The sequence below is a fragment of the Kosakonia sp. MUSA4 genome (genome assembly GCF_013085925.1).
GTDB lineage: Bacteria > Pseudomonadota > Gammaproteobacteria > Enterobacterales > Enterobacteriaceae > Kosakonia > Kosakonia sacchari_B.
Genome location: NZ_CP025697.1, coordinates 870,627 through 928,297 on the forward strand (window position 1 = coordinate 870,627; position 57,671 = coordinate 928,297).

General features: G+C 50.1%; 48 protein-coding genes and 12 pseudogenes (2 of these 60 cut by a window edge). 36 read left to right on the plus strand and 24 right to left on the minus strand.

Annotated elements, in window-relative coordinates:
* Positions 1-104 carry the 5' portion of a hypothetical protein gene (locus C0557_RS04065; protein ID WP_208657574.1) on the minus strand. 61 nt of this gene lie to the left of the window's left edge, so only the first 104 of its 165 coding nucleotides appear in the window; the start codon lies at positions 102-104; its stop codon lies beyond the left edge, outside the window.
* A gap of 62 nt (positions 105-166) precedes the next feature.
* Positions 167-1,972 carry a DNA topoisomerase III gene (locus tag C0557_RS04070; protein WP_208657575.1) on the minus strand — a complete coding sequence of 602 codons (1,806 nt, stop codon included), beginning with the start codon at positions 1,970-1,972 and terminating at the stop codon, positions 167-169.
* Positions 1,973-2,153: 181 nt separating this feature from the next.
* Here C0557_RS04070 and C0557_RS04075 point away from each other — a divergent pair, with 181 nt between their 5' ends.
* Both C0557_RS04075 and C0557_RS04080 read left to right on the plus strand, forming a co-directional pair.
* Entirely contained in the window at positions 2,154-2,495 is a 342-nt protein-coding gene (locus C0557_RS04075; RefSeq protein ID WP_043955305.1) for a helix-turn-helix domain-containing protein, read from the plus strand.
* Positions 2,485-3,825, plus strand: coding sequence for a type II toxin-antitoxin system HipA family toxin (locus C0557_RS04080; protein WP_208657576.1), 1,341 nt, complete (start codon positions 2,485-2,487; stop codon positions 3,823-3,825). The genes C0557_RS04075 and C0557_RS04080 overlap by 11 nt, the downstream gene beginning before the upstream one ends.
* 113 nt (positions 3,826-3,938) lie before the next feature.
* On the opposite strand, the gene C0557_RS04085 is transcribed toward C0557_RS04080, so the two are convergent.
* The 6 genes from C0557_RS04085 to C0557_RS04110 form a co-directional block, all read right to left on the minus strand.
* Complete coding sequence (locus C0557_RS04085) at positions 3,939-4,376, minus strand: DUF3158 family protein (protein ID WP_208657577.1); 438 nt, start codon at positions 4,374-4,376, stop codon at positions 3,939-3,941.
* Positions 4,366-4,977 (minus strand): AcaB family transcriptional regulator, encoded by a 612-nt coding sequence (locus C0557_RS04090; RefSeq protein WP_208657578.1) that lies wholly within the window; start codon positions 4,975-4,977, stop codon positions 4,366-4,368. The genes C0557_RS04085 and C0557_RS04090 overlap by 11 nt, the downstream gene beginning before the upstream one ends.
* Positions 4,978-5,142: 165 nt before the next feature.
* Entirely contained in the window at positions 5,143-6,027 is an 885-nt protein-coding gene (locus C0557_RS04095; protein WP_208657579.1) for an STY4528 family pathogenicity island replication protein, read from the minus strand.
* A complete protein-coding gene (locus C0557_RS04100) occupies positions 6,017-6,574 on the minus strand; it encodes a DUF2857 domain-containing protein (RefSeq protein WP_208657580.1) in 558 nt (185 codons plus the stop codon). Before C0557_RS04100 ends, C0557_RS04095 begins: the two co-directional genes overlap by 11 nt.
* A complete protein-coding gene (locus tag C0557_RS04105) occupies positions 6,558-7,853 on the minus strand; it encodes a ParB family protein (RefSeq protein WP_208657581.1) in 1,296 nt (431 codons plus the stop codon). Before C0557_RS04105 ends, C0557_RS04100 begins: the two co-directional genes overlap by 17 nt.
* A gap of 17 nt (positions 7,854-7,870) precedes the next feature.
* Positions 7,871-8,065 carry an AlpA family transcriptional regulator gene (locus tag C0557_RS04110; RefSeq protein WP_043955297.1) on the minus strand — a complete coding sequence of 65 codons (195 nt, stop codon included), beginning with the start codon at positions 8,063-8,065 and terminating at the stop codon, positions 7,871-7,873.
* Positions 8,066-8,372: 307 nt separating this feature from the next.
* On the opposite strand from C0557_RS04110, the pseudogene C0557_RS04115 reads away from it, so the two are divergent.
* From C0557_RS04115 to C0557_RS27365, 8 genes and pseudogenes are all read left to right on the plus strand, one after another.
* Positions 8,373-9,316: pseudogene (locus C0557_RS04115) on the plus strand (IS3 family transposase); the annotation flags it as partial.
* A 439-nt stretch (positions 9,317-9,755) separates the two neighbouring features.
* Positions 9,756-11,288: an ABC transporter substrate-binding protein gene (locus tag C0557_RS04120; protein ID WP_208657583.1), complete on the plus strand. Its 1,533-nt coding sequence runs from the start codon at positions 9,756-9,758 to the stop codon at positions 11,286-11,288.
* Positions 11,289-12,245, plus strand: a complete 957-nt coding sequence (locus tag C0557_RS04125; protein WP_208657584.1) for an ABC transporter permease — start codon at positions 11,289-11,291, stop codon at positions 12,243-12,245.
* Positions 12,242-13,117: an ABC transporter permease gene (locus C0557_RS04130; protein ID WP_208657585.1), complete on the plus strand. Its 876-nt coding sequence runs from the start codon at positions 12,242-12,244 to the stop codon at positions 13,115-13,117. The genes C0557_RS04125 and C0557_RS04130 overlap by 4 nt, the downstream gene beginning before the upstream one ends.
* Positions 13,114-13,911 (plus strand): ABC transporter ATP-binding protein, encoded by a 798-nt coding sequence (locus tag C0557_RS04135; RefSeq protein ID WP_208657586.1) that lies wholly within the window; start codon positions 13,114-13,116, stop codon positions 13,909-13,911. Before C0557_RS04130 ends, C0557_RS04135 begins: the two co-directional genes overlap by 4 nt.
* Positions 13,908-14,669: an ABC transporter ATP-binding protein gene (locus tag C0557_RS04140; RefSeq protein ID WP_208657587.1), complete on the plus strand. Its 762-nt coding sequence runs from the start codon at positions 13,908-13,910 to the stop codon at positions 14,667-14,669. The genes C0557_RS04135 and C0557_RS04140 overlap by 4 nt, the downstream gene beginning before the upstream one ends.
* Positions 14,670-14,686: 17 nt before the next feature.
* Positions 14,687-16,015: an aspartate aminotransferase family protein gene (locus tag C0557_RS04145; RefSeq protein ID WP_208657588.1), complete on the plus strand. Its 1,329-nt coding sequence runs from the start codon at positions 14,687-14,689 to the stop codon at positions 16,013-16,015.
* A 199-nt stretch (positions 16,016-16,214) separates the two neighbouring features.
* Positions 16,215-16,382, plus strand: a pseudogene (locus tag C0557_RS27365) (IS110 family transposase); the annotation flags it as partial.
* Here the strand turns inward: C0557_RS27365 and C0557_RS27370 are convergent.
* Positions 16,327-16,688, minus strand: a pseudogene (locus C0557_RS27370) (integrase); the annotation flags it as partial. The pseudogenes C0557_RS27365 and C0557_RS27370 sit on opposite strands and share 56 nt — an antisense overlap.
* A gap of 136 nt (positions 16,689-16,824) precedes the next feature.
* On the opposite strand from C0557_RS27370, the gene C0557_RS04150 reads away from it, so the two are divergent.
* The 4 genes from C0557_RS04150 to C0557_RS04165 all read left to right on the plus strand — a co-directional run bounded on the left by C0557_RS04150 (position 16,825) and on the right by C0557_RS04165 (position 21,825).
* Positions 16,825-17,658 (plus strand): AraC family transcriptional regulator, encoded by an 834-nt coding sequence (locus C0557_RS04150; protein ID WP_208657589.1) that lies wholly within the window; start codon positions 16,825-16,827, stop codon positions 17,656-17,658.
* A gap of 146 nt (positions 17,659-17,804) precedes the next feature.
* Positions 17,805-19,166, plus strand: a complete 1,362-nt coding sequence (locus C0557_RS04155) for an aspartate aminotransferase family protein (RefSeq protein WP_208657590.1) — start codon at positions 17,805-17,807, stop codon at positions 19,164-19,166.
* A gap of 8 nt (positions 19,167-19,174) precedes the next feature.
* Positions 19,175-20,335 (plus strand): iron-containing alcohol dehydrogenase, encoded by a 1,161-nt coding sequence (locus tag C0557_RS04160; protein WP_208657591.1) that lies wholly within the window; start codon positions 19,175-19,177, stop codon positions 20,333-20,335.
* A 77-nt stretch (positions 20,336-20,412) separates the two neighbouring features.
* Entirely contained in the window at positions 20,413-21,825 is a 1,413-nt protein-coding gene (locus C0557_RS04165) for an APC family permease (protein WP_208657592.1), read from the plus strand.
* 11 nt (positions 21,826-21,836) lie between these two features.
* On the opposite strand, the pseudogene C0557_RS04170 reads toward C0557_RS04165, so the two are convergent.
* Together C0557_RS04170 and C0557_RS04175 are read right to left on the minus strand one after the other, a co-directional pair.
* Positions 21,837-22,132, minus strand: a pseudogene (locus C0557_RS04170) (transposase); the annotation flags it as partial.
* A 76-nt stretch (positions 22,133-22,208) separates the two neighbouring features.
* A pseudogene (locus C0557_RS04175) lies at positions 22,209-23,191 on the minus strand (IS3 family transposase); the annotation flags it as partial.
* Positions 23,192-23,257: 66 nt separating this feature from the next.
* On the opposite strand from C0557_RS04175, the pseudogene C0557_RS04180 reads away from it, so the two are divergent.
* Positions 23,258-24,275 (plus strand): annotated as a pseudogene (locus C0557_RS04180) (IS110 family transposase).
* 225 nt (positions 24,276-24,500) lie between these two features.
* Here C0557_RS04180 and C0557_RS04185 read toward each other — a convergent pair.
* A pseudogene (locus C0557_RS04185) lies at positions 24,501-24,617 on the minus strand (transposase); the annotation flags it as partial.
* A gap of 132 nt (positions 24,618-24,749) precedes the next feature.
* Entirely contained in the window at positions 24,750-25,130 is a 381-nt protein-coding gene (locus C0557_RS04190) for a helix-turn-helix domain-containing protein (RefSeq protein WP_208657593.1), read from the minus strand.
* A 206-nt stretch (positions 25,131-25,336) separates the two neighbouring features.
* Between C0557_RS04190 and C0557_RS04195 the strand changes: the two genes are divergently transcribed.
* On the plus strand, positions 25,337-25,981 hold the full coding sequence (locus tag C0557_RS04195) for an NAD(P)-dependent oxidoreductase (protein ID WP_253073780.1): 645 nt from the start codon (positions 25,337-25,339) through the stop codon (positions 25,979-25,981).
* 214 nt (positions 25,982-26,195) lie between these two features.
* Positions 26,196-27,569, plus strand: a complete 1,374-nt coding sequence (locus tag C0557_RS04200; RefSeq protein WP_208657595.1) for a DHA2 family efflux MFS transporter permease subunit — start codon at positions 26,196-26,198, stop codon at positions 27,567-27,569.
* 369 nt (positions 27,570-27,938) lie between these two features.
* Here C0557_RS04200 and C0557_RS04205 read toward each other — a convergent pair whose 3' ends face one another.
* The 4 genes from C0557_RS04205 to C0557_RS04220 all read right to left on the minus strand — a co-directional run bounded on the left by C0557_RS04205 (position 27,939) and on the right by C0557_RS04220 (position 32,022).
* Positions 27,939-28,658 (minus strand): FadR/GntR family transcriptional regulator, encoded by a 720-nt coding sequence (locus C0557_RS04205; protein WP_208657596.1) that lies wholly within the window; start codon positions 28,656-28,658, stop codon positions 27,939-27,941.
* 90 nt (positions 28,659-28,748) lie between these two features.
* Positions 28,749-29,840: an L-idonate 5-dehydrogenase gene (gene idnD, locus C0557_RS04210; RefSeq protein ID WP_208657597.1), complete on the minus strand. Its 1,092-nt coding sequence runs from the start codon at positions 29,838-29,840 to the stop codon at positions 28,749-28,751.
* Complete coding sequence (locus C0557_RS04215; protein WP_208662779.1) at positions 29,809-31,170, minus strand: MFS transporter; 1,362 nt, start codon at positions 31,168-31,170, stop codon at positions 29,809-29,811. Before C0557_RS04215 ends, idnD begins: the two co-directional genes overlap by 32 nt.
* A gap of 84 nt (positions 31,171-31,254) precedes the next feature.
* Positions 31,255-32,022, minus strand: coding sequence for an SDR family oxidoreductase (locus C0557_RS04220; protein ID WP_208657598.1), 768 nt, complete (start codon positions 32,020-32,022; stop codon positions 31,255-31,257).
* Positions 32,023-32,361: 339 nt separating this feature from the next.
* Here C0557_RS04220 and C0557_RS04225 point away from each other — a divergent pair, with 339 nt between their 5' ends.
* On the plus strand, positions 32,362-33,615 hold the full coding sequence (locus C0557_RS04225) for an enolase C-terminal domain-like protein (protein WP_208657599.1): 1,254 nt from the start codon (positions 32,362-32,364) through the stop codon (positions 33,613-33,615).
* Positions 33,616-33,904: 289 nt separating this feature from the next.
* Here the strand turns inward: C0557_RS04225 and C0557_RS27630 are convergent.
* Positions 33,905-34,097: pseudogene (locus C0557_RS27630) on the minus strand (resolvase); the annotation flags it as partial.
* Positions 34,098-34,348: 251 nt separating this feature from the next.
* Between C0557_RS27630 and C0557_RS04230 the strand changes: the two are divergent.
* Positions 34,349-35,496, plus strand: a pseudogene (locus tag C0557_RS04230) (IS3 family transposase).
* Between the two features lie 26 nt (positions 35,497-35,522).
* Positions 35,523-35,681 (plus strand): annotated as a pseudogene (locus tag C0557_RS04235) (transposase); the annotation flags it as partial.
* Positions 35,682-35,954: 273 nt separating this feature from the next.
* On the opposite strand, the pseudogene C0557_RS04240 reads toward C0557_RS04235, so the two are convergent.
* Together C0557_RS04240 and C0557_RS04245 are read right to left on the minus strand one after the other, a co-directional pair.
* Positions 35,955-36,206, minus strand: a pseudogene (locus tag C0557_RS04240) (tyrosine-type recombinase/integrase); the annotation flags it as partial.
* Between the two features lie 406 nt (positions 36,207-36,612).
* Positions 36,613-38,436 carry an acyltransferase family protein gene (locus C0557_RS04245; RefSeq protein ID WP_208657600.1) on the minus strand — a complete coding sequence of 608 codons (1,824 nt, stop codon included), beginning with the start codon at positions 38,434-38,436 and terminating at the stop codon, positions 36,613-36,615.
* 387 nt (positions 38,437-38,823) lie between these two features.
* Here C0557_RS04245 and C0557_RS04250 point away from each other — a divergent pair, with 387 nt between their 5' ends.
* Positions 38,824-39,006 (plus strand): integrase core domain-containing protein, encoded by a 183-nt coding sequence (locus C0557_RS04250; protein ID WP_371813259.1) that lies wholly within the window; start codon positions 38,824-38,826, stop codon positions 39,004-39,006.
* 364 nt (positions 39,007-39,370) lie between these two features.
* On the opposite strand, the gene C0557_RS04255 is transcribed toward C0557_RS04250, so the two are convergent.
* Together C0557_RS04255 and C0557_RS04260 are read right to left on the minus strand one after the other, a co-directional pair.
* Entirely contained in the window at positions 39,371-39,676 is a 306-nt protein-coding gene (locus tag C0557_RS04255; protein ID WP_208657601.1) for a hypothetical protein, read from the minus strand.
* A 411-nt stretch (positions 39,677-40,087) separates the two neighbouring features.
* Positions 40,088-41,239: a Gfo/Idh/MocA family protein gene (locus tag C0557_RS04260; protein ID WP_074776919.1), complete on the minus strand. Its 1,152-nt coding sequence runs from the start codon at positions 41,237-41,239 to the stop codon at positions 40,088-40,090.
* Positions 41,240-41,520: 281 nt separating this feature from the next.
* Between C0557_RS04260 and C0557_RS04265 the strand changes: the two genes are divergently transcribed.
* Positions 41,521-42,387 carry a BadF/BadG/BcrA/BcrD ATPase family protein gene (locus tag C0557_RS04265; RefSeq protein ID WP_371813260.1) on the plus strand — a complete coding sequence of 289 codons (867 nt, stop codon included), beginning with the start codon at positions 41,521-41,523 and terminating at the stop codon, positions 42,385-42,387.
* Between the two features lie 28 nt (positions 42,388-42,415).
* Entirely contained in the window at positions 42,416-43,537 is a 1,122-nt protein-coding gene (locus tag C0557_RS04270) for an ROK family transcriptional regulator (RefSeq protein WP_074776920.1), read from the plus strand.
* A gap of 258 nt (positions 43,538-43,795) precedes the next feature.
* Here the strand turns inward: C0557_RS04270 and C0557_RS04275 are convergent, their stop codons facing one another.
* Positions 43,796-44,887, minus strand: coding sequence for an ABC transporter ATP-binding protein (locus C0557_RS04275; protein ID WP_208657603.1), 1,092 nt, complete (start codon positions 44,885-44,887; stop codon positions 43,796-43,798).
* 12 nt (positions 44,888-44,899) lie between these two features.
* On the minus strand, positions 44,900-45,499 hold the full coding sequence (locus C0557_RS04280) for a GNAT family N-acetyltransferase (protein WP_208657604.1): 600 nt from the start codon (positions 45,497-45,499) through the stop codon (positions 44,900-44,902).
* 527 nt (positions 45,500-46,026) lie between these two features.
* Between C0557_RS04280 and C0557_RS04285 the strand changes: the two genes are divergently transcribed.
* The 13 genes and pseudogenes from C0557_RS04285 to C0557_RS04345 all read left to right on the plus strand — a co-directional run.
* Positions 46,027-47,367, plus strand: a complete 1,341-nt coding sequence (locus tag C0557_RS04285; RefSeq protein WP_208657605.1) for an ABC transporter substrate-binding protein — start codon at positions 46,027-46,029, stop codon at positions 47,365-47,367.
* A 57-nt stretch (positions 47,368-47,424) separates the two neighbouring features.
* Positions 47,425-48,297 (plus strand): carbohydrate ABC transporter permease, encoded by an 873-nt coding sequence (locus C0557_RS04290; RefSeq protein ID WP_208657606.1) that lies wholly within the window; start codon positions 47,425-47,427, stop codon positions 48,295-48,297.
* Positions 48,297-49,112 (plus strand): carbohydrate ABC transporter permease, encoded by an 816-nt coding sequence (locus C0557_RS04295; protein ID WP_074776925.1) that lies wholly within the window; start codon positions 48,297-48,299, stop codon positions 49,110-49,112. Before C0557_RS04290 ends, C0557_RS04295 begins: the two co-directional genes overlap by 1 nt.
* A pseudogene (locus tag C0557_RS27635) lies at positions 49,079-49,289 on the plus strand (IS3 family transposase); the annotation flags it as partial. The gene C0557_RS04295 and the pseudogene C0557_RS27635, both read left to right, overlap by 34 nt.
* Before the next feature lie 201 nt (positions 49,290-49,490).
* A complete protein-coding gene (locus C0557_RS04305) occupies positions 49,491-50,174 on the plus strand; it encodes an ABC transporter ATP-binding protein (protein ID WP_074776926.1) in 684 nt (227 codons plus the stop codon).
* Entirely contained in the window at positions 50,162-51,421 is a 1,260-nt protein-coding gene (locus tag C0557_RS04310) for an FtsX-like permease family protein (RefSeq protein WP_208657607.1), read from the plus strand. Before C0557_RS04305 ends, C0557_RS04310 begins: the two co-directional genes overlap by 13 nt.
* On the plus strand, positions 51,414-52,160 hold the full coding sequence (locus C0557_RS04315) for an outer membrane lipoprotein-sorting protein (protein WP_208657608.1): 747 nt from the start codon (positions 51,414-51,416) through the stop codon (positions 52,158-52,160). Before C0557_RS04310 ends, C0557_RS04315 begins: the two co-directional genes overlap by 8 nt.
* Positions 52,157-53,410, plus strand: coding sequence for a hypothetical protein (locus C0557_RS04320; RefSeq protein ID WP_208657609.1), 1,254 nt, complete (start codon positions 52,157-52,159; stop codon positions 53,408-53,410). Before C0557_RS04315 ends, C0557_RS04320 begins: the two co-directional genes overlap by 4 nt.
* A gap of 102 nt (positions 53,411-53,512) precedes the next feature.
* The gene (locus C0557_RS04325; protein WP_208657610.1) at positions 53,513-54,598 is read left to right on the plus strand and encodes a sensor histidine kinase; all 1,086 of its coding nucleotides are present in this window, start codon (positions 53,513-53,515) and stop codon (positions 54,596-54,598) included.
* A complete protein-coding gene (locus tag C0557_RS04330; RefSeq protein ID WP_208657611.1) occupies positions 54,591-55,382 on the plus strand; it encodes a LytTR family DNA-binding domain-containing protein in 792 nt (263 codons plus the stop codon). The genes C0557_RS04325 and C0557_RS04330 overlap by 8 nt, the downstream gene beginning before the upstream one ends.
* Before the next feature lie 445 nt (positions 55,383-55,827).
* Positions 55,828-56,607, plus strand: coding sequence for an SDR family NAD(P)-dependent oxidoreductase (locus tag C0557_RS04335; RefSeq protein ID WP_208657612.1), 780 nt, complete (start codon positions 55,828-55,830; stop codon positions 56,605-56,607).
* Positions 56,607-56,996 carry an acyl carrier protein gene (locus tag C0557_RS04340; protein ID WP_208657613.1) on the plus strand — a complete coding sequence of 130 codons (390 nt, stop codon included), beginning with the start codon at positions 56,607-56,609 and terminating at the stop codon, positions 56,994-56,996. The genes C0557_RS04335 and C0557_RS04340 overlap by 1 nt, the downstream gene beginning before the upstream one ends.
* Positions 56,996-57,671 carry the 5' portion of a hypothetical protein gene (locus C0557_RS04345; RefSeq protein ID WP_208657614.1) on the plus strand. It continues 389 nt past the right edge of the window, so only the first 676 of its 1,065 coding nucleotides appear in the window; it begins with the start codon at positions 56,996-56,998; its stop codon lies off the right edge, out of view. The genes C0557_RS04340 and C0557_RS04345 overlap by 1 nt, the downstream gene beginning before the upstream one ends.

Below are 57,671 nucleotides of genomic sequence, written 5' to 3' on the forward strand. Positions count from 1 at the left end.
GAAATAGCCGGACGTCGGTCATCAAGCGCTTTTTGTACCTGCGCCCGGAACCAGGCGTCATAACGGTTGGTTTCGGTTACTCTCAGATGTGGTTCTTTTTTCATTCCCTGAATCTCCTGGCTACCCAATGAAAACCCAGTGTGGCGCAGACATGGGGAAATGTCCGTCACTCTCCCCGCAAGGTTTTGATCAGCTCTGCAATGTGTTGCTGCTGCCGGGCCAGAAAATCCTCCAGCGTCAGTTTCCCTGCGGCGATATCATCCAGCTTCTGTTCCCACAATGCGGTGGTACCCGGATCTTTCAGCGCTTCCGGCAGGGCATTGATCAGCGCACAGGCCGTCTCTGTTGCCCGCAGGAAACGGCGCTCTTTCATCAGGTAACCCCGGTGAAGTAAGGTCTGGATAATCCCGGCGCGCGTGGCCTCGGTGCCAATACCTGCGCTGTCTCTCAGCGTCTCTTTCAGACGCGGGTCACTGACAAAACGGGCGGCATTTTTCATTGCGGCAATCAGCGTCCCTTCAGTGTAATGTTCCGGCGGTTGCGTCTGGCGAGCACGCACATCCACCTGATCAACAGTGCAGTTCTGCCCCTGCTTCACAGGAGGAAGTGTCTGCGCCTCTTCCGGTTTGTTTCTGTCCAGCTCGCGCCAGAACAGTTGTTGCCAGCCGCGGACGATCACGGCGGATCCCCGGGCAACCAGTGTTTCTCCTGCGCAGTTCAGGTGCAGCTCGGTTTTATCCAGTTCATGATCCGCTAAAAACTGTGCCAGATAGTGGCTGCGGATCAGGCCGTAGACCTTACGCTCGCTCTCATTCATTTGCGCCAGGTCCACCGGTTTACGTGTCGGGATAATGCCGTGGTGGGCGGTGATTTTACTGTCGTCCCATACGCGGGAGCGCTGTTGCAGATTAACCTGCGCGGCAATGTACTGAAGCGCCGGCTCACTGGCGAGCAGCGCGGGCAGCACCGACGGGGCTTCGGCATGCATCGATAAAGGGAGGTAACCGCTGTCGGTTCGCGGGTAGGTTGTGGCTTTATGGATTTCGTACAGGCGCTGGGCGATATCCAGTACTTCCTGCGCACCCATTCCCCATTGCTTTGAACACACCTGTTGCAGGGCGCTGAGGGATAAAAACAGCGGTGGCGGAGTGTTGACCTGCTGGTGGGTGACCTTCTGTATCAGCGCGGTGCTGGCCTGTTGCAGGCGCGTCGCCACGTCGCGGGCGGCGGATTCGCGAATACAGCGGCCTCCATCATCACAATACACTTCATCGGCCTGCCACTGCGCCAGAAAGGTACAACCCTCTGCACGTAACCGGGCATCCACACGCCAGTAGGGACGGGGCACGAAACGGTTGATTTCCCGCTCCCGGTCCACCACCAGACGCAGGGTGGGTGTCTGTACCCGGCCCACAGAAAGGACGCCTTTATGGTGCCGGTGCATCAGCGTGCAGGTGCGGGTCATGTTGATGCCAATCAGCCAGTCGGCGCGCGCACGTGCCAGCCCGGCCTGATATAACGGAAAGGTACTGTCGCCCGGGCGGAGCGCCGCCAGCGCTTTGTGGATACTGGCGTCATCGAGCGCAGAGAGCCAGAGCCGCTGAACCGGCCCGCGCCAGCGACACTGTTCAAGGATTTCACGGGCGATGGTTTCGCCTTCACGGTCAGCATCAGTGGCAATCACCACCGAGTCTGCCTGCTTCAGCAGTCGCTCAATAATGCGGAATTGCTTGCGCGTTTCCGGGCGAACCACCCGCTGCCAGTTCGGGGGAAAGAAGGGCAGATGATCCGGAAACCAGCGTCTCAGCGCCGGATCATACTCTTCCGGTGTAGCCATACTCAGCAGGTGGCCGAAACACCAGGTGACAGTCACGCTGGTGTTATACAGGTAGCCATTGCTCCGGCTGCTGGCATGCAGAATACGGGCGATATCGCGCGCCTGAGAAGGTTTTTCGCACAGGTAAAGTTGCATGGGGAGAACTCCGATGAAAGGGAATTCAGCATGGTGATCGTTCAAGAGGTAAGACAGGAGGAACTGGACAGGCAATTTGAGGCGATGTTTTTGTGCAGAACGCATGTTGGATTGTTTGAAAAATTCCTTTTTGCACCTTAAAATGAGCATTAAGCAGTTACTGCATGTTTTAAGGTGCAAAATGAAACGTATACAGCAAGATTTATTACCTTCTGATCTGAGCCGTCAGCTAGCTGGCTTAGGTAACATACTGGCGCAGAGCCGTATTGCGCGCAAAATGCCGCAGTCGGAGGCGGCAGTGCGCGCCAATATCAGCCGCAATACCGTTAGTCGCATTGAGAATGGCGATGCAGGCGTGGCTATCGGTCAGATTCTGCGTTATCTCGATGTCGTACGACCCGGCGCAACGCTTGCTGATGTGGTGACGAAAGAGGATAACGCGATACAGGCCGCGCAGAATAACCGTCGTCCCCGTCGCGCACGTCCGTTAAGCAGCAAGGAACTGGAAGAGTATGATTTCTGAGAAAGCCTTAATGGTGCACACTTTTTTGCCTGGGGCGACTGAGGCTGTTCCTGCGGGTAAGTTATTTTTGCAGGAAGAAGGAATCGATCTTCGATCCTCACGTTTTATTTATGGTCTGAGGTACCTGAAGCGAAACGGTGCAATTGAAATTGATCCTGTTGGGCTTGGAATGCTTCAGGGGCAGAGAGTGGCGGGGCAAGAGTTGTTTGCTCAGGAGTCAGCCCTCTTTGGAGGGATCCGTGACGCAGCCCCCGATGCCTGGGGACGCCGTGTCATTGAAGCCAAAAAGCGGGTGCCCGCCAATTCCTTACCAGAATCTGTCTATCTTCTTGAAGCCGGGCCAAACCGAACTGGCGCGCTGGACATTACTATGGATGGTGAACCGGCAAGGGCACTCGATACCTCAGCGGATATTAAGTCGTTGGGTTATTTGTTCGAGGCCGCCGAACGGGTTGAAAATGGCGCTCCTTTACCTGCGAATCTACACGGAATATTTGACGCCGGCTCCAGTATGGGTGGGATGCGGCCGAAAGCTACGTTGGTGGTTGAAGATGGTAGCCACTGGTTGGCGAAGTTCTCTTCACATACTGACCGGGGATTTTGTTATCCGGCCGTTGAACATGCCACGTTACGGCTGGCTGCTGCTGCCGGGATCCATGTACCCGAAACCCGACTCGAAGAAATTGGCAAGGGACGGTTTGCTATGCTGATTAAGCGTTTTGATCGCGTAGGTCAGGGAGCTGAAACAGGCAGGCGGCATTTTGTTTCTGCGCTGACATTGATGAATATTCATGAAATGGCGTCGGTGGAAAGTAGCTATGCCGAGCTGGCAGATGCCATGCGTCGACATCTTGAGGCGGACAATTTGTCAGAAGACCTGAAAGAGCTTTATCGCCGGATGGTATTTAATATCCTGGTCAATAACGATGACGACCATTTACGTAATCATGGTTTTGTACTGATGGAGTCTCCGGAACAGTCACCAGTAAGGGGGGCACAGGAGCCACAGGACGATGTCAGACTGGCATGGCGGATTAGCCCACTTTATGACGTGGTTCCTCGCCCCGTTCATTCTCACCACCGACGTCTTCATCTCGGGGTTGGTGCATTCGGCAAAGAAGCAACACTGGGTAATGCCATTTCCTGGAGTGAACGCTTTGGTTTAAGTACCACTGCTGCAATTGCCGAAATTGATCGTATCTGGCGAGTCGTGCGGGAATGGCGCAATTATTTCGAGGAGTATGGTATGGCAGGGGATGATATTGATGCCGTTAGCTCTGCCTTTTTACATGCCCGTTATCTGGGGGGAAAAGATGTTGGGATTGAATAGTTGCACCTTAAAAGGAGCACTAAGAGAATAGTGCCTGTTTTAAGGTGCGATAACCCTGGCGGGTTTAAAAAAAATGGCAAAGTGACACCTTGAGTTAATCTTTATGGGATTTTTTAAACCCGCGGCTGTTCTGTATCACTCAACTGACTGCATTGCCGCAGCATAAATGTCACTACCGATAACTGCATATTCAGCACCTGACGCTGCCACTCGATGACCAGCAGTGCATCGCGCAATTCGTTTGATGTTGCAGTCTGGTGCACAATTTCCAGTAACGCTGCACTTCCCGAACGGTTGTTATCCAGGTTTCGCCAGCGCAGATAACTGACGCCGGAGCGCGCCGGGTTGCTGCACAGTACTAACGGCAGGGTACGAACGGGAAGGTTAAAAACCGCCTGTTTTAGCTGCGGCTGGAGCTGTTGCAGCTTTGCCTGAAGTTCCTGTAACTCCTGCGCCAGTTCCTGAAGTTCTCCCTTACCCTTAAAGGCCTTTAAAAGGCCCTTTAGCGAGCTCTTGCGGGCGCAGTTTTCGTAGTCGTTATCACTGAGCATCGCGGTGGATCTCCGCCAGTATGCGTTTGGGTAACTGTCCAAGCTTGCGGGTTGTTGCCTGCGCCAGTGGAGTGTTGAACCGGACATCGGCACGGATTACGCCAGTGGTACGGAAGCGATTAACGAAGCTATAGAGCTGAAGCAAAAGTCGGGGAAGGGTGGCAACAACATCCCGTTTCTCTGCCTGGCTGATGAGGCCTAATTGCCAGGCGAGAAGCGTGCGGCGCACCAGCAGGTCGTAATCCACCAGGTGATGCAATAAACGTGAACCGGGCGGCGATAACAGAGCCAGCGGCAGTATGTACTCCGATGGCATGGGGTTACAAAGCAGGGTAGTGCCGATCGCGGCTGGCAGTGTGCTGAAGTGGTTATCCAGTTGATTATTTTTCTGTTTCAGCAGATGCGCCATCAGGTTCAGCCGGATGCCTAGCTGCTCCAGCCAGTGAGATGCCCACGGATCGTCACGCTGCTCGGCGCGCAGCATCCGTTTCAACAGCGCCAGGCAGAGCAGCATCCCGCCAGGACGCGCCTGCCATAAACGCGCCGCAACACGGGTATGCAGGGTAATATGAATATCGCTCAGTAAGGTTGTGCCGGGCATCGGGTGTTCTCCGCAGGAATAAGTGCCCGCAGTGTCTGCCCGACCACGAAACATGGCGATGAACAACCCTGCTTCTGCGCAGAAGATTTAATCTGTTTTTCCCGATTGATGGGGGCGGATTGATAGTCTGAATGTTGAATTTATGCGGTACGCATAAATATCGCGTTATCGGGGTCTGCGCCGTAAACGGTTGAACTCTCCCCGGCGCGCACGCTCCAGCGTGGCTAACAGGTAAGCGAGGGGGCGGCGAATATCATGAGTGGCGATACGCCACAGGCAGTCATCCAGCACTTGCTGGCTGAGGGAACCATCCAGATGACGCATCGCCCGCTCGGCTGCACGCCGTTCGCTGGCGCTAAAAGGATTATCCACAGGCCAGTGCAGTTTTTGCGTACTCTTTTGATGTTTATTACTTAGATCTGTATCAGTACGTACGCGTAATGCTTCCCCCGGTTCGCCAGCCCCCGCCAGTTCACCTGGTCTTTGATCAGGACTCTGATTTTTTTTACCGAGTCTTCGATGAAGACCTGGCCTGGTCTCCGGCAGAGACTCAGTGCAGCGTCGTCCACTGTCCACAGGTTGTTGCAGGTTTAAAAGAAGGTCGGTGGCGGCCGTGCGGATGCGCTGATTTCGGTGCCGGGTGCAGTCGATCAGCAGCGGCAGGTATTCGCTGTCCATCCGGCATGCGTCAGCATGGGATATCGGAACATCATGCAGGGCAAAGAGATTTCCGGTGATCCGGCCGCTTTGTGCATCCCGTAAACGCTTGCACAGGCTGAGCCAGCGGGTTATCCGCAGCATCATCAATGCGTTGCTTACCGTACTGCGCGAGGCTTTCTGGCAGTCAGGCAGGTCTGACAGCCAGCACTGCAATTCGTCGTAAGAAGGGAAAGTGCTGTTCCCCTCATCCCGTACATGCAGGCGCAGTAGTTGCCAGGTGAATTTATCGCGGGGAGAAAGATTGCGGGCCAGCAGCAGAGATTTTGGCACGCTCTGCTGCGGGTTACCGAGAAACAACAGACGATCGTCACTATGCGATTCACTCTTCATGTAACAGCTTCTCTTGATGCCACTGCCGGAGCAGGTTCCAGATAACTGTCAGCGACAGCTTATGAGAACGGGCGATTGTCATCATGGCTTTCAGGGCATCAGGGGAATCCAGCTTCATCACCCCCGTTTTCTGCCACTCATTCCAGACCAGCGCTTCCACGGCTTCATCTGGCGCGTTATTACGCCCCTGGCGTACAAACAAGCCTATCAGCCGCCGCCGGGCGCAGACTTCCAGCGTGGAGAGACCAAAAAAGTGAGTGATAAATTCAATCGATGCGCCGAGCGACAGCGCCTCTTCGAGATTCTGCTGAAAGACCCGTTCCTGTTCTGTTCGCGTCAGCATCCGGCTGAGCATGTTGTGATCGATGCTGAGCGTTATAAACTGCACCGCGCTATTGCTGAGATACAACATGTCATCGACAGTCAGCCGAGTCAGTTCGAAGAGTTCCTGTGGGCTGAACCCCAGTGATTCGCAGTAGCGGATCTGCCCCTCTTTCAGCGCCTGCATCACGTGCGTCAGCACCGCCTGGTTAACCGAAGGCGTCATGAGATACCTCCCGGAGCCGTCTCTGACGACATAATCTAATCAGTTGCATCATCTGCTGGATCTGTTCGTCGTTGTAATCCGGCGACAGCATAAGTTCCAGCGCGGGCATCGGCGTGTTTACGTCGCCACACAGTACCGACAGCACCTGATAACATCGCTGTGCAGCGGGATGGGGAAAAGTATCGCAAGGTGCAAGGGTGAAACCTGCCGGGGCGTTTTCGTCCGGCCGGATACACTCTTCCAGTTCCCAGTATCTGCAAATCGCCCGGGCAGCCTGTACCTGAGGCGTATATTCAGATGTCTCAGGCCCAGAGCCTTCTGTCGTTTCTTCGTCGTGATCGATATCTGCCAGCGGTGCTTCTTTTTGCGGTTTTTCCGGTGGTGGCCAGAGTACTTTTTCGTCGGGAACGCCGAGCAGAGCCTGCCGCTTCCCCTGACCGTCGAGCAGTTCTGACAGCAAAACATTCCAGCTGATACCGCTACGGCGGCTCATCTCGCCCAACAATTCATCCTGTACCAGTTGCGGAACCACGCCGTCCTGTTCGCCGTTAAAGGTGGAGAGTGCGGAGCTGAACAATGTGGTGAACTCGGGCTGCTTTTCCGATGGCAGCAGCTTTTCCCAAACCTGATTTGCGGTACTGCGTAGCGTCAGAAGGGGATCAATGACTGTGCGCGTCAGCCCTCCGTATAACGCATCCGGGATACTGGGTAGCAGCCACTCTACTGTTTGCACCATCCGGCTGATTTGCGACTGGCTGACCGGATAGCCATCGTTGGTCAGATGCTCTGCCAGCGATTGCTGCGTCTGGCAATCAACCCCGGCATCACGGTAAAGTTCCCGTAGCCGCAGGATCCCCTTCGCACGTTCGATAAACGTTAAGCCGTTATGAAGGTCGCTTTCCGCCAGATGGCCGATAAGGCACTGAAGTTCACCTTGCTGTTCTGTGACACCTTCCGGCCAGCGGCGAAACGGCCAGTGGAAGCGGTAAAACCGCTCATCCTGGGTGTCGCGCCACAGTTCATTGAGGATCTTAAGCCGGGTATTTCCTCCACTGGCGAGCATAAAGAGCTTATCGCCAGGACGACGGGTCAGTACCGGTGGGTTATCTAATCCCCGTGCGCGGATTGATGCTTTAAGCGCATCAAAACCCGGATTGCGGGTCGTTCGTGGGTTATCGGGAAAGGGCTGAATTTGTTCCAGTGTGACATGGACCATCTCCTGGTCCTGATACCCGGCAATGTTGAGAGGCCGGATATTGAGCAGTTGTGGGGTACACATAATCTTCCTTATTGCTCTTAGATATTGCGGGTAATCCGGATTCGCTGGCAGATCCAGGCGTCCACTTCGCTTTCCAGCCAGGCAACATGCCTGCTGTTAATGCGTATGGCTGACGGGAATTGTTGCAAACGAATTTGCTGGTAAATCCATGATTTACCAAGGCCGATTTTTTCTTCTACCTGATGTAACCGTAATAATCGGTCGCTGTGCATAACCATCCTCCTGTGTTCAGGTTCGTTCACATCAACGCGACGGGAGTGATTATAAAAGCATCCACTAATATGCGAGGCAGTAAAAAACCTTATTTAAGTTGAACAGAGTAAATTGCGGGGTGGGGGAAGGCATTGTGGTATGGAGGCAGTCTTTGGCTCTGTCCTGAAATCCAGCTCTATTCAGAAACCGAATTCCGGCATGATGACCGTCAGTTTATTGAACGGTGAACCCTCATAATGCTTTGCCTGAAGGGTGACATTCTCACTGACATGTAAGTCTGGCCATTAATGTCACTATCTAGCCCCGCGCAGAATGTCTTTTACGATGAAGTTCAATCTCAGGCTGAAGAAGCTGGTTGCCGATCTCAGCCTCGACAAAGCCATGCTGCAGGATGTACTGGCAAAAAAGAACTGACGCTGGCGCGCTTGCGCGAATGGTCAGGGACCTGCAGGCCCGTTACGGGGCCAGCGAGAGGCAGGTCTGTTTTGCACTACAGGTCAGCCGCAGCTCTTTCCGCTACCGTTCTGTGGCGGCAGACGACAGTGCACTACGCCTGCGAATCAGGAAGATCACCGAAACCCGGGTCCATTATGGCTATTGCAGAGTTCATGTCATGCTCAGGCGGGAGGGCTGGCGGGATAATCACAAACGCATTTATCGGCTCTACAGCGAACAGGGGCTGCCCCTGCGTCTTAAACGCCCACGCCGGAACAAATCGGCACAGCGGCGGCAACCGCAGCCTCAGGGGCTGTATCCAAATCATGTCTGGGGCATGGACTTTGTCTCTGATGCGCTGTTTGACGGAAGGCGCCTGCGCTTGCTGACGGTAATCGATTTGTTCACACGTGAATGCCTGGGGATCTGTGTAGGCCAGAATTTGCGCTCAACGGAAGTTGCGGAGATGCTGAACAGTATTACGCTCAAACGCCCCTTACCACAGTTGCTTAAAACTGATAACGGCTCTGAATTTGCAGGAAAAATGCTGGACAGATGGGTATACGAGCGAGGGATCCGTATAGACTTCTCACGCCCGGGAACACCCACGGACAATGCCACAGTGGAGTCGTTCAACGGCAGGCTGCGGCAGGAGTGCCTGAACGAAAACTGGTTCATGTCCCTGGAGGATGCACGGTGCAAAATCGAGGCCTGGCGCATATAATCAGAGACGTCCCCATTCTGCGCTGGGCTGGATGACCCCGTCCGAATTTGCTGAAAAGTCTGCCGGTTGCCAGAACACGCAACCAACATGAAGCCGGTTATTCCTGATTATGACTGGATCATATTCGGGGTCAGGGGCATTCCATTACTAACTGATCATTGTATCTAACACTGGGGGCAGGTCAAGGCGTTCAATAATCGTATCTTCTGTTATATATCACTTAACATAACCTCTCTGGTAAAAGGTTTTAACCCGTCCCGTTTTTTACTCATTTATTGCGTCTCCTGCCCCTGATCGCCGCTATATGTTTTTTTTAGCAAAGAAATGAACATATTGTTTGTTAAGGTTGTGATTAATATATCCTAATATAATGCGCATGAAGATTAATTGAAAAATAGAAGGATAACTGACACACACTCAACAACACTTTTTTAGCTTAATTAACCTGGATTAAACTTCCTTCTTGTCGAAGCCAGATTACCCATACATCACAAGATATGATGATATTCATCTTGGTCCAGGAACCTCAAATGCGCTTAAATAAAAAACACATCAATAAAGTTGTATCCGCAATTTTGTTTGCTCAGGTTACCTTTTTTTCATCCGCTGCTTATGTTGGCGCTGCAACAGAAAAAACATTAATTGTTGGTCGCTATGCGCCGATAGAGTCTCTTGACATTGCTAATGTATGGGATGTTAGCGTTTATACCGCCGATCAAATATTTGAGCCATTATACATTGTTGGTAAAGATGGGCAGCCGAAGCCCTGGTTAGCGGTGTCAGCCACGCCAAACAGTGACGGAACAACCTGGACATTTAAACTTCGCCCAGGGGTGAAATTTTCAGATGACAGCGCGTTAAAAGCAGAAGACGTCGTTTTTAGCCTTACCCGCCATCTCAAAAATGCAGGTGGAATACCGTTACTGGCACCGATTGTATCAATTACCGCGCCAGAGCAGGATACGGTTATTATTAAGCTCAAAGGTGCTTACCCGGCACTTTTGTCAGATATTAGTGCTGTATCCAATGGCATTATGCCTGCCAACTTTGCAGGGCAGACTGAAGAGGCATTTTTCCAACATCCGATTGGCACCGGTCCCTTTGTTCTGGAGTCGTGGGTCCCAGGGGGGACCGTAACCTTAAGGAAAAATGACCATTACTGGCAGGCGAATAAACCCTGGTATGATGAGCTGGCGTTTACCGTGCTTCCGGACGAAAATCAGCGTGTTCAGCAATTACTGGCTGGGCAAATCGACGTCATCGATAATCTGCCCCCGGTACGTTTTGCTGAATTATCAAAAAATCCCGATATTTCCGTAACGCGAAGTGAAAGCTGGGTTATTCAGATATTGCAGTTTAATACGAAAAACCCGCAGTTTTCAGATGTTCATGTCCGTCGCGCAGTGAATTTGGCTATTGATCGTAAGGCATTAGCTGATGCAACCAGTTTCAAAACCTCTGATGCCGCGAGTACCATTATTCCGCCTACTGTGGCGTTTTATGATCCAACAACCGCTGCTGTAGATACAAATATTGAAGCTGCGAAAAAAGAACTGGCCCTCAGTGCCTACCCTCATGGTTTCTCTACCACAATTTTAACCCCAGGTGGCGATCAGGTTCGGGCGCAGCAGGCGCAGATCATTCAGAGTCAGCTAGGTAAAATAGGTATCGAGGTATCCATTATTTCGCTGGATCCTGCGGTCGTGCGTGAAAAAACACACGCAGGAGATTATGCGTTAAGACTGCAGGAATCCATCAGTGATGTCAGCGATCCGAATATTTTCCTCACTTACCACTTTAGTCCTGAGGATGGCGGATCTGATAGCTACTGGACGTTTTATAACAACCCGCATCTTACCTCAGTATTGCGTCAGGCACGTGTTGAACAGGACGTAAAAATCCGCGGCGCGTTATATCATGAGGCGCAGGAAATAGTGGCTTCTGACGTACCCATCATCCCGCTGGTATATCAAAGCCGCTTAGTTGCCACACGCAGTAATATCACCGGCATACAGGCCATTCCTAACGGAGCCACTCGTTTCGATTCTGCCCAGGAGAAGTAAATGACGGGTTCTGGCAGCGTATTATTTCGCCGGCTCATTGAGTCGGCATTACGTGCATTTCTGACGATCGGCGGTGTGGTGATAGCAACATTCTTTATTCTGCATATTGTGCCCGGCGATCCGGTGCTTATGATTTTGGGTGAACATGCCAGCAGTACTGCCGTTCAGGCATTAAGAGTGACTTTAGGACTTGATCGCCCGATGCTGGAGCAATTTACGGCGTTCCTCATCGGTATTTTCAGGCATGCTGATGCCGGTTATTCGCTGGTATACCGGGTACCGTCAAACGAACTGGTATTAAGCCGATTACCGGTCACTGGTGCATTAGTGTTGTTATCCACGTTATTCACCACGATCGCCGTATGCGTATTTGCCACCGTTGCCGCACTTAATGAAGGAAAAGCCACTGACCATATTATCCGTACGCTTTCAACATTAGGGGCGGCGATGCCTGTTTTTTGGCTGGCAATTATTTTAATCACCCTTTTCTCTGTCAATCTTCGCTGGTTCCCTGTTGGCGGAATTGGACGTCATGGCTTCCTCAATAGCCTTATTTTACCTGCAGTGACGGCCACGATCGTGACAGCCCCCGTATTAGTGCGAAGCCTGAGAGCGCAATTGCTGGAGGTCATTAATGCTGAGTTTGTCACGATGCTGCGTACCAACGGACTTTCCACTTCCCGTATTATGATCAGACACATTCTGCCTAATGCCGCTATCCCGACATTAATTTTGCTGGGTATTAATATCAGCGGAATGCTGGGCGGCTCGATTATTCTTGAACGGGTTTTTGCGCTGCCTGGTATTGGCTCATTATTATTTGACGCCATCGCGAAGCGAGACTTCCCGTTAACACAGACGATAGCGCTGTTTTCTGCGGTAGGGGTGGTCGTGGTCAGCCTACTGACAGATATCGCCGTTCGGATACTGGATCCACGCGTGAGGCTGGCACAATGACAAACTCTGCTCACTTCCCAGTGGAAAAACATCTGCCACGGACCCGCCAGGCGCGACAATACGTGGACAAACAACTCCCATCCACTCTGATTATTGGTGTAGTAATCACTACCATCGTGGTAGTAGTGGCTGTACTGGCTCCCATGCTGGCTACGCATGATCCGATTACACAAAATTTATCGCATCAGCTGTCGGTTCCCTCAGCACAACACTGGCTGGGGACAGACTATTTAGGACGGGATATCTGGTCACGACTGATTTACGGCGCAAGAACGGATTTAAGAATCGCCTTTTTTGCGGCGTTATTCCCGGCATTCATCGGCACACTAATTGGGTGTATCGCTGGTTTTACCGGAGGTGTTTTCCAGTGGTCATTGCTGCGTATTGCTGACTGCCTGATCGCGTTTCCATTCTATCTGGTGGTACTTATCGTCGTCTTTGCCTTTGGCTCCGGTGAAACGGGCATCTATGTGGCATTTGCCACCGTGGGATGGATCCCGTATGTGCGCGTCCTGAGTACCACAACCGAAGCGGCAAAACGGCAGGAGTGGGCCGTGGCAGCACGATTGGCAGGGCTGAGCCGGATGCGCGTCATTTTCGTGCATATTTTGCCCAATATTATTGCGCAGCCCATCACCCTGTTTGTGGTGGATATGGTTTACGTCATCGTCGCTATTATAACGCTGGGGTATTTAGGCTTAGGTATACAGCCGCCTGTTCCTGATTGGGGTTCAATGATTGCAGACGGGCAAGCTTTTGTTACCACCCAGTGGTGGATCCCGGTTATTCCTGGCATTGCCGTCATCATTACCGGGATCGGCCTGTCTTTTCTGGCCGATGGGATGACGCAATTATTGAGGCCTGAATCATGAATACGCCGATACTGGATGTTCGCGGACTGTGTCTTGGCAGTAAACAAAATCCTGGCTCACCCCTCGTTTCAGATATTACGTTTTCGTTATCTGCAGGTGCGACACTGGGTATTGTGGGGGAATCCGGCTCAGGTAAGAGTCTGACTCTGCGTGCGCTTATCGGTGCATTGCCCAGGGGAATAGATATTGCGGCGGGTGATATCAAGATAAGGGGGAGCCATACCATTAAAAATGGCAGGGTGCTCAAAAAATCGGGGAGTCATGAGATTGGAATGGTTTTTCAGAATCCCATGAATGCACTGGATCCGCTTATGCGAACAGGATCGTTGCTTGCTGAAATACATCGTGTCAATACCGGAGATACCAAATCTGCGTCAAAAGAAAAAGCCCTTGAACTTATCAACATGGTGGGTATTTCTGATGCAAGTCGCGCCTTTGAGTTTTATCCACACCAACTTTCAGGTGGGCAACGTCAACGTATTATCTTAGCTGCCGCACTTGCTAAAAAACCCGGCATATTACTGTGTGATGAGCCAACAACAGCGCTGGATACGTTTACACAAACGCAAATCGTACAGCTTATAAAATCCCTGTGCCGGGAAAGAAATATTGCCGTGATTTTTGTCAGTCACGATCTTAGTGTGGTCAGCCAGCTCTGCGAACATATTTGTGTGATGAAAGACGGGGAGTTAATTGAGAGGGGGCAAACGAAGAGTGTGCTGAATAACCCCCAACGACATTACACGCGAAAACTGATTGATTCACAGCGGTTGCTTGAAGGAGATAGCTGGTGACGCCGTTATTAAGTGTTCAGGCATTGTCTGCAAAATATCAGCAAACGTTGATTTTGAAAAATATTAACTTTGACCTCACTGTCGCAACAATAACAGGGATTGTCGGGAGTTCAGGATCAGGAAAAACGACGTTAGCGCGAGTTATTACTGGCGAGGTGCCTTTTTCATCAGGGCGTTTATTGTGGCGTGGAAATGAACTTAATACCAACCGCGACCAGGCGCATCGTCGTCAGATTCAGATGGTATACCAGGACCCCTATGTTTCATTAAACCCCCGAATAACGGTGGGTAAGATGCTGGCGGAACTGTTGACCTGTATCCAGGGCGTTAAAAAAAATGCGCTTGCACGGGAAGTTGAAAAACTGCTCAGTCTGGTGCATCTAAGCAAGGACTTTATTCCCGCTTTGCCGGGGCAGCTTTCCGGGGGAGAGCGGCAAAGAGTGGCCATCGCCAGAGCGCTGGCGGTCAACCCCTTGTTGCTCGTTGCTGATGAGCCGACCTCCAGCCTGGATGTGTCGATCAGGACCTCCATACTGGATCTATTCAAAGAATTGCGGGACACCCTTGGGTTAACGATCTTATTTATTTCGCATGATCTGCTGGCGGTACGTTATGTGTGTAATGACATCATCGTCATGGATCAAGGTGTTTGTGTTGAGCGAAATAACGCAGAACAACTGTTTACTCATCCGGCATCCAATGCGGGCAATCATTTAATTTCTAACATACCGCGATTGAATTTTAACGGCGTAGAATAAATAAAGGCTGGCTGAAAATGGCAGAAAATAATAATTGGCTAATACGTGATAGCCACGTTTTGCAACACCCAAGTCAGTACAGTAGCGGAGAAAAAATACTACTGGTTAAAGGTGTCGGTGCACATCTCTGGGATGACACAGGAAAGCAATATATTGATGTCCACGCCGGAGCATGGCTTGCACAAATTGGGCACGGCAGGCAGGAGATCGCGGATATTGCCGCCAGGCAGATGAGTACCCTGGCACATTTTACGATTGCCTGGGATTTTTCTAACGTACCTACGATTGAACTGGCTGAACGTTTAATTGCGAGAGCTCCTGACAATATCGGTAAAGTCAGGCTGATGAGTTCAGGATCTGAGGCTGATGATGAAGCATTACAGTTGTCACGCCTTTATCATTACCGACGGGGTGAGCCTGAGCGACGCAAGATTCTGGTACATAGAGGGGCCTTCCATGGGCGTACCTATGCAGGTGCGGAGCTTGCCGGAGGCCGACAGGGTATTGGAGGCGGTGAGCCGGAAATAATCCAGCTTACTCCCGTTCGCCCTTATCATCCGGAGTTATACCACGGGCAGCCGCTGACGGATTTTTGCGTGCAGGAACTGGAAGACGCCATTCGTGAGCACGGGGCTGAAAATATTGCTGCGATGTTTGCAGAATTAATTGTCGGGCCGGGAGGGGTTATTTCACCGCCCGACGATTACTGGCCGCGCATGAATTTGGTGCTGAGGCGACACGGTATACTTCTGGTCGCCGACGAAGTGGTTACGGCCTTTGGCCGTGCGGGTGCGTGGTTCTCGTCCCATGATTTTAACCTCAGGCCGGATATCATTGTACTGGGGAAAGGGATCGCGAGTGGATACATGCCACTGGCGGCCTTACTGCTGGACAAAGAGCTTGCTGAGGTGGTGGAGGGTACGGATAGCGGAGGTTCATTTGCCGGGCATCTGGTTGCCGCCGCTGTGGCATCCGCCAGTATTGATATTCTGACGAGTGAAGATCTCATTACCCAGGGCCGCGCGCGCGGACGGCAGTTTCATGATGAGCTCGCTCCACTGCTGGATTTTCCTGTTATCGGCGAGATCCGAAGTCGCGGCGCACTGGTCGCGCTTGAGTTAGTTACTGACAAAAAAAGCCGTACTTCACTCTGCGCACAGAATCCGGAATTACCTGCCATCATTCGCCGATATGCCAGACAAAAAGGGGTCATACTCGGCGTGCATGGTGGGGCTATCACGCTGGCACCTCCGCTGGTGATCGAGGAGGAGGATGTCAGTAAAGTCAGCCGTCTCCTGGCTGACGTGGTTGCGCATGTTAATGACCTGAAAGGACTCGTCAGATAAGTAATCAGTCAGGTTGTAGAGGTTATGTCACTAAAAATATACCGGGTGACAGACAATATGATGTTTTCGCCCGGAAAGTCGTTTCTTCATTTTATGACTTTTTTATATCAGCCGCTTTCATACTGTCGTATTTAGCCTTCCAGCTAATGCTCCTCTTCGCGGGCTTAACTGAATAGAACACATTCGGAGTAGAATAATCATGACCATCAAATTTTGGCGTATCGATCTGGCTAAAAATGTTTTTCAGCCATGTGGACTGAATCAGGCCGGAAAACCAGTATACAGTAAGCGGGTTTCGCGGAAGGTATTGATCCAGACAGATAGTCTTCAATGTGTTCCAGCAGTTCCGGTAGGCGCTCCAGCGGCAGTGCCGGATAATGGCGTATGATCAGCAAAACCGTTACGCCGATCCAGATTCAGCGCCGTATTGTTGTTTTCCACCCACTTTTGCTGAACCGCGTAACGCATTAATAATGTTGTACAGGTGCTGCCACGCACGAGACGCTACTTCCAGCAAACCTTTTTTCTCGATACCTTTCAGTAGGGCTGTAAAATGTCGGGCTTTCAGTTCCGTAATCGGCTGATTACTGATGTCCGGAAAAATGTGATTGTTCAGATTTGCAAGCTGGTGGGAGGAATGGTTTTCCGACTAGGTTCTGTTGCTTTTATGCCAGATCCACATTGCGGCTATGCAGGGGGATACTTATCTTAAGTACTCAGAATTCTGGATACGTTACCCTCCCATGAACCATTGAAATGGCATAATTATTGCTACATTAAGGGCATCGGCCTCTCTGCAAAGGTGTCCTATGAACGCGCGCGTGGTAGTGAATCAGCCCGAATCTATCAAGCCCCTGCAACCTTATTTCGTGATCAACGCGGCGGCCAGCTACCTGAAAAAGAGCATGACCGGTTCGCCGATTGCCCACTTTTATAGCTTTCAGGTGTCCGATGCGCCGGGTATGGCGCTGGCGGTTCCCGATGGCAGCGTCGACATTCTGTTTAACTGCGACAGTGATAACCCGACGGCCAGAGTCTGCGGCAGCACTCTGGCGGCCAATGAAATCGAGCTACAGAACGGGCAGCGCTATTTCGGTGTGCGTTTTATGCCCGGTGTGATGCCGGACTTTGTGGATTTGGCGGCCGGGGAACTGTTTGGTCATGAAATTGAATTTAATAACGCGGTGCCCGGCACGCGGCATATCTTCGAGCAAATTGCCATTAGCGAGGATTTTAATCAGCAGATCCGCCTCTTTTTACACGCCTTTGAATCGCGCCTTAGCCGACCTTCCGCCAGCCTGTTATTACAGCTGGTGGAGATTATCTTGCACCACCATGGCGCTATTCGCGTCGAACAGTTAGAGAAACAGACGCTCTATTGCGCACGCTATATCCAGCGGATATTTCGTGATAACTGCGGCATGTCGCCAAAAATGTTCTGTTGCATGGTGCGTTTCCAGTACGCGTTATTTCAGCTCAACCAGGGGCGAGCCGTGAATCTCGCCGCCATGGCCCATGAACTGGGCTATGCCGACCAGTCGCATTTTCTGCGGGAATTTAAGCAATTCGCCAAAATGTCGCCACGCGCATACCTCGCAAATATCAAGGCCATTAACTACCAGCAGCGTATTCAGCAGCTCTGATTGTGCACTGTTTTAGTGCGCAAATGCCGAATTGCCTCGCTTTTTGCACCCGCGCTTGTTCTGATTTTTTCTATTTTGCCCGTCAGGAAGCGCATAGAAATAAGCCACACGTACCGCTGTTTATTCCAATTCGAAGGGGCTTATTTATGACCAATGTAAAATCACTGATGTCCAGTTTCCTGACCATTGATGACGCGCTGAGTCTCGACGGTGAAACCACCAAAGCGTTACAGCTCACCCATCTGAATCGCCTGCGCACCCTGGACGGCCACGCCAAATATTTCACCCGTGCACAAGGTTGCACCTTTATCGATGAGAACGGCGACAAGCACCTCGACATGATTGGTGCCGTCGGGGTGGTGACCGTTGGCAACAACAACGAGTTTGTCTGGTCCTGCCTGCAAAAATGCTTCGACAGCCGCCAGTTTATGATGGGGGCTATCTCTTATCACAACGTGGCGGCCGCGCTGGCGCATAACCTTTCGTTGCTGTCGCCGCAGGGTAAGCTCACCAAAGTGGGCACCGCAACGGGCGGGGCGGAAGCCATCGAAGGGATGATCAAAATGGTCAAGCTGGCGACCCGTACCAAACCGGAGAAAACCCATCTGCTGGCCACCCTTAACGCTTTCCACGGTAAAACCTCGGGGGCGGTCTCTCTGGGCGGCAAAGACAAATGGCGGGCCTACCAGCAGCCGACCCTCGCCAATATCGATCACATCGAATACGGGTCCGTGACGGCGCTGGAAAACGCGCTATCGACCGGCAAGTACAAGGCGTTTGTGGTGGAGCCGATTCAGGGGGAAGGCGGCATTATTGTGCCACCGGAAGGTTACCTGAAAGCGGCGCGTGCCCTGTGCGATCGCTATGACACGCTGCTGGTGGTCGATGAGATCCAGTGCGGCGCGGCGCGGACCGGCAAGTTCTGGTGCTGTGAACATGATGACATCGTCCCGGACTGCATCGTTTTTGCCAAAGGGCTTTCCGGCGGGCTGGTGCCGTTCGGCGGCTATCTGTGTAGCGAAGCACTGTACGAAGCCGCCTACGGCAGCCTTGAAACCTGTTATCACCACACCGCAACCTATCAGGAAAATACGCTCAGCGCTGCGGCGGCACTCGGCTCGCTGCAATTTATCCTCGAACATGACCTGTGCGGCATGGCGCAGCGTAAAGGGGAGTGGATGATGCAGCGCCTGCGCGAAGTACAGCAGCGTTACCCGGAGGTGATCAAAGAGGTTCGCGGCAAGGGGCTGATGATTGGCGTGGAGTTTGGCAAAATCCCGGCCGACCAGCAGGCGCAATTTGGCGAATATTACTCGGCGATGATTGCCGGAAGCATGGTGGAAAACTACCGCGTGCAGGTCAATTTCACCATCAACAACCTGGCGGTCTTCCGCTTCCTGCCGCCGCTGACCATCAGCGATGAGGAACTGGCCTACGGCATGAAAGCGTTTGAAGAGTCGGTTGCGCAGGTGGTTAACGCCGTGGCCAGCGCCACCGTAAATGCGTGAGGCTGAATATGGATTTTAGTTACAACATACATGTGAATGTGCTCTTTGGTCGCGGCAAAGCCGCGACGGTCGGGAGCGAGGTGGCGCGGCTAGGCAGCAAAGTCCTGCTGGTTACCGGGCGCACCAACTGCAAAAAAACCGGGCTGCTGGACCGTTGTTTACAGGCGCTGGCGCAGGCCAACGTCGTGGTGGAATTGTTCGACTGCGTGGAGGCCAACCCGTTGACCACCACCGTCGATCTGGGGGCCGAGCGCCTGCGGGAAACGGGCTGCAATGTGGTGCTGGGTATTGGCGGTGGCAGCGTTATGGATGCGGCAAAAGGGATCGCCTTTATGGGGCGGCACGCGGGGAAAATTACCGATTATCTGCATCTGGCACAGGTTGGGGGTGAATCAGTGCCGCTGGTGCTGATGACCACCACCGCAGGCACCGGCAGTGAAGGTAACTGTGTGGCGGTGTTCACCAATCCGTTTACCCATGACAAGCAGGTCTTTTTTACGCCGCAGCTTTTTGCCCGCACGGCGATTGTCGACCCGGAGCTGATGGTGACATTACCCGCTCAGATGGTGGCGGCGACCGGGTTTGATGCCCTGTCGCACAGTATCGAAGCACTGGTGGGAAATTTTGTCCAGCCCATGACTGAACTGATGGCCCGCGAAGCCATTGGCCTGCTCGCCCGCCACTTGCCGGTAGTTTATGCCGACGTGACAAATCTGGCGTCCTGGGAACAGGTGTGTTGGGCCAATACCCTTGGCGGCATGGCGATTGGTCTTTCCGCCTGTGGTTTACCGCACGCGATGGAACATCCGTTAAGTGGCCTGCGCAACATTACCCACGGTCTTGGTCTGGCGGCGCTTTATCCGGCGTTAATGGATTACGCCTGGCGCAGCAATTTTGCTGGTTTTGCCGCCGTCGCACGGGCCATGGACATCGCCGGGGAGTGTCAGATGATGTCGGAAATCGACAGCGCCAGGCACAGCATCGCGCTGGTCAGTCGCCTTATCATGACGCTGAATCTGGAGTTCACCCTCAGCGACTTAGGGGTAAAAATCGAGGATATCGACTGGATGACGGACAACTGCTGTAAAACCATGCAGGTCAGTATCCAGCAGAATCCTCGCCTCGCCAGTGCGGACGATATTCGTGCCCTCTATTTAGCCTGTTTATAACCCTTAGCGCCGCGCCGAATTCTGCGCGCGGCAATGATTATCGTATTAACGCGTCTGGCTCACGGGAGGCGGAACAAATGAATAGCGAATCACAGCTTAAGAAAAACAGTCTGGGTATTTGGTCGCTGATATTTTTTGTCGTGGCGGCGGCATCCCCGCTGACCGGCGTTGTCGGTGGTCTGCCGGTCGCCATTTCTGCCGGTAACGGCGCGGGGATCCCGGCGATTTATGTGATTGCCGGGCTGATTTTAATTGTCTTCTCGTTTGGCTATGTGGAGATGAGTCGGCACGTGACCAATGCCGGAGCGTTCTACAGCTACATTTCCTTAGGTCTTGGGCGCAATACCGGCGTGGCGGCACTGATGGTGGCGCTGTTGGCCTATTTTGCTATCCAGCTTGGAGTGGTGGCGCTGTTTGGCTTTTTCTGCGAAATGTACGTGCATGACCACCTCAATCTTCAAATACCCTGGTGGGTGTTTAGCGTCGGGATGCTGCTTGTCGTCTGGGGGCTGGGGATTGAAAGCGTCGAAGTTGGCGGCAAAGTACTGGGCGTACTGATGCTGATGGAAGTTGGCATTATGCTGCTGACAGATTTCGCCGTACTGTTCCATCTGCATGCCAGCGCGGTGCCGTTGAATCTCCGCTCTTTTATCCCGGATGTGGTGACGCAAGGGCATTTAGGCATTGCGCTTATTTTCACTATTGCCGCCTTTATCGGTTTTGAATCCACAGCGATTTATGGCGAAGAGTGCAAACAGCCGGAGAAAACCATTCCGCGAGCGACGCTTTTGGCGGTGGTATTGATTACCCTCTTTTTCACCTTCACCAGTTGGGTGCTGGTGCAGGCCTACGGCGTGGAGCAGATTGTCGCGGCGGCAACCACCAATCCTGGACGCTTTATTTTTGATATTGCCGATTCGGTGCTGGGGCGTTGGGCAGTGGAGATGATGTCGCTGCTTTTGATAACCAGCCTGTTTGCGGCGACTCAGGCCTTTCACAACAATATCTCGCGTTATCTGTTCAGCATCAGCCGGGATGGCTATCTGTGGAAGAAAATGTCTGCCATCCGCGCCGGAAAGGGCACACCGTATTTCGCCAGTTGCGTACAAAGCGTCATTATTATCGCCGCGTTGTTGCTGATGGTGAGTGCGGGGCTGGACCCGATGGTGGATATTTTTGCCTGGGGCTCGGCCATGGCGACGATGGCGATTTTACTGCTGCAGGCAGGGGTTTCCGTGGCGGTGATAGCGTACTTCTACCGCGCTTCGCTGACAGTGACACACTACTGGAGCCATTTTATTGCGCCGCTGCTGGCGACCATCAGCATGCTGGCCGCGCTGGTGATGGTGATTAAAAACCTCGACCTGCTTAGCGGTTCATCGTCCAGCACCATTTTTGTTATCCCCTGGCTGGTGTTTGGCATTGCCGTTTTTGGCTATGTGATGGCCTGTTGGGTACACAACCGTGAGGCGGTTAAAGCCACCGTTTAGACATAGTCACCCGCTTTCTTTACTGACGCCTGGTTTTGTCGTTTTCCTTGGCTCATTTTGCGTGTGTAGTAAGCCCTGGAGATAGGATCTCTGAGCGCTGCGAATGCTGACAGGAACAGCCCCCATCGCGAGGGGGCTTATTGCCCCGTCGCGATGGGGGCGCCGCATATGGATGAGCCTGAACGCCGGGTTACCTGCGCAAGACCGAAATAGGCCGCGAGATGTGCAGTGAAGGCGCGGCAGGCAATTTCTGTAAGGAGAGTCTTGCTGCGGTCGTGACACCGACCGAGGTCAGGACCGTGTAAATAGACCCGTTTTAGTTCCACGCACTTTTTGAGATTCCCGGATTTCTGACCCTGACCCAAAATCAGTGCAGTGCTAAATCAGAGATCTTCGTCTTTCTGGAGACTTCGGATAAATTCAGCCGGAGTCATGTCATTTAATGATGAATGCGTTCTCTCATGATTATATTCCCTGCGCCAGTTGTCGAGTTTCTCCTGCACATCTTCCAGTGATAAAAACCAGTGAATGTTCAGGCATTCGTCGTGCAGGCTACCGTTAAATGATTCAATAAACGGATTATCTGTCGGTTTTCCGGGGCGGGAGAAGTCCATCGTGACACCGTGTTCATACGCCCATTTATCCAGACTTTTCGAGATAAACTCGCTGCCGTTATCCGTCTGAATACGTACCGGCAGGCGCTTATCCAGCACCCGCAGCTCTTCCATCACGCTGACCACATCGTCTCCTTTCAGCGATTTTCCGGCATGGATCGCCAGACATTCCCGACTAAAATTATCCACTACAGTCAGTGCCCGAAAACGCCGCCCGTTAAACAGATTATCCGACACAAAATCCATACTCCAGCACTGATCGACATGCGTCAGCGTCGGGCGCTGCTGACGGCGTGCTGCACTGACATGCCTGCGGGGCCGCTTTCGGCACAGGTTCAGTCCTTCCAGACAATAAATCCGGTGGGTTTTCTTGTGGTTAACAGGCCAGCCCTCCCGGCGTAACTGGATATGAATGCGTGGACAACCGTAGTGTATCCGGGTTTCTGCTATCTCTCTGATGCGCAGGGTTATTGCCCGATCATCACGCCGGCTCAGCCAGTGGTAAACCGTTCTGCTCTGCATCAGCAGCCCGCAACCCCGCCGGACGCTGATACGGTAAGCCTCCAGCAGGAAATGCACCGCCTGGCGCTTCTGAGCCGGCCTCAGAACTTTTGCTTCAGCACCTCCTGAAGCATCTCTTTGTCCAGACTCAGATCAGCCACCAGTTTTTTCAGCCGCTGATTTTCATCCTCCAGGTGCCGCAGACGTCGCAGTTCCGTCACGCCCAGACCGGCAAATTTCTTTTTCCAGTTAATGGGATGGACTACCTCCTCCTGCTGCAGTTAACTGTACGAAATGCGTTCACCAGGAGAATCGCCATGAATATCGTATTTCTGGGTGTTGATCTGGCTAAAAATGTTTTTCAGCTCTGCGGATTAAACCACGCCGGCAAACTGGTTTATACGAAACGCACTGGCCGAAAAGAGTTACTTCAGACGCTGGCAAATATTCCAGCATGTCTGATTGGGATCGAAGCGTCCACCGGGGCATTTTACTGGCAGCGTGAGTTTGAGAAACTGGGGCACAAAGTAAAGGTCATCAGTCCTCAGTATGTAAAATCCTTTGTCCGCGGGCAAAAAAATGACGGTAATGATGCGCAGGCCATCGCAGTGGCTCTGATGCAACCGACAATGCAGTTCGTGCCGCCAAAAAGTCCGGAACAGCAGGATATCCAGGCTTTACACCGGGCAAGGCAGCGTATTGTTAATCACCGCACTGCGACAGTCTGTCAAATAAGAGGGCTGTTACTTGACCGGGGGGGCCCCCATTGGCAGTGCTGTCTCCAGAGCTCGCCGGGCTATTCCTCTTATCCTTAAAGATGCAGAAAACGGTCTGAGCCCCCGTATGCGCAGAACAATTGCGGAACTCTGTGATCTCTTTAATGATCTCGAGCGTCGGATCCATTTTTTTGATAAGGAAATTGAAACAGTATTCAGACAATCAGAAGCCTGTCAGCGTATTGCCAAAGTTAAAGGTATTGGCCCTAAAACGGCCACGGCCGTTTTTGCTGCTATTGGCAAAGGAACTGAATTTAAGAATGGCCGTCACTTTGCTGCATGGCTGGGTCTGGTTCCACGCCAGCACTCGAGTGGCGACAGGCAGGTGCTGATGAATATGACGAAAAAAGGCGACAGGCATCTACGGACACTTTTTATTCATGGTGCCCGCGCTGTCGTCAGGGTTGCCACGAATAACAATGAGGGTTATATGAACCAGTGGGTTAACCAGTTAAAGGAACGGCGAGGATTTAATAAAACGACCGTGGCGGTCGCTAACAAAAACGCGAGAATAATCTGGTCGATGCTGAGAAATGAGACCGAGTATCAGGTAGTGTGAAATAAATACCCTGTCAGCAAAAGTTGCAGCGTACTGAGAAATGGTTACAGGTTGCACCTGCACAATCGGAACCTGATTTTTATACTGGCCTCAGGGGCCGTCCAGTTGTTGAGGCGATTGTGTGCGGATTACCCATTTGGACACAGATTTTCCTGATGCCGGATAGATGTAAGCAACAACCCAAAACCAGATTCAGTACTTGCAAAACGGAGGTAGTCCATAGATGTAAAAGGTGGCCTCAGAAATGCCCATCTTTCTGCAGACTTCCCCGACGCGGGTGCCGGTTTCGGCCTGTTTCAGCGCAAACGCAATCTGTTCTTCGGTATAACGGGTCTTTTTCATGGCGATGTGCCTCCCGGCGAGATGGAAGAAAGACCGGATACTTCAGTTTAGACTGGCACTGTTTTCAGGGAGGAGATCAAAAAAACCGGAAATCTCAAAAAAGTACGTTGAACTAAAACGGATATGCTTACACTACTTCTGAACATATGATTTGCGCGCATATGCAATCGCATGCTGATTATTATGAGCCCAATCAAGTAGATACCTTAAAGGAGACAGGAATGATAAGCCCATATTACTCAGCTCATAGACTACTTGCAGAGGCTTACCAGATATGACTGTACGATTAATAAAGCCATCCTCTTCCAGTCGACTCAATGTTCTCGAAAGAACTTGCTTTGAAATATCGCCAATAGAACGCTGTAATGCATTGAAACGTTGAGGACCCGCAGCAAGGTGTCCGATAATCAAGAGACTCCAGCGATCGCCCACCCGATCGATTACATCGCGAACAACACAAGGCTGATTGAGGTCAGTGCCTTCTGGTGGTAATAGTCCATGCGGTGTTGCCACTCTTATCTCCTATAAATGGTCACTTTTATGTGACCAGGATACATCAAAGTGCCTAATTGTACATATCATAAACAAATTATAGAGTAAGTAACAAATGTAGACCGACTCATAAAGCACAGAATCGAACCTCACTGTTTGATAGATACACACTCATAATTTTTTTGAATGATTTTTTAATTGTTGAAAGTAACAGGATGATCAAGTATATGAAAATTACCGTAGCAGGTGGCACAGGTTATGCGGGTTCTGCAATTGCGCTCGAAGCCTCAAAGCGTGGACACCAAGTCACTGTACTATGCAGAAAAATCACCTCAGACAGAATTCAAAATGTTGAGTATATAGTAACTGATATTGAAAGCATTGATGTGAAATTATCAGGCGTGGATGTTGTTATAGGTGCACTCTCTCCACGCGGAGATAATGCTGGGAAACTGGCTCGAATCTACCATAAATTATCCAGAAAGGTGGCAGAAGCAGGAGCGCGTCTTGTCTTGGTGGGGGGATTTTCTTGCTTAAGACGAACGGCTGGCGCCCCCCGGATGCTGGAAGTAGAAGATTTTCCCGCTGATACGCCATATGACATTATTTCGGAAGCCAAAGAGAATCTTCAGGTACTCTATAGATTGCTTGAAGATACAACAGGTGTAGACTGGCTTTTTGTTTCTCCGGCATTAGAATTTTCTGCATGGTCGCCAGGTTCAGATATTGGTCATTACAGAATTGGGGACGACGTAGCATTATTCAATGAGGATGGAAAGTCAGCAATTAGTGGCATTGACTATGCTCGCGCGGTTATGGATGAAATAGAAAATCCAACACGCCATCGCGCCCATATAGGTGTTGCCTATTAATATATACGCATATTAAATAATTTTTCATTAAAACGCATCTTCCGTTTTGTTAGAGGCCTTAAAGAATATACACGGAAATTAGGGGCTTATTTTTACGCAAATAATCAGTTGTATTTTAATCCAACAGTTGTTAATTAAACACCTAAAGATTTGAATAGAATGGCGTAAACATATTCAAAAAACTGTCACTGGCTTGACTAATGATGATTTCCTTATGACTGAAAGTGATAAAGAAGGGTTGTCTCCCTATGTTTGGAAAATCACAGCTATAGCTGGATTAGGATCACTACTGGCTCAGCTTGATGCAACGATTGTCAATGTTTCACTATCAACTTTGTCAGACGAGCTTAACTCCAGCTTGTCAACCATTCATTGGGTAACCAGCGGATATTTACTGGCGCTCACACTTGTTATGCCCCTGAGCGGTTGGCTTATGGAAAGAATAGGTGGGAAAAAGCTCTACATACTTTGCTTCTCGACATTTACCTTTAGCTCTGCTCTCTGTGGTACAGCATGGTCTGCGGGTTCTCTGATAACATTTCGATTGATACAAGGACTAAGTGGTGGTCTACTTGCTCCTATGGCACAGATGGTGATTGCACGAGCAGCTGGAAACCAGTTTGCCAGATTTGCTGGATATGCGGCTTTCCCAATTTTACTTGGGCCATTGATAGGACCCGCAATCGCCGGTGTTGTGTTGCACTATGCCTCTTGGCGCTGGTTGTTTTATGTAAATGTCCCTGTCAGCATTGTTGCATTATTACTGGTAATAATGTTTTTACCCCAAGACTCTGTAGAAAAGATCCCGCGAGAACTCGACTGGCTTGGACTGGGGTTGTTGTCTCCCTGTCTGGTGCTTTTTTTGTTAGGAACCGAAAAAGCTGATCTCTGGCTGATTGCTGCTGCGGCATCATTGTTGATGATTTTTATTCATGTCGAGATAAGAAAAGATTCACGAGCACTGATTGATATAAGCCAATTCAAGAACAATCTTTTTTCTGTTGCGTCAATAGCACAATTTTTTTCAAATGGTGTAACGTTTGCAGGACAAATGCTTATACCACTTTTTCTTATTGATGTTTACCATCAGTCACCCGCAGCCGTTGGTTTACAGCTAGTTCCGCTTGGTCTGGGAATGATGATCTCAATCCCAAACATGGGCTATCTGACTAAAAAATTTGGGATTCGTTCCGTAGCCATTTGTGGTGCACTTTTATCAGTTGCAGGCACACTTGCTATATTAACTATTGCCGTTTATGGAATGAACAATAGCATTCTGACATTTTCATTACTAATACGTGGGATGGGGATTGGTGCATTAGGTCTACCAGCAATTACTGCAGTTTATACATCGATCGATAAAAAAAACATCCCAATGGCGACAACAACGCTTAACATTATTCAGCGCCTTGGCGGTCCGTCATTAACTACAGTCTGCGCAGTTTTTTTGACTAAAATTCAGCTTGTTCAGGAAGTTAATCCGACAGTGAATACCTGGGCCTATGCATTCCTTTTACTCTCATTCTTCCATATAGTAACACTTATTACTTCACTCGCTCTTCCACAAGGAAAAAACTTCAGGCACTAATATAATTTAAATAAAACTAGCCAATTACAGGCACATTAGTAATTCTGGAAAATGGATCTGCCAGAATTACTGTTTCTGAATGGAGCAGGATTTCGGGTCAGGGGCAATTTTGCACCGCGCATCCTCCTGTAGGATGTGCTCAGTTCCAACGCCATTGGTACCCTGAAAGATGAACACTTGGTCGTATGCCATGAGTTGTATATTGTTACGCCGAAGTGTTATCGGCATCGTGCGCACTGCCAACATCTCAAAGTGGGACTTGCTACACTCATACGGGTAAATAGTTAGTGGATTACTTTTATCTGTTGGCTACTATCCCGGATTCAGTCCACCTGCTAGCCTGTTCTACAGGCGAGCCTGCAACGACAGTTATTTTGTCCCGGATGTATCTATCGATTTGATTTTTTCGATGGCAATAATATTGCCTGACATCGCTTCATTCAGTACTTCCACTGCTGTGCTCGCATCGCGGTTCTTAATCGACATGTAGACCTTGATATGGGCTTCCACACTCTCAAGAGTGATGCCAAGTGCACGATTAAGCTCTTCAAGATAGTAGTAATAGACGTCTTTAATTGAGTTCATCACGTTGTAGAACACGCTATTGTGCGATGCCCTGACAATCGCCAGATGGAACTCGTAGTCCGCTTCCGAGTACTTTTTGTAGTCGCCCTTGTTGATCAACATATTGTTCAGAGCTTCTTCGAGCTGGCGAATGTCGTCGTCGGTGGCGTGCGTGACCGCGAGCTCCACGCATTTGAACTCCACGGTCTGACGGAAAATCATCATATCGTGGAACTCTTCGCGGCTGAGGTGCATGATCGGGCGGGGATCGTTACTCAACATCTGCGGGGTGAAGTTTTCGCTCACGTAGCTGCCGCTGCCCTGGCGTGTCACCACAATCCCCAGGTCGCGAAAGCGCTGGACCGCGCTACGTACGCTGACCCGGCTGACGTTAAATGAAGTGGTCAGCTCCGCTTCTGAGGGCAAGCGGCTACCCGGTGCCCAGCTGCCATCCAGTAGTTTGCCGCTTATCTGATCATAAATTTCATTTACAACATTCTGTTTTTGAATGGATTTTATGCTCAAGATGGGTATCCGCTAAGATGTCGCTGAAGTGGTTTATTGTATAACAATTCACTTTTAAGAACAAAGCGCCCTGTCGGGCGCTTCTCACCGTTAATCGAAACGAATGAGTACCTTAGCAGAGACATTTTTGTCTGTGGCGGTAATCAATGCGTCTTCAATTTGCTGGGGCGGGAACTCTGCACTGATAAGCGGGCGAGGATCGACGTGCCCATCTTCCAGCCAGCGTACCGCGGTGATGAACTCACCGATAAATCGGAATGAACCGACCCAGTTAAGCTCTTTAACCAGCATCGGCGACACCGGCCAGCTTACCGGGCTGGCCCCCATACCCACTTGGACGATGGTGCCGGCAGGGCGGGTGAAATCGACGGTGGATGCCACGGCAATCGGCGCGCCGGAGGCTTCAAACACGACATCAAAGTAGCCTTTATGCTGCTGATAATGGGCAACCTGTTCTTCATCGCGCGGATCCATCACCGCCGTGGCCCCCATCTGGCGTGCCAGTTCCAGGCAGCGCGGGCTGAGATCGGACGCCACCAGTTCAGATGCCCCGGCACAGCGCGCCGCCGCGAGGATCAGGCAGCCAATAGGGCCTGTACCAATCACGAGAACGCGTTTGCCGGTCAACTGCCCCGCCTTTTTTACCGCATGAATGGCGACCGCCAGCGGTTCCGAAAAAGCCATCACGTTTGCGGGCACGCGGTTATCGTAAGGAATGCATTGCTCCGGTTTTACCACTACGTACTCAGAGAAGCCGCCATTAACATGCGGATTGAACTGTGCGCTGCCCATAAAGCGCATGGAGCCGCACAGGTTTTGATGACCGGAAAGGCACATCTCGCACTGATTGCAGGGGCTGGACGGGTTCACCGCAACCGTCTGACCCACTTTCAGCTCGCTGCTCGCGGGCACTTTGCTGATCACGCCGACAAACTCATGGCCAATCACCATCGGATGTTTGAGGACAGACATCCCCGCGCGGCCATGCTGGTAGTAGTGAATATCAGAGCCACAGATACCGCCACAGGCGACCTTCACGACTACGTCATGCTCACCGTGCTCGATTTCACGTGATTCAAAGCGTACGTCTTTTTCCGCATGGGCCAGACAAGCATTACAGGTTATTTTTTCCATTTTGATAATGACCTCATTATTTGTTGGCAGTTGCCGGATTAATGGCATTCTCATCCACGGTGTCGGCATTCTTTTTTTCAGGCAGGATCACTTCAATTTTGCCCACCAGGAATATGTAGGCTAATAAGCCCAGTCCGGCGACGCCTGCGATATACCACATGGCATACTGGAAGTTTTGCGTACGCTGGAGAATAACCCCAATAACAATTGGGCTAACGATCCCCGAAAGATTGCCGCAAATATTTAAAAAACCGCCCATGGTGCCGAGGAAATTACGGGGGATCACATCACTCCAGACCACCCAACCCAGGTTTGAAAAGGCGTTAGCAAAGAACGCAACAGACAAAATGACAATCGCAATAACTGGCTGGTTTTCAAAGAAGTTCACCAGACCAATAATCATAGTGACGCACAGGCCAGCCATCACGGGTAATTTTCGTGCCAGCGTTCGGGATTTGCCTTTTTTCAGCAACATGTCGCTTAACGTACCGCCACAGAGCACCCCAAGCATCGCCATAATATAGGGCAGCATGGCACCCATCCCGGCTTTGGAAATAGAGAGATGCAGCCCTTTTTCCAGGTAAACAATAAACCAGGTGAGGAAGAAATAGAGCGTAGACGAGCAGGCAAACTGGGTGATGAACAAACCCCAAATCGTTTTTTTACTGAGGAAGAATTTAATATCTTGCCAGCTGATTTTCTCGCTAACCGCAGACTGGTTGGCTGAGCCGTAGCCGCCTCCCACCTTGATGTAATTCAGCTCGGCCTGGTTCACAGCGGTGCTGTGCTGTGGATCGCGATAATACATAAGCCAGTAGATGCCAAACAGAATCCCGGCGCCACCAGACAGATAAAACGACATTTCCCAACCGTAGTTAGCCACAATAAAGGCGAGGGCAGGGGTCAGCAGCGCGAGACCAAGGTATTGCGCACTGGAATAAATTGCGGTCGCACGCGCACGTTCATGGTCCGGGAACCAGGTGGCAATTATTTTTGTGTTAGACGGGAAGGACGGCGCTTCGGCAACGCCAATTAATGCACGGCAGGCCAGAAGCATCGCAAATGAAGCGGTTGCCGTCGCGAATAAATGGTGTGAGGCGAACCCCATCATAAAGGTAAAAATACTCCACAGAATAATCGCACCACCGTAAAGAATACGAGAGCCAATGCGATCAAGTACATAGCCAACAGGGATTTGACTCGCGGCGTAGGCCCAGGTGAACATGGAGAAAAGCAAACCCAGTTGTGTTGGCGTCAGACTGAAATCATTCTGGATATTCGAACCAGCAACGGCAAGATTGGCGCGATCCATATAATTAATTGCAGTCACAATAAACAGCAATGTGAGAATAAAGAATCGTTGTCTTGAAGCCTTCATAATAATACCTGTGTTATATCGGCATGCCATTGAGGTGAACATATGCCGTCAATTTTAAAGGCGAGTAGGTAGAGTACGGGCGGCTTATAACACGGCGAGCCAGCCACCATCGACGTAAATAATTTGCCCGTTGATATAATCTGATGCCTTGGATGATAAGAAGACGGCGGTGCCGATGAGTTCTTCCGGACGACCCCAGCGCTGAGAAGGGTTGCTGCTTTTCACCCAGTTGTCGAACTGCTTGTCTTCGATAAGCGCGGTGTTCATATCCGTCAGGATGTAACCCGGCCCAATGGCGTTGGTCTGGATATTAAACTGCGCCCATTCTGCGGCCATCGAGCAGGTGAGCATTTTGATGCCGCCTTTTGCCGCCGTGTACGGGGCAACGGTCGGGCGGGCCGCCTGGCTGGTGAGCGAGCCTATATTAATGATTTTGCCGCCGCTGTTGCGCGCAATCATCCGCTTCGCCGCCGCGCGGGAGACCAGGAATGCGCTGGTCAGGTTGGTGTCGATCACCTTCTGCCAGTTTTCCAGCTCCAGCTCGATCATCGGTTTGCGGTACTGAATGCCGGCGTTATTGATCAGGATATCAACACTGATCTCCTCTGCATCGAGTTTGCTAAAAGCCGCCTCAATCGCCTGTTCATCGGTGACGTCGAAAGCCACGCCGTGTGCGTCGTAGCCTTTACTCGCCAGCGTATCCACCGACTCGGCCAGCAACGTGTCGCGGATATCATTCAGGATGACCCGTGCGCCCGCAGCAGCAAGCCCCTCTGCGTAGGCAAAGCCCAGCCCACGTGCAGAGCCCGTTACCAGCGCCGTTTTCCCGGTTAAATCAAATAAAGCGGTCATGTTGTTTCCTCACTTGTGTTTAATATGTATGACGACTGTCTTATTAGAGGTTGAATTTTCGCCTGGATAAAATCAACAACTCGCCCGTGAATTTGCAACAAGGATCACAAATAGACACAAATATCTGTCGTCAAATAACAATTAATACATTGAATTAAATGTAAAAATTTAAATTTTACTGCACGCAATTTGATCGCAGTCACAGAATGATGCTCTCGTTGTTACGCTATAAAAGAAGCGTGATATAACAACGCCAAGTTGTAGGACAACTTACAAATAAGTATCATGTCGTTCTTCACTGTATGACATGCCGTAAATTCGCTGAATTGAGGAGTGAAAGTGAGTAACCTGAAAATCACTAATGTGAAAACGATTCTGACAGCACCGGGTGGCATTGATTTGGCTGTCGTTAAAGTCGAGACCAACGAACCGGGGCTGTATGGGCTGGGATGCGCGACATTTACCCAACGTATCTTCGCGGTAAAAAGCGCGATCGATGAGTACATGGCACCTTTTCTGATTGGCAAAGATCCGACACGTATTGAGGATCTCTGGCAGTCAGGGGCGGTGAGTGGATACTGGCGCAATGGACCGATTATGAACAATGCGTTATCCGGTGTGGATATGGCGCTGTGGGATATCAAAGGTAAGCTGGCAGGCATGCCGGTTTATGACCTGCTGGGCGGCAAATGTCGCGACGGGATCCCACTGTACTGCCACACCGATGGCGGCGATGAAGTGGAAGTGGAAGATAATATCCGCGCCAGAATGGAAGAAGGCTACCAGTACGTGCGCTGCCAGATGGGGATGTATGGAGGTGCGGGAACCGATGACCTCAAACTAATCGCTACGCAGCTGGCGCGTGCAAAGAACATTCAGCCGAAGCGTTCACCGCGCAGTAAAATGCCCGGTATCTACTTTGACCCGGATGCCTATGCAAAAAGCGTCCCGCGTCTGTTCGACCACCTGCGTAATAAGCTCGGCTTTGGCATCGAATTTATCCATGATGTGCATGAGCGTGTGACCCCGGTTACCGCCATTAACCTGGCCAAAACGCTCGAACAGTATCAGCTGTTTTATCTTGAAGATCCGGTTGCGCCGGAAAATATCGACTGGCTGAAAATGCTGCGCCAGCAGTCTTCCACGCCAATTTCCATGGGGGAGCTGTTTGTGAATGTGAATGAGTGGAAGCCGCTCATTGACAACAAGCTGATCGACTATATTCGCTGCCACGTGAGTACCATCGGCGGCATTACACCGGCGAAGAAACTCGCCGTCTACAGCGAACTGAACGGTGTGCGCACCGCATGGCACGGGCCAGGAGACATTTCCCCTGTGGGGGTTAGCGCCAATATGCATCTTGATTTGAGCTCGCCCAATTTTGGTATTCAGGAGTACACGCCAATGAATGACGCACTGCGCGATGTTTTCCCGGGCTGCCCGGAGATAGACCGCGGCTATGCTTATCTGAATGATAAGCCAGGTCTGGGGATCGACCTTGATGAGGTCAAGGCGGCGAAGTATCCGTGTGAGGGGGGGATACCATCCTGGACAATGGCGCGCACACCGGACGGTACGGCATCAAGACCGTAAACAATGAAGGCCCGGTTGGCGTCTACCGGGCCTTATTCCTGTCTTCCTCAATCGCCTGGACCCCGAATTTGTCAATATTTCCAACTCTCTCGAAACGGTTTTTGATATATCCAGACAGACGTTCTCCATGTGTCTGTGAGCAGCTCATCAGGAGGCCAGAATTTTAGATATCTATACTTGTCATTCAACCTCCCCAGGATATCTTAGCCTGTATACGGCAAACCGGCGAAGTGCTGTAGCCTTTTTCTTTTAACCTGCCGGTAATGCATGACTTTTTAGTACCATCCTAATCCGCCAGCTTACCCCGGTATTCTACAAAGAATATGTACCCACACAATTCCCTGTTTTTGCCGCTGGCGGCAGCTCAGCCAGTTCTTATGCGACATGGTGGCCATCAGGTCGATAAGCATATTATTGATGGCAGTTATTACAGTATGGGTGATTGGGTCAGCCTGCGAAGGATCTTTATCTGGCAGCGACCGGCATAAAAATAGGTTCCGTTAAGTTTTTCCATCATATCCATTCCTGATGCTCCACCTGGAGCATACGTTAACCCTATCTGCGTCGGTTATTTATCAGCCAAGTCAAATATTGTATGCGTACTTTAGCGTTGGCACGCCGGTTCGGACAGCTGCATATCCGCATGTAATAACAATAAAAAACTGCGTATGAATCGCCACGGGTTTAACAGACACCTCTGAGTCATTTAAAATGGCTTAAAAGAGAGGTGCACATGAGCAGTAAGCGTTACCCTGAAGAGTTTAAAATTGAAGCTGTCAAACAGGTTGTTGATCGTGGTCATTCTGTTTCCAGCGTTGCAACACGCCTCGATATCACTACCCACAGTCTTTATGCCTGGATAAAGAAGTTCGGACCGGACTCTTCCACCAACAAAGAGCAGTCAGATGCTCAGGCCTAGATCCGCCGACTCCAGAAGGAGCTGAAGCGGGTTACTGACGAACGGGACATATTAAAAAAAGCCGCGGCGTACTTCGCAAAGCTGTCCGACTGAGGTACGCCTTTATCCGTGACAACTCCTGTTGTTGGCCTGTTCGTCTGCTCTGTCGGGTGCTGAATGTTCATCCGAGTGGGTTTTACGCCTGGCTTCAGCAGCCGCATTCACCACGGCATCAGGCGGATCTCAGGCTGACAGGACAAATCAAACAGTTCTGGCTGGAGTCCGGTTGCGTTTATGGCTATCGCAAGATCCATCTCGACCTGAAAGATAGCGGGCAACAATGTGGGATTAACCGGGTCTGGCGGCTGATGAAGCGTGCCGGGATAAAGGCTCAGGTTGGGTATCGAAGCCCACGATCGCGTAAAGGTGAAGCCAGTATCGTGACACCCAACAGACTCCAGCGGCAGTTCAACCCGGAAGCACCGGATGAACGGTGGGTAACGGACATAACGTACATCCGAACCCACGAAGGCTGGCTGTATCTTGCCGTAGTTGTTGACCTGTTCTCGCGCAAAGTTATCGGCTGGTCAATGCAACCGCGGATGACAAAAGATATTGTTTTGAATGCGCTTTTGATGGCCGTGTGGCGACGTAATCCCCAAAAACAGGTTCTGGTTCATTCTGATCAAGGTAGTCAGTACACAAGCCATGAGTGGCAGTCGTTCCTGAAATCACACGGTCTGGAGGGTAGTATGAGCCGTCGTGGTAACTGTCACGACAACGCAGTTGCAGAAAGCTTTTTCCAGCTACTGAAGCGTGAACGGATAAAGAAAAAGATTTACGGAACACGGGAAGAAGCACGCAGCGATATTTTTGATTACATCGAAATGTTTTATAACAGTAAGCGTCGACATGGTTCGAGCGATCAGATGCCACCGACGGAGTATGAAAACCAATATTATCAACGACTCGGAAGTGTCTAGATTATCCGTGGCTATTCAGCGGGATACTTACGTCACCACTGGAAAAGGCGCTTCAGGACTATGTGCTGACTGACGGTAAGCTCCACGCTGATGACACGCCCGTCCCGATGTTGTTGCCAGGTAATAAAAAGACGAAGACCGGGCGGTTGTGGACATACGTTCGTGATGACCGCAACGCCGGGTCAGCGAACTGCTACCCTGGCGCATCACACTGCCAACTGAATAACAGAGCCCCGTCAATACGGCTCTCGCTGTACGCTTACGTTTTTTCTTCTTTTACTTTGGGTTGTTACGAATTTGTGAAAAATGAGTGAGCAAATTCGACACAAGAAACAAAGTGTATAGATATGTGTATATGTTTATTTTTGAATGTATATAATGTTATTAATAACAATAAATTAGCATTCATGTTTCGTTCCTATTATCGCACCACTTAACCACGCGGCTTCACGCGATATTCACCAGACCAACCACTCCCTCTTGCGCCATTTTGTGTCATTTCCGGCCTGGAACGCATCAATCTGCATGGCGTGTTGCGTCAGGTGATTCGGTGCCAGATGTGCATAACGTTGCACCATCTCGATACACTCCCGGCCACCCATTTCCTGTAATGCGCTTAACGCCCCGCCGGACTGAACCAGCCAGCTCGAGCATGCCGGGCGCAGACCATGAAAACGGAAATAATCGATCCCCGTCCGCCTTAACGCAGCGTACCGCGGCGACCCTTATATCGTCGTACAAGTGCGTCATATTGCCGCCTCATTCAGAAGGGGATATGGATACCCACGATTTTAGTGAGGATTTGTCGGTTAACCCATTCATACACCCCATTTTGTCGGTATTAGCAGGGTATACGGTTGCCAGTTACCGGAGTCGATGAAGTTAACTGGCGGATACGGCATTTGGCGGTGTAGTTGTGTATACGCCTTGCTGCGCCACCGATGCATTTGTGATGACGCCTGAAGAAACTGACACAATGATAATTTTTGCAGTACCTTAGCCTGTGGAGTTGGTAACTATCAGGTGATAACCAAGGTAGAGAAAATTTGTATTCAGGTAGTACCTGAACCAACAGTATAAGAAATGAGGCCATCAGATAATGGCCTCAAATAATAATCATTTTATCTGAATGCCAATTTGATTAATAAACCACTCAGAACCTTGATTAGTAAGATGAGCATTATCCCATTGCATAGGTATGACCGGGGACTCACCTATTGTAGCCTTACATGCAGAGGTATTGCATAAAACTTCAAGTGCTGATATATATTTCGCGTTTTCATCATGTTCCACGATTGATTTTATTTTTTGATCATTATCACGAACTTGTTTTTTACTTTCAAACAGAGCGACTGGTAAAGTCTTTTGTGCATTAAGACCATGAATTTCAATTTCTTTAGGTAAGGGTTCATGCCAGAAAGGAAATGGCCCGATGACAAGGGTTCGGATTCCTGATTTACTGAGTTCTTTCAGAGTGCTGGATAAGTAGTCTTTAAATGGATACTGTGACCAAAACGCAGCCATTATTACCAATTTGGGCTTGCTGAGTAAAATTTCATTAAATACATGGGTGTTAATGTTTTTGCAGTGGGGTCTTTGATTATTTTCGGCATTCAAAAGTGGGCCACACAAGCTGGATGTTCTCTGAGCTATATTTTCACCTTTTAAGGATAACATCAGACCCGGCATAAGTTGTGCCGCATGGGAGTCCCCCCACACAACGATTGATTCGTGTGTTATTTTATCGTTGCATTTCAAAAAATCGCTATAGTCTTGAGTTGGGTTGAGAAAGCAAGTGTCTGGTCGCCACTTTTCATTGTTAAATCTAAAACTAACAATATCATTCACATCACCTTTGAGTCTGAATGCCATGCCGTTCGTATAGAAAGAAAAAAGGCATAGCACAACTATTGATATGCCTGCAATTAAATCGGTTTTTACTTTTTGTTTTTGCCTTAATGGGGTTTCCACTAAATGATATGACAGGTTTGCAATGATAAAAGATATAAGAATACCAAATGCAATATTCATAAAGCAAAAGGTGATATTATAATGTCGCATTAGTACAATGACGGGCCAATGCCAGAGATACCATGAATATGATACTGAACCTATGTATTGAAGTATTTTATTGCGAATAAAACGAGAGTTCTGATTGTTTGATGCTATTATAATTGCCGCGCCGGCAACGGGTAATGCTGTGTAAATATTTGGCCATGAATTGGTGTTATCAATATTATATATTGAATATATTACAAGGAGAGTACCTATTATAGTTAAGAAAGGCCTGCTCTTTAATTTTCCATGATGGCCGCTAAAAACATATATCAGCCCACCAGACACCATTTCCCAGGCACGTGCTGATAGGGAGTAAAAAAGGTTTTCATTATTTCTGAATAAGTTAAATGCTACGGAGGTGAATGATATAATAAATAGAGTTAATAATGCTATTTTGATAGGGATCTTTATTTTATTTATGAGTAAAATGATAATTGGATAAAGTAAATAAAACTGCCACTCAACAGATAAAGACCATGTGTGAAGGAAAAAGTTATTTTCAGATGATGTATCAAAATAACTTGAATGTAATGCATAGTATTTATTTGAGAAAAAGAGTAATGATGCAATGGCGTTTATATTTAGTTCTTCATACTCTTTGGTGCTTAGTATAAAAAAACCTGCAATCATCATAAAAATTACAACGAAACATAAGGCTGGAAAAATTCGTAAAAACCGTGATGTATAGAAACTTATTAATGTAATTGGTTTGTCTTTTTTTGTTATTATTCCTGTCATTAAAAAACCTGAAATCACAAAAAATATATCAACACCAATAAATCCACTATTAAAGTAGGGGGTTTTGAAATGATATAAAACGACAGCGATAACTGCTAATGCTCTAAGCCAGTTGATATCATGACGAAATGAAGTTTGTGCCATTATTCGTTATTCCGTGCCCGTAATCAAAAATATATTAAAAAAGAACAAGTTATATATGATACTTTTACTGCTTAATTTTCGTAACATGAACCGCTAATGCATTATTCCATATTTTTCATGTGAATAATGAGTAAACTATATATGATTTCGTTTATGGTGTCAGTGTATTTACTGTCCTGGTGAAATGTCTAAGCTAAAAAAGTCTACCGCATCACTTGAACGACATAATCAAACGGTAATATTATATACTTAATAAGTGGTTGTTGGGAATAATCTTATGCCACGCAAACCAGACATCTACACAGCATTTTTATAGCCATTCAGATAAAATCTCCAGGGGATACCTGTGCACTGCAGGCTTTGTTCGCGAGCTAGTGGGGGATACGCATTGACTTTTCCCGACCGGGAATACCGACAGATAATGGCACAGTGGAGTTGCTCAACGGCCGTCAGCACCAGGAGTGCCTGAACGAGAGCTGGTTTATGTTGCTGGAGGAGACGCGGGGCAAAATCGAGGCCTGGTCATACACTATAACCAGATGCGTCCCCATTCTGCGCCGGGATGGATGACTCCGTCAGAATTTGCTGAGAAGTCTGCCGGTTGCCAGGATACACAACCAACATGAAGCCGGTTATTCCTCATTATGACTGGATTATCTTCGGAGGCCGTCTCATGCAACATCAGGTGGTCTTTCGCTGATGGGGATCGCATAAGGAATTACGCCTAATCTTTTCCCTCTAAGTAATCACGTACTGCCTGCGACACTGCAGCAGTTCTTATCGACCCATTGAATCCACAGCCAGAAGCAGAACTTCTGCTTTTGGCAGAAGGTCTGTTCAATTTTCTGAAGTAGCGAATATCTTTCAAATGAGTTATTGCTGGAAAAATATTGCCTCGTTGGGTTGTGCTGGTCAGCTATTGCAATAAAAGCTGTTAAAAAAGCGTTTCGCTAATTTCAATTTCATCAACCCGAACTATATCTGTCATAGTGAACCCATGCATGTCTTCGCTAAAATCCTGACTTTGCATATATTGGCGATTTAAAAGGTTAACATCACACTCTTCAGGAAACGTGACCACAGCGATAACCTGATTAGCTTGCTCATTGCCACCCAGATATACGCTGTTAATGAAGATCCCAAACTTCGGTAAGCTCACCATATGCTTTGGCCAGCAAGTGCGGAAATATTTTTCCGCGCTTTCTTTATCTTTTAATGTATAAATTCTTAATTGTTTCATTGCGCGTCACCTTCTGATTCGGGAATAGGTAAAAAAACATAACTAACTTACAAAAAAACGATAAGAACATTTTATACAAAAAAACACATGTTACGCTTTTTCTGGTAACCATTGATGAATGATTAATAATTTCTCTTATGCCCGCTATTCACGATGGATCGACGTGCGCGCGATTTCACTTCCATCATCAACATCGGGTTTAAGGGTGATACACGCTGCGGCAAGCCAGAAAAAGATCTCAATACTATCAGGCAAAGCGAAAATCTATTGATGAGCCTGTCCACAGGGCGTGGTTTTGAGTGAGAAATAAAAACCGGCCAGGAGGCCGGTAAAGGAGATGTCCAGTCTGTACCGCCATGACAAAGCTCGCGATCAGGGGGCTGGGATCGCGAGACTGTAGCCGTTATAGGGCTACTTTTTCCCCAGGCTGGCGTCAAATTGTTTCCAGCTCTCTGTCATATCCACCACGGTTTTCGATTTTCGCGCTTCGTCGATTTTAATCGCGGTGAGTCCGGCTTCCAGCGCGTCCACCACCGTTACTTTCAGCGGCGTTCCCTGTTTAATGTGTTTCACAATCTCTTCGGCCATCAGCGCATCAGCGCCATAGTGACCATCGTAAGCGTTGCCGCTGTAGGTGGTGTCTACTTCACGCTCACCGGTACGGGCGTTGTGTACGCGGAAATAGTTACGCACAAAGTCACCTTCCGCCATGCCGTCGGTGCCCATTACACAGAAACGACGGAACTCATCCGGCACGTTGAGGTTGGCGTGAAAGGCCAGGGTGGCGCCACCGGCGTATTCAATGATGGCTGTTTGGTAATCGACGATATCGGCGTCGCTATCAAACACCGCGTCGGTACTTGACCAGCCGCTCGGTTTGACGTGATACACCTCGGAATCAGGGGTGACGGCACCCTGCGGCGCGTGTTGCGGGGTAAAGGATTTACGGCCACCAAAGCTGGCGACGCGCACCGGGCGTTCACCCATCAAGCCCTGATAAAGATCGATATCGTGGCAGCATTTTTCGAGAATGTACGGACCGGCGTATTTCTCCAGACGACGCCAGTCGCGCTGGAAGAAGGCGCCATGGTATGGCTTGATATGTTCGGTGGCTTCGATGGAAGTGATCTCTCCGAGGCGTTTATCATCACGCGCCATCAACAGGTCGTGGTACAGCGGCGAGTAGCGCAGCACCAGACCGACCAGAATACGCTCGTGACCATACTGCTGCACCAGCCGCGCCATCGACATCGTCTGTTCTTCATTGATGACCACCGGCTTCTCGGTGAAGACGGTATAACCCGCTGCCAGCCCCTGACGAATATGCTCAAGATGCATAAAGTTCGGTGAGCCGATCAACAGCAGATCAAAACCGCCATGGCTCAACAGTGCGTCGATGCTGTCGAATGCCTTGCCGGGATCGATGCCGAAGGTGTGAAGATTGGGTAAACCCGCCGGAGCCGGATCGACATAACCCACTACTGAGAACTCTGTATCGGCTTTGCTGAACTCTTTCACCACATGGGAAAGACGAAAGCCAAGACCAATAATGCCCACTTTCATGTTATACCCCTGAAGCCCGTTGCCTGTTCGCTGCCCGACCCATCAGGCTGCTGATAATCTGACCGCTAACTTATTACGGCAGAAAAACTAATGTCAATGAATATCCTGAGCGCGAAAAGCGATATTTTTATTATTTATATGATTTTAATCATTTTTATTTGGTGTTGTGTCTTTCATATTTATTTGTTATTGCGATTTAAGTTTTTTTACCCTATCTTTCGCACATCTATAAAGGGTCATCCCGAGCGGTGCAGGGCAGGAGGAAGCGCGTGCAGTCACTGATGTTGGGTATTGATGGTGGTGGTACGCGCTGTCGTGGACGTCTCACCGACGCTCAGGGGCAGTTGCTGGCGGAAGCGCGCGGCGGGCCAGCCAATGTCTGGTCGCACTTTGAAGCGGCGATTGACGCTATCGATCGGGTGATTGACGATCTCTTCACTCAGGCGGCATTACCGGCCGCGGCGCGGGCACAAACCGTGCTGGTGGCGGGTCTCGCCGGGGCGAATGTCGCCTCGGTCAAAGCACGTCTGGAGAGCTGGCAGCCGGTCTGCCAGTCGCGCTATGTTTTTACCGATGTCGAAACGGCCTGCGCCGGGGCGCATAATGGCGCGCCAGGGGCGGTATTTATCACCGGAACCGGCAGCCAGGGCGCAGCGTGGGATGGTACGCAGTTTACCTTACTCGGCGGCTGGGGATTTGCCCTTTCCGATGCGGGTTCAGGCGCGGTGCTGGGGCGACGTGCGCTCCGGCTGGCGCTGCTGGCCCATGAAGGCATTGTGCCGTCCTCGGCGCTGACGCAACGCATTATGGCGCATTACCACGACAGCCCGGAACAGATGCTAATCTGGTCACGTCAGGCGACGCCAGCCGACTGGGGGCGGATAGTGCCGGACGTTTTCGCCGCCGCGCATGCGAGTGATGTGCATGGCGTCGCGCTGGTTCAGCAAACCGCTGCGGATATCGCACAGATGATACAGCCGCTACTGGCGCGCAGCCACGGTAAGCTGGCGTTGATGGGGGGCCTGGCCGCGCCGATCCAGCCGTGGCTTGCGGCGGATATCGCGGCACTACTGGTGCCACCGCAGGGCGATGCGCTGAGCGGTGCGCTACGGCTTGCCAGCCAGTTCAGTGTGAACCAACCCGCATAACCTTTTCATTCTGCTGATAAAGAGAACCATGATTGCTCCGAACGTAACTGCCCGTATTCTGCGGCTGATTGTCGAAAATGCGCCGATCAGCCAGTCCGATCTCAAGGTGCGCAGCGGCCTGAGTATGTCAACGGTCTCGCAGGCCACTAATCGCCTGCTGACCGGGGGCATCGTACAGGAACTGGGGCTGCGACGTGTCTCGATGGGGCGTCCCAAAACCTTGCTCGGTCTTAATCCCGACCACGCCAGCGTGATCGGCATTCAGCTCAATGCGGAACGTAATCTGATTGTGCTGACCGACCTGGGCGGCAATATCATTGGCGAGCAGCAAATGCCTTCCGGGGCCATGACACCGAAACAGCTGGGTGATGCGCTGGCGAAGTTTCTGCGCGGCGTAGAGAACAGAAAGGTGGGCGCCATCGGCCTGGCGCTGTCTGGTCTGGTGGATGCCAGTAATGGCTATTGCGTGCGTTCACGCGTGCTGGACTGGGATAACGTTCCTATTGCCCGGCTACTGGAGGAACGCTTCTCGCTGCCGGTATTTATCGAAAATGACGCCAACGCTTTAGCAATGGCGGCACTGGTATTTGGCCAGCTCGGTCATGCGCAATCGGCGATTATCGCCACCTTTGGTAAAGGGATTGGCGCAGGTATTCTGCTCGATCGCCAACTCTATCGCGGTCGCCATGGTAAAGCGGGTGAGATTGGCAATGCTCTGCTGGGTGATGGCTCCGAGCGCCTGCTGGAAGATGTCGCCTCATCGCAGGCGATTTTGCAACGGGTGGCCGCCACGCTGAAAGATGAGGTGCCACAGGCGCTGCGCGATCTGGATATGCGCCCGACGCAGGAGGTACTGAGCGCGCTGGCGGAAGCCGGGCATCAGTTGGGCATGTCGCTGGCAAACCTGTCGATTGCCTATGATCCCGATGTGGTCTATCTGGCGATGGAGCCACAAATGGCGTCGCGCATTTTGCTGGATAATATCACCCAGAGTTTCCAGACCTATCGCCTGAAACTGACGCCGCATATGACGCCGTTGCAGTTTATTACCGAGTCAAACCGGATGTGGGCGCAGGGCGCGGCGGGTTTTGCGGTGAATAAATTGCTGGATTTACTGGCCGCACAGGCGGATGAAGAGATCGCGTCGTAAAAATTTGCGCTGTATCGCGTTATCTTGCATTGCGCGGGTTTCGCTCGCCTCAGGCTAAGGCTGTTGCAGGCCGCGATTGCTAAGGTCCGCGTATGGCTGCACCCGCTATTACAACCATAAACGTATCAATCTGAAACCAACCTGAGTCCGGTTGAATGTCGAACTCAGGCTGGTCTGCGCGGCGGGAGTGAAATTCCGTCACGTCTGGCGGGGGAGTCCTGCGGCGCTAAACTGCAGCTATTGCACGCGCAGCACCCTTCACCGCAACCGCATTCCTCCTTCATCAAACAACAAACAACTCCCCGCATCCAGTTGATAATGCACCGGCTCACCCATCTCATGGCTTGCCACATTACGCTCCTCAATCACCAGCAGCCGCTCCAGGCCTACATCCAGATAAAGATAATTGGTGTGGCCCAGCATCTCACTGAACGACAGCGGTGCGCTAAAGCTCAGCGGCGCGCTGGCTGAATCGGCAGGCTGAAAATGTTCGGGACGCACGCCCAGCGTCACTTTCTGCCCTTCATGGCAGGCGGCGTCAATCTTCATGGTTAATGCGTGAAGGCCGAGAGAAGGCACACGCAGCTGCACTTCGCCGGGAGCGATGGCGGCCACTTCTGCGGGTAAGAAATTCATCTTCGGCGAACCAATAAATCCGGCGACAAACAGGTTGTCCGGGTCGTGATACAACTCCAGTGGTGCGCCGACCTGTTCAATACGGCCCTGACGCAGCACCACAATACGGTCGGCCAGCGTCATCGCTTCCAGTTGGTCATGGGTGACGTAAATCATGGTGTTACCCAATGAGGCGTGCAGCCGGGCGATTTCGATACGCATCTGCAAACGTAACTCGGCATCCAGATTCGACAGGGGTTCATCAAACAGGAAAATACGCGGATGGCGAATAATGGCGCGCCCAATCGCCACGCGTTGACGCTGCCCGCCTGACAAAGCACGGGGCAGGCGATCGAGCAGCTCGGTCAGATGCAGGCGCTCCGCAGTCTGCGCAATCGCCTGTGCGATCTCGGTTTTCGGACGCTTCATCACTTCCAGCGGATAAGCGAGGTTGCCGCGCACCGTCATATTCGGGTAAAGCGCGTAGGACTGAAACACCATGGCGATACCGCGTTCGGTCGCTGGCTGGTGGGTCATATCCGCGCCCTCAATCAGCAGTTTGCCATCGCTGATCTCCTCCAGCCCGGCAATCATGCGTAACAGCGTCGATTTTCCGCAGCCCGAGGGGCCAACAAACACCACAAATTCACCGCTGTTGATAGTGAGATCGATACCGTGAATCACGTTCACTTGCTCGTAAGACTTCTTAACGCTTTGCAGATGCAGGCTGGTCATACTGTGTCTCGCTTAAAGTAACTGGCCCATATAAATGGCGTTGCTGCGCACGATGGGCGTGAAGCCAAGGCGCTGATAAAAACCGCAAACCTGCTCGTTTTGCAGGCTGACGCCGAGGTGCACGCCGGGCACATCCGCCTGGCGCAGCAGCGCCAGCAGTTGCTCAATCAGTTTGCGCCCCCAGCCACCCTGCTGAGCGGGTGGCAGCAGATTGATATGCAGGTGTGCGGGCCACTGGCTTACCAACAGATCGGCGGCGGCTTCCGGCTGGAAGATGGCATCCAGAACTTTGCTGTCGAGCGGGGCGCTGGCCGGATAGCCACGATATTGCGCCTGCAACATCGGCCACCACTGCTGGCTCAGCAGCGCCTCGAAGGCACGGGTATCTGGTACGGCCACCGCATAGCCGACGACCTCGCCCTGCTGTTCCAGCGCCAGCGCGAAATCCGGCGCAAAACGTGCGTAGGGAATCACAAAGCGCAGGCCGGGCAGGGCGGGGTCAGAATAGAGCGCTGTCGCGTCTTTTCCGGCATTGGCGGTTTCTAAACAAATACGCGAGAGCGCGGGAAAATCCGCCTCGGTAGCGTGACGAATAACAGCTTCAGCCGTCATGGTGGAGCCTCTGTGGTCAGGAAATGGACAGTTTTTACGGTAATGAAAGCGTACTTAGTTTTCAAGATGTAATAATTACCTTGTCCCGCAAAGCAAACGCTAAACATAATCGCAGCGCATGACCAGCAACGCGACAATGCGGCAATGATGCAGCGGCAAGCCTTTAATCCGTGGGCTTTTTAACATTAACCCGTGAGCGATATTCATAACTATACGATTTTCATATGCTCTATCAGTAAGTTAATGAACTTTAAAAACGCGAGTGAATTATGCTGAGCTTACGTAAAGCGTGACCGGTTGCATCGGCGTTCTGGCTAATTAAGCAGCATTCCCTGCTGATTACCCCACTTTTCTTCTCACTTTTCGCACTGCATCACAGAGCAAAAATTCCTTGTTGCACAGGTTTGACTTTATTTTGTTCATAAAGTAAGTATGGATATGAGCGTTATTTCTGCTGAATCAGCCTGCGGGAACTGCGGGTGCCGAGATGAAGGGATGCCAGTCATCTGTTGGAGAAACCGAGCATTATGTGTGATTCGACCGTACGTTCGCAGTACTTCTATAGTTCTCTTCGCACCCTGTCTCGTCTGGTTTCCGCGGGGGTGCTGCTCGGCGCAGCGATGACCTCGGCGCAGGCGGTGACTCTGAATGAGTGGGACATTTATAACTATCCGCAGCAGACAGAAGCGGTGGATGAAGCGATCAAAGTGTTTCAGCAACAGAATCCTGGCATTGTCATCCAGCGCTCTGTGCACTCCTTTGAAGATACCCGCATCCCGCTCAAACTGGCGCTGACAGCGGGTGATGGCCCGCAGATCGCCCAGGTTAACCAGGGCGGTGGCGACATGGGTTCTCTGGTGAAAGACAAGCTGCTTTGGCCGCTGGATGATTACGCCAAAACCTACGGCTGGACAACGCGCTTCCCGGATTCAATCCTGAAACGCAACCGCTGGTCCGATAATCAGGACTTCGGCAGCGGCAAACTGTATGGCGTCGCCAGCCTCGGTGAAATGGTTGGCCTGTATTACAACAAAGCGTTGCTGGATAAAGCCGGTGTCGCCGTGCCAAAAACTCTCGCTGAGCTGGAACAGGCGATGGAAAAACTGAAAGCGCAGGGCACCCCGCCAATGATGCTGGGGTTGCTGGATGGCAACATGGGCCAGCAACTGCTCAGTACTCTCTGGGAAGCGCAGATCGAAAGCAGCGACCGTAAAAAACTCGATGACCTGATTTACGATGTGGGCGGTACCTTTAAAGATGACAAGCTGGTGAAGGCCGCCAACATGATGAAAAGCTGGAACGACAAAGGCTATTTCTTCACTGGTTACCAGGGGATTGGCCATGACGATGCCGCCACTCTGTTCCAGAACGGGCAGGCCGCCTTCCTGGTGAGCGGTACCTGGTATCTGGGGCAGTTCAAAGACAATAAAGATATTCATTTTGCTGCAATGCCGATGGGCGCGGGGGTGCAGCACGCGCTGATGGTGGGAGGGACTGACCTGGCGTACTCCATCACCAGCACGGCGAAAACCAAAGAGCAGCAGGATGCCGCCGCAAAGTTCATCGACTATATCGTGTCGGATGAGATGGCGAACCGCTGGCTGAAAGTGGGCTTTCTGCCCGCCAGCGCCAGCAAAAATGCGCAAATCCCGGCTGATAATCCGTTACTGGCCGAGACCTATCAGGTCTGGGTAACGCTGAACCAGCATGATGGCCTCGGCCATTACGTGGACTGGGCGACCCCGACCATGAACGCCGAACTGAATCAGAACGTGCAGCAACTGCTGGCCGGGCGGCAAACCGCCGACCAGATGGTCGCCAGGTTCGATGACAACTATCAAAGCTACCTGAAAACCCTGAAGCACTGATAATTCCGGCCCGGCAGTGATGCCGGGCCGCTGACAGGCCCGCAAACGAGTACGGTTATGCTGAACAAATCTGCCTGGCGCAATGCGCTCTATCTCCTGCCCGCGGTGCTGGTGTACGCGGTTTTTCTGCTGGTGCCGTTGCTGGCGTCGCTGGGGATCAGTTTTACCGACTGGGATGGCACTTCCATGCCAGTCTTCAGCGGCATCAGTAACTACATGCGCATGTTCAGCGATCCGGTATTCTGGGTGGCGCTGGGCAATAACGCATTGCTGATGTTGTTCTATACGCTATTGCCGATTAGTGTCGGCTTGCTGCTGTGCAGCTTCCTGTATGAAACGCGCAATAATAAAGAGCGTAGCCTGCTGCGCATCTTCTTCTTCCTGCCTTATATCATGCCGATGGCAGTTCTTGGCGTGGTGTGGCGCTGGTTGTACAACCCGGCATTTGGCCCGCTCGACCAGTTTTTGCGGGCGATTGGCCTGCCGCAGTTGGCGCTGTCATGGTTGGGGGATTTCAACTGGGCATTGCCTGCTGTCGGCCTGGTGGCGACCTGGTATTTCTTTGGTTTTTGTCTGGTGTTGTTTATGGCGGGGTTGCAGCGTATGGATCCCTCGTTGCTGGAGGCGGCCGATCTGGATGGCTCATCGCGGCGGCAGAAATTTATGCGTATCACGCTGCCGTCACTGCGCCCCGAGCTACGTATCGCGCTGCTGCTGACGGTGATCGCCAGCCTGAAAGCCTTCGATCTGGTCTATGTGATGACGCAGGGCGGGCCGGGCACTTCGACCATGGTCACCAATCTCTTTATGTACAAGCAGGGTTTTGACCTGCACTACTTCGGCTATGCCTCGGCCGTTGCGGTATTCAGTATGATGATTGTGTTGTTGATCAATGCGTTAATCCACTTTGCTATTCGGGAGCGTCACTGATGCGTAGCACGCCAGCCGTTTTTCGCGCGCTTATCTGGATCGTGGCGCTGATGACCATCATGCCGTTCCTGATGGCACTGATGACCTCATTCAAAACCCAGATGGAGCTGTTCCAGGGTGTCTTTACTTTGCCTGCGTCGCTCAACTTTAAAAACTACGTCACTGCCTGGCAGCAGGGCCATTTCAACGTTTACTTTATGAACTCGGTGCTGGTGGTGATCCCGGTGGTGATTTGCAGCATTCTGCTCGGTATTCTGGCCGGTTTCGGCTTTGCCTGGCTGAAGATCCCCGGCAAAAAGGTGGTGGCGGCGTTGCTTGGCCTTGGCATGGTGCTGCCGAGCGAAGCTTTTATTATCCCGCTGTACCACGAGCTGCGCTGGATGGGGCTGACCAACACTTACCTGGCACTGATCCTGCCGCAGATTGCCCTGTCGCTACCGTTTACCACGCTGATGATCGCCACCGCACTGCAACAGGTGCCGCGTGAGTTGGTGGAAGCGTCGGTGATGGACGGCGCATCACGGCGCAAAATTCTGTGGGGCCTTCTGGTGCCCGCCATCTGGCCAACGTTATCGACGCTGGCGCTGCTGCTGTTTATCTGGACCTGGAACGAGTTTCTGATCCCGCTGATTCTGGTGAACAAAGATGAGCTACGTACCCTGCCGATCGGCATGATGTTTTTCCAGAATAAAAACACCATTGATATCCCGGTGCTGATGGCGGGGGCGATGATCGTCATACTGCCTCTGGTGGCGGTGTTTCTGGTATTCCAGCGTAAATTTATCAGTGGCGTAACCGAAGGCGCGGTGAAATAAGCACCTGCGGTGGTACAGAAACGTCAGATATAAAAAATGTTGAGGACGAGAACCGCCATCTCAAACAGATGCTTGCTGATCTCAGTTTTGAAAACCGGGCACTGAAAGACGTTATCGAAAAAAGCGCTGGAGGCAGTCTTTATGCGTGAGCGGACAACGCATCAGGTATCGATATTCTAAAACAGATCTATTTACGCGCTGTGTGCTTAAAAAATATCGCCGGTCGATGAGGTCGCATCCGGCGCGCAGCGTTTCAGTTCATCCCACTATATTGCCTTTCATCCCCGCTTATTGCCGTTCGTCACATGCGGTAGTTTTTGCTGGCGACACTCCTTAGATTGGGTGCCATTAATTCATGCATCTACAAGGGGAATGGCTATGTTGTCATTTTCTAACATTAAAAAAGACTACAGGCTGGGGTCGCAAACGGTACAGGCATTAGGTGGCGTGAATGGCGAAATCCACCCGGGAGAAATGGTGGCACTGTGCGGTCCATCGGGTTCCGGGAAAAGTACTTTGCTGAATATTCTGGGCATGCTTGATATGAACTATCAGGGAAGTGCATTTATCGATGGCACACCTTTTCCCCGCAAAGTTAAAGAAGCCACCGCATTACGCCGAAGCAGTCTGGGTTTTGTTTTTCAGCGTTTCAATTTAATCCCGGTAATGACCGCTATCGAAAATGTCGCCTATCCCTTAACGCTGAATAAATTCAGTACGAAAGTAAAAAAAGAAAAAGCGGAACAAATGCTGGCGAAAGTCGGGCTGGAAGATTTTCTGCAATATCGTCCGGAGCGTTTGTCCGGGGGCCAGCAACAGCGTGTGGCGATTGCCAGAGCGTTAGTACATCAACCCCGGTTAGTGATTGCCGATGAGCCGACAGCCAGTCTGGATAGCCATTCAGCCAACACAATTATTCAGATCATGAAAACGCTCGGTCACGAAATGGGCACCACGTTCGTGATCGCGACGCATGACCCACGAATGGCAAGCCAATGCGACAGACATATTAATCTGGTTGATGGGCTTATCTCCTCTGAGGAGATTCAATGGAACGCCTGATGCCAATCAGTATTAAAAGCGCATGGCTCAACCTGCAACGTAATAGCCGGAGATCGACGCTGTCAATTCTGATTATCGCCGTGGTGGTCTTTGCATTATGTTGTACTGGCGGCTTTGGCCTGTATACCTATCAATCGCTCATGAAGGAAACGGCGATGAGCATAGGTCATATCACGCTGAGTCAGCCGAATTATTTTGAGCAGGAAGAAGAGATACCGCTGGATAATGGCTTATCTGACTATTCCATCATCGGTAAAACACTGGTTTCAATTCCGGGAATTCATGCCATTCTGCCGCGCATTGAATTTAATGGTTTAATCAGCAACGGACGAAAATCGACAATTTATATGGGGACCGGAATCGATCCTCAGGAATTTGCCATTAAGGGTGAATTTTTGGCGGTGAAATCCGGCAAGCCATTATCTCCCCAGCGTGACGATTCGGCGGCAAAAGACGATCCTGAGGTGATGCTGGGCGCGAACCTCGCGCAAAACCTGAAAGTGACCGTTGGCGACGTGGTGACACTGCTATCAACCACCACGGACGGTGTGCTTAATGCTATGGATTTTAAAGTACAGAGCATTTTTTCGACTGGCGTTCCGGAGCTGGATAAACGGCAGCTTTATATCAATATTGCTGCCGCGCAGGCGCTGCTTGCCACGCATAAAGTCAGTACGTTGTCGGTCTATTTATTTGAAACGTCGCAAACCCCGGTGCTACAAAAACAGATCGATGCAAAACTTCATACCTTAAAACTGGCAGAGCCGGTGATCACGACACCGTGGCAAAAATTAGCTGTCTTTTATGATGGCGTTAAAAATTTATATAACCGCATTTTCGCCATTATGGGTGGCGTAATGGCCCTGGTGGTCTTCGCCGCGCTATTTAACTCCATGACCATGTCGGTAACGGAAAGAACCCGTGAAATAGGCACGCTGGCCGCTCTGGGTACCTATCCACAGGAAATTATTCACGGCTTTTTGCTGGAAGCAGGATTAATGGCCATGTGCGGAGCCATTGTGGGCGGCGGATTATCCGCTGGCCTGGCGATGTTATTAACGGTCGTTGATATCCGAATGCCGCCTGCACCGGGCAGAACAGAAAGTTACCCGCTGCATATTTATTTCTCTGCGGAATTGTTTATCAGCGTGGCGCTTGCCGTCGCCATTATTTGTTTTGTTGTTGCGTGGTTTGCCGCCCGAAAAGGTGTGAAGAAACCGATCATTGAGGCACTGATTTATGCGTAAAATATTAGCATTGTTATTAGCCGGGGGAATTGCTTTTTCCGCTCAGGCAGAAACAGTGGAACAGATGCTAACAAAAGCGGATCAATATCGTTCCAGAGAGCCTTATGCAAAAGTTACCACCGAGGTTAAGCTCTATCAAAATAATGAACTCGACACCACCAGATTGTACGATGTGTATATCCGGCCAATGCGCGAGTCACTGGTATTATTTAAATCGAAAGCCGAGGAGGGTCAGAAATTACTGATGCTCGGTGATAATTATTGGCTGTTAATGCCGCAAAGTCGTCGGCCAATCAGAATCACGCCCATACAAAAACTCCTTGGCAATGCGTCCGTCGGTGATATTTCTACCCTCAACTGGAGTGAACATTATCAGGGAACGCTGCAAGGGACGCAGGATATCGTGATACAAAATAAACACGTCATGGCGAATCACCTTGAGTTGACGGCAAAAACGGCAGGTGAAACCTACGCTAAAATTCAGTTATGGCTGGATGCAACGAACGATTTCCCGCTAAAAGCAGACCTCTATTTGCTGTCACAAAAGATGGCGAAGCAGGCAATTTTTACTGCGGATAACCCGCTTCATCCGCAAAAAATAGTTTCAATGACATTGCTGGATAGCATACAGCCGGAGAAACAAACGGTCATTGATTACCAGAATGTCGTGCCCTATCAGCTGGATGAAAAATATTACAATCCGGCCTATTTAATTCAGCAGCCAAGGGTAGATCTGTGACCGCTTCGGGTCGCCTATGTCTATTATCCATGCTGATTGTTGGCGCGCGGGCTGAAGCAAAATTTGATGTTAACTGGACATGGCAAAGCAGTTTTGAAAGTGAACAATATTGCCACACGAAGTTAAACGACACTGCGGGTGGGTCGATACAGTCTCTGGATTCGCTGGTCACGGCAACAGCCGAATGGAACAGCGTAAGCGGGACATTTGCCCTCGAAGGCAATAATCTTTTAACAACCGACAGCCAGGACTCCGTTACTAAGAAGTTGATTGTGCAGGAGTTATTTTGGCAGCCAGAAGCCGAACTGGCAGGCGTGCCGCTTGATTTAAGTATCGGGAAACAACGGCTGGACTGGGATGTCGGGTACGGATTTCGTCCCCTGGATATTTTTAAGTCGTACGAGCGCAACCCGGTAGGGATACAGGTTGACGAAGGTGTTGGCGCGGCCACGGCTTCCTGGTTTGATGGTGTCGGTCAATGGGAACTGGTGGCAACCGATGAGTCCTGGGCCTCAACCAATACGGATCAGGCCCGGCTGGCGGAAAAACAGCACGGCATCGGTCTTCGGCGCTATGCCCTGGTCGGGAGTACAGAACTCCAGGGAGTGATGTACTTTGATCAGGTGCATCGCGGTACTGTTGGGGGTTCCGTCGTTGCTGTCCTGACGCCGGCACTGGAGCTGCACAGCTCGTTTGCCTATGCGCAGCGTTATCAGTCTTATAAGCAAGGCGATATGAATGAGCCGGTCAGGTGGGGAACAAGTAATGATTCGTATCAATTTTTGCTGGGTTTCAATTGGGCCAATACCACGGGTTTGAATATTATCGGTGAATATTGGTACGACGGGCGTAGTTGGGATAAGAGTATGTGGAAGAAAGCATTTCAGCGCGCAGACGAACTCTCGCAGCATCCGGCAACAACAGGTTTGGCCAGCAGTTATTCCTGGGGGCTGGACAATACCAGTTTAGTTGCACAGAACGTCATGCTGCACTTTAAGATGAATATGTCTGCTTTACATCCCAAATATTTGTGGCTTGAAAAATTAGAACCCAGCCTGGATTTACTGGTTTCGCCAACCGATGGTGGTCTGGTCGCAACCCCAAGGCTCTCATATCCGCTGTATGAGTCAGGAGAATCTGATATAAAGATTGAGCTGGCCAGCCGATTTTATACCGGTGCGGGAAATTCCGTGTATGCCAACATGCCGGATCGGGATTTGATTTTTATAAATCTTAAAGGAAATTTCTAATCAATATGATATGATTTTCTGAATAAAGCAGGGAAACAGGTTAACGCAGAGAAATATGAGTGGAAAGTTTCACCATAATATAAAGCTAAAAGGACATTCGGGATGCGCAGGCTATTACCAGTAAGCCAAAAGTTTCGCACTCAGCTAATACAAACAAGTTTGTACTGTATGGGCGTTGCCGGAATACTCATCTTGTTTGAATCGCCAGCAGATTTATCTCATAACTGGGCGTCCTTATTATTCAGAAAAATAATTATTAGTTTTGGTTATGGTTACAGCGCCTTATTCAGCGCATTGCTGCTGAGATGGATGAAGCCGTCACTGTCTGAAGCAAAAATTAACGGTCTCTCTTTCATCTGTTGCATCCTGTTTGGCAGCCTTAATGCCTATTTTTGGTTTAGCCCATTATCTTATAACGAATTCTTTCTGAATCAACGTTCGACGCTGGCTCCGGGTTTCATTCTGGCCATCGTGAGTTTCACTTTCTTTTATATCCACGAACAGAAATTAAAAGCGCAGAACGCGCTCGAAGTCGCAAAGCGCCAGCAATCAGAGCAAAAGAAAGCGCTGGCACTAAGTCAACTCAAACAGCTCCAGAGCCAAATAGAGCCGCATTTTCTTTTCAATACCATGGCGAATCTGGATGTCTTAATTGATAAAGATCCTGCGCTGGCAAAACTTTTACTGGTTAATTTGACGAACTTATTACGCGGGGCCTTGAAAAAAAATCGCAGCGACTTTGTTAATATTGATGAGGAACTGGCGCTAATCGATGCCTATTTATCTATCCAGCAAATAAGGCTCGGCGCACGTTTGGTTTACAAAATAAGGAATGAGTTTAGCGCCGGTGCTTTTTTTATTCCGCCGATGTTAATTCAGCCCCTGGTTGAAAACGCCATTCGTCATGGTATCGAACCGCAACACCGAAGCGGATCTATTGAAGTGACGGTGAAAAAAGAGGCCGAAGGCGCCTGTATCCAGGTTATTGACAATGGCAGCGGTCTTTCTATGGCGCCATCATCCGGTGGGCATGGTCTGGCTCTGGAGAATATCCGGCAAAGGCTGGATGCAATCTATATGGGGAAGGCACGGTTACGCATCAAAGAAAATCCGACTCAGGGCGTCACTGCTGAAATTTTCATCCCGCTAATGGTAACCAATTCAACGCCGGAAATGCGCAATGACTAAAAACATAACCGCAATTATTGCTGATGATGAGCCTTTACTGAGATATCAGCTCAATAAAATGCTGGCAGATGTTTGGCCTGAGCTGGACATACTGGCCAGCTGTGAAAACGGGAAAGAAGCGTTTGATGCCATCGCTGAAGAGCAGCCTGATATTGCCTTTCTGGATATCCGTATGCCGGAAATGGATGGTATGACGTTAATACGCAGGATCAGCCAGCTGGATAAATTTCCGTTAGTCGTATTTGTGACGGCCTATGATGAGTACGCTGTGCGGGCATTTGAAACCAATGCCATCGACTATTTGTTAAAACCGCTGAATGAAAAGCGGCTGGAACAATGTGTGTTGAAAATGAAGCAGCGGCTGAATGAGACGACGGCAGATAAAACCACACCCGATCTGAATGCATTATTCGAAAAATTTCAGTCCTTTCTACCCGTTGAACATAAAAGTTATTTGAAATGGGTTCGTGTGCAAAAAGGCGAGGATATTGAATTAGTTCATTGTTCGGATATCCAGTTTTTTAAGGCGGAAGATAAGTACATATCGCTGTATAAAAAAGGTAAAACGCAGTCAGACATTTTCCTGCTGCGCGGTTCGCTGCGGGAACTGTTGCTACAGCTCGATCCGGACGAGTTCTGGCAGGTCCATCGCTCTGTTGTCGTCAACGTTAATGCCATTGAAAAAATAAAACGAGACTGTACCGGTAAGATTCAATTAATCATTGGTGGGCATGTGTTACAAGTCAGTCGGGCAATGCAGAACAAATTTCTCTATAACATCTAAATAATAAAAGATCAGAGATCGCGTTTACTGCTAAATGCACATTATCAATGCTGGTTATTAATCAGGAAAATAGTGTATGGCATAAAAATATCCATTGCAGCAATAACTATATTTAATAATAGCTTACGCCAGGTATTAGCAAATTTGTTTGCGAAAAATACCTGCGGATGATTATTGCCTGAATTACAGGTTATTTAATATCTGACTGTTGGTGGATATTAAACTCTTGTGATTGAATTCCTTTTTTCTTTTATTTGTCTGTAAATATTTTAAAGTAAAAGTAATTGATTTTGTAAAATTAGATGATATTTTAAAACGTAATCAGACATTGCTTATTTATATAGCCTTCTCAGGGCTTGTGTTTGTATTGAGAATGGATGATTCAATTTTTGAGCTGCAATAGAAGATTCATGGTTACGCTTAAATATAAGCAAGGAGAAGTGTCATGAGCCAGATCTTTACCGATGTTATAAATCATCCTGCATATAATGAAAAACCTTTGGCACTGGTAGTGGCAGGTACTGCTGAGATAGGACGGAATGTCATTGATTCATTAATTAATGATGGTTATCTCGTTGTTTTTACGTGGTTCAGTAATGAAGCCGTGGTCAGCGATATGAAGGCGCGGTACCAACGCGCTGTTATGCCGGTTCAGCTGGATTTGACCTCCGAGCATGACGTCGTGCAATTCTGTACGGCCTTAGAAAATATCAAAATAGACGTCGCAATCTATTGTGCCGGTAATAATCCGGCGTGTCTGTGCGATGAGCTGAAACCCGAAAATATTCGCACCACAACGCGTCTTAACTATCTGTCGGCAGTATTAATTTTTAATACCATCGTCAAAACGATGAAGCAGTATAAAGAAAAAGAGACCAAGCTGGTGTTTATCAGTTCGGTGGCTGCCAAAAAAATTAGCGTGGGCAACTCCCTGTACGGTTCGACAAAAGCAGCAATGGAAAGATATCTCTCCAGTGTCGCCCTGGAAATGGCCAGGTTCAATATCAGGACGCTATGCCTGAGCCCCGGTTATATCAAAACAAAAATGCTCCAGGACTATTGTGCGAAAGAAGGGAGAAGTATCGCCAGCATAGAAAAAACGATCCCAATGAGAAAAATGCTGGCTACTGAAGATGTCGCAAATGCCGTCAGCTCATTTATTAACGGCACAATTATTACTACAGGCGTTTCATTAACGATCGGAAATGGTGAGGGGATAATCTAATGTATATTTCAACAATTAATCAGATTTTTAAAGATATCATGTACCTGGATGAAGCTGAAGAGCTTGATCCGAACAAGTCATTGTTCTCTGATTACGGGATGACCTCGATTGATTATATTGATTTTGCCTTCGAGTTAAAAAAACACTTCAAAGTTGACGTTAGCCCTGAAAGCCTTTGGCCAGTGAATAAATGGGCGACCACCGAAGATTACTACTCATTTGATACCAAAGAGTGGACCAGCAAAGGCCTTACTGAAATCAACAACCTGCTGGGCTTAAAAGGATCAGACGCTGTTGATAAAAAAATTCAGTTCAAGGAGCTCTACTCCTATTTCACGCTGAACTATATCAACCAACAAATATCAGCCGTTAAAGCGCAGGTCGCGTGATGGAAAAGGTCTATATAAAAAACTATGGTGTGCATCAGCAATTTGCCACCCATAGTGCGGCGCTGAGCCAGTTACTGGCTGCGGAGGGAGAAATAAACCCTCATGATCTGGACTACTATAATTCTTCGACACCGTCGGTGGTGGAAAAAAAATGGGTCAGCAGAGAGGACTGCGCAGTACTGAACTCGATGTCAAAAATGGCAATCAATGCGCTGATTGATTTTAAAAGCAAAGAGTGCCTGGACGAGCATGCAAAAGCCTTTCTTTATACGGCATGTGATAGTGAAGAGCACAGTTTTACTACGCTTTTTGAAATTTGCCGTAAATATAACGATGATGGTTCAGTCTGGAAACATATCCAGCACTATAAAGAGATGAATAACCCTCTTGATATGCTGAGATTACTGCCAACAAATGTGCTGTATCACACCTCAAAATTATTACGCGATCATGAGGAGGGTACGCCGTTACGCGCCGCATCGTTAAGTGGCCTGGTGGCATTGAAACTGGCCTGGGCTGACATCGTTAACTCAACGGCAAAAAAAGGGGCAATGGTGGTGAGCGCGGCAAATATGCTGACCTTCGATAGCCTGGCCGTTTTTAAAAAGTTTGGTGAAATCCGGCAAAATGCTGCGGATGCGTCCGGTATTATCCCCAGTTGGGGGGCGGCGGTGA

Excerpts from the sequence above, each read along its gene's own strand:
- C0557_RS04070 (WP_208657575.1), bottom strand. The coding sequence starts at position 1,972 with ATGCAACTTTACCTGTGCGAAAAACCTTCTCAGGCGCGCGATATCGCC.
- C0557_RS04075 (WP_043955305.1), top strand. The coding sequence starts at position 2,154 with ATGAAACGTATACAGCAAGATTTATTACCTTCTGATCTGAGCCGTCAG.
- C0557_RS04080 (WP_208657576.1), top strand. The coding sequence starts at position 2,485 with ATGATTTCTGAGAAAGCCTTAATGGTGCACACTTTTTTGCCTGGGGCG.
- C0557_RS04085 (WP_208657577.1), bottom strand. The coding sequence starts at position 4,376 with ATGCTCAGTGATAACGACTACGAAAACTGCGCCCGCAAGAGCTCGCTA.
- C0557_RS04090 (WP_208657578.1), bottom strand. The coding sequence starts at position 4,977 with ATGCCCGGCACAACCTTACTGAGCGATATTCATATTACCCTGCATACC.
- C0557_RS04095 (WP_208657579.1), bottom strand. The coding sequence starts at position 6,027 with ATGAAGAGTGAATCGCATAGTGACGATCGTCTGTTGTTTCTCGGTAAC.
- C0557_RS04100 (WP_208657580.1), bottom strand. The coding sequence starts at position 6,574 with ATGACGCCTTCGGTTAACCAGGCGGTGCTGACGCACGTGATGCAGGCG.
- C0557_RS04105 (WP_208657581.1), bottom strand. The coding sequence starts at position 7,853 with ATGTGTACCCCACAACTGCTCAATATCCGGCCTCTCAACATTGCCGGG.
- C0557_RS04110 (WP_043955297.1), bottom strand. The coding sequence starts at position 8,065 with ATGCACAGCGACCGATTATTACGGTTACATCAGGTAGAAGAAAAAATC.
- C0557_RS04120 (WP_208657583.1), top strand. The coding sequence starts at position 9,756 with ATGCGCTTAAATAAAAAACACATCAATAAAGTTGTATCCGCAATTTTG.
- C0557_RS04125 (WP_208657584.1), top strand. The coding sequence starts at position 11,289 with ATGACGGGTTCTGGCAGCGTATTATTTCGCCGGCTCATTGAGTCGGCA.
- C0557_RS04130 (WP_208657585.1), top strand. The coding sequence starts at position 12,242 with ATGACAAACTCTGCTCACTTCCCAGTGGAAAAACATCTGCCACGGACC.
- C0557_RS04135 (WP_208657586.1), top strand. The coding sequence starts at position 13,114 with ATGAATACGCCGATACTGGATGTTCGCGGACTGTGTCTTGGCAGTAAA.
- C0557_RS04145 (WP_208657588.1), top strand. The coding sequence starts at position 14,687 with ATGGCAGAAAATAATAATTGGCTAATACGTGATAGCCACGTTTTGCAA.
- C0557_RS04150 (WP_208657589.1), top strand. The coding sequence starts at position 16,825 with ATGAACGCGCGCGTGGTAGTGAATCAGCCCGAATCTATCAAGCCCCTG.
- C0557_RS04155 (WP_208657590.1), top strand. The coding sequence starts at position 17,805 with ATGACCAATGTAAAATCACTGATGTCCAGTTTCCTGACCATTGATGAC.
- C0557_RS04160 (WP_208657591.1), top strand. The coding sequence starts at position 19,175 with ATGGATTTTAGTTACAACATACATGTGAATGTGCTCTTTGGTCGCGGC.
- C0557_RS04165 (WP_208657592.1), top strand. The coding sequence starts at position 20,413 with ATGAATAGCGAATCACAGCTTAAGAAAAACAGTCTGGGTATTTGGTCG.
- C0557_RS04195 (WP_253073780.1), top strand. The coding sequence starts at position 25,337 with ATGAAAATTACCGTAGCAGGTGGCACAGGTTATGCGGGTTCTGCAATT.
- C0557_RS04200 (WP_208657595.1), top strand. The coding sequence starts at position 26,196 with ATGACTGAAAGTGATAAAGAAGGGTTGTCTCCCTATGTTTGGAAAATC.
- idnD (WP_208657597.1), bottom strand. The coding sequence starts at position 29,840 with ATGCCATTAATCCGGCAACTGCCAACAAATAATGAGGTCATTATCAAA.
- C0557_RS04215 (WP_208662779.1), bottom strand. The coding sequence starts at position 31,170 with ATGAAGGCTTCAAGACAACGATTCTTTATTCTCACATTGCTGTTTATT.
- C0557_RS04220 (WP_208657598.1), bottom strand. The coding sequence starts at position 32,022 with ATGACCGCTTTATTTGATTTAACCGGGAAAACGGCGCTGGTAACGGGC.
- C0557_RS04245 (WP_208657600.1), bottom strand. The coding sequence starts at position 38,436 with ATGGCACAAACTTCATTTCGTCATGATATCAACTGGCTTAGAGCATTA.
- C0557_RS04255 (WP_208657601.1), bottom strand. The coding sequence starts at position 39,676 with ATGAAACAATTAAGAATTTATACATTAAAAGATAAAGAAAGCGCGGAA.
- C0557_RS04260 (WP_074776919.1), bottom strand. The coding sequence starts at position 41,239 with ATGAAAGTGGGCATTATTGGTCTTGGCTTTCGTCTTTCCCATGTGGTG.
- C0557_RS04265 (WP_371813260.1), top strand. The coding sequence starts at position 41,521 with ATGTTGGGTATTGATGGTGGTGGTACGCGCTGTCGTGGACGTCTCACC.
- C0557_RS04270 (WP_074776920.1), top strand. The coding sequence starts at position 42,416 with ATGATTGCTCCGAACGTAACTGCCCGTATTCTGCGGCTGATTGTCGAA.
- C0557_RS04275 (WP_208657603.1), bottom strand. The coding sequence starts at position 44,887 with ATGACCAGCCTGCATCTGCAAAGCGTTAAGAAGTCTTACGAGCAAGTG.
- C0557_RS04280 (WP_208657604.1), bottom strand. The coding sequence starts at position 45,499 with ATGACGGCTGAAGCTGTTATTCGTCACGCTACCGAGGCGGATTTTCCC.
- C0557_RS04285 (WP_208657605.1), top strand. The coding sequence starts at position 46,027 with ATGTGTGATTCGACCGTACGTTCGCAGTACTTCTATAGTTCTCTTCGC.
- C0557_RS04290 (WP_208657606.1), top strand. The coding sequence starts at position 47,425 with ATGCTGAACAAATCTGCCTGGCGCAATGCGCTCTATCTCCTGCCCGCG.
- C0557_RS04295 (WP_074776925.1), top strand. The coding sequence starts at position 48,297 with ATGCGTAGCACGCCAGCCGTTTTTCGCGCGCTTATCTGGATCGTGGCG.
- C0557_RS04305 (WP_074776926.1), top strand. The coding sequence starts at position 49,491 with ATGTTGTCATTTTCTAACATTAAAAAAGACTACAGGCTGGGGTCGCAA.
- C0557_RS04310 (WP_208657607.1), top strand. The coding sequence starts at position 50,162 with ATGGAACGCCTGATGCCAATCAGTATTAAAAGCGCATGGCTCAACCTG.
- C0557_RS04315 (WP_208657608.1), top strand. The coding sequence starts at position 51,414 with ATGCGTAAAATATTAGCATTGTTATTAGCCGGGGGAATTGCTTTTTCC.
- C0557_RS04325 (WP_208657610.1), top strand. The coding sequence starts at position 53,513 with ATGCGCAGGCTATTACCAGTAAGCCAAAAGTTTCGCACTCAGCTAATA.
- C0557_RS04330 (WP_208657611.1), top strand. The coding sequence starts at position 54,591 with ATGACTAAAAACATAACCGCAATTATTGCTGATGATGAGCCTTTACTG.
- C0557_RS04335 (WP_208657612.1), top strand. The coding sequence starts at position 55,828 with ATGAGCCAGATCTTTACCGATGTTATAAATCATCCTGCATATAATGAA.
- C0557_RS04340 (WP_208657613.1), top strand. The coding sequence starts at position 56,607 with ATGTATATTTCAACAATTAATCAGATTTTTAAAGATATCATGTACCTG.